51 protein-coding genes and 4 pseudogenes (1 of these 55 cut by a window edge) are annotated in these 57,451 nt (G+C 59.7%); 29 read left to right on the top strand and 26 right to left on the bottom strand.

Going from position 1 to position 57,451, the window contains the following annotated elements; translation table 11 throughout:
* The 8 genes from IC37_RS16440 to IC37_RS16395 all read right to left on the bottom strand — a co-directional run.
* Window positions 1-535, bottom strand: the start of a protein-coding gene (locus tag IC37_RS16440; protein ID WP_030130506.1) for an RND family transporter. Its footprint begins 1,850 nt before the window's first position; only the first 535 of its 2,385 coding nucleotides appear in the window; its start codon is at window positions 533-535; its stop codon lies beyond the left edge, outside the window.
* A 28-nt stretch (window positions 536-563) separates the two neighbouring features.
* Window positions 564-1,631, bottom strand: a complete 1,068-nt coding sequence (locus tag IC37_RS16435; protein WP_030130507.1) for a YCF48-related protein — start codon at window positions 1,629-1,631, stop codon at window positions 564-566.
* Between the two features lie 1,122 nt (window positions 1,632-2,753).
* Window positions 2,754-5,411 carry an aminopeptidase N gene (gene pepN / locus IC37_RS16420; protein WP_030130392.1) on the bottom strand — a complete coding sequence of 886 codons (2,658 nt, stop codon included), beginning with the start codon at window positions 5,409-5,411 and terminating at the stop codon, window positions 2,754-2,756.
* Between the two features lie 10 nt (window positions 5,412-5,421).
* Window positions 5,422-6,252 (bottom strand): DUF2797 domain-containing protein, encoded by an 831-nt coding sequence (locus IC37_RS16415; RefSeq protein WP_030130393.1) that lies wholly within the window; start codon window positions 6,250-6,252, stop codon window positions 5,422-5,424.
* Window positions 6,249-6,509, bottom strand: coding sequence for a YeaC family protein (locus tag IC37_RS16410; RefSeq protein WP_019579318.1), 261 nt, complete (start codon window positions 6,507-6,509; stop codon window positions 6,249-6,251). The genes IC37_RS16415 and IC37_RS16410 overlap by 4 nt, the downstream gene beginning before the upstream one ends.
* Window positions 6,510-6,541: 32 nt before the next feature.
* Window positions 6,542-7,411 carry a rhomboid family intramembrane serine protease gene (locus IC37_RS16405; RefSeq protein ID WP_030130394.1) on the bottom strand — a complete coding sequence of 290 codons (870 nt, stop codon included), beginning with the start codon at window positions 7,409-7,411 and terminating at the stop codon, window positions 6,542-6,544.
* Entirely contained in the window at window positions 7,408-8,382 is a 975-nt protein-coding gene (locus tag IC37_RS16400; protein WP_177409406.1) for a metallophosphoesterase, read from the bottom strand. Before IC37_RS16400 ends, IC37_RS16405 begins: the two co-directional genes overlap by 4 nt.
* The gene (locus IC37_RS16395) at window positions 8,379-9,269 is read right to left on the bottom strand and encodes an NAD(+) kinase (protein WP_030130396.1); all 891 of its coding nucleotides are present in this window, start codon (window positions 9,267-9,269) and stop codon (window positions 8,379-8,381) included. Before IC37_RS16395 ends, IC37_RS16400 begins: the two co-directional genes overlap by 4 nt.
* 124 nt (window positions 9,270-9,393) lie before the next feature.
* On the opposite strand from IC37_RS16395, the gene IC37_RS16390 reads away from it, so the two are divergent.
* On the top strand, window positions 9,394-10,344 hold the full coding sequence (locus IC37_RS16390; protein WP_030130397.1) for a DUF1853 family protein: 951 nt from the start codon (window positions 9,394-9,396) through the stop codon (window positions 10,342-10,344).
* A 213-nt stretch (window positions 10,345-10,557) separates the two neighbouring features.
* Here the strand turns inward: IC37_RS16390 and IC37_RS16385 are convergent, their stop codons facing one another.
* Complete coding sequence (locus IC37_RS16385; RefSeq protein WP_030130398.1) at window positions 10,558-11,118, bottom strand: NADPH-dependent FMN reductase; 561 nt, start codon at window positions 11,116-11,118, stop codon at window positions 10,558-10,560.
* A 184-nt stretch (window positions 11,119-11,302) separates the two neighbouring features.
* Here IC37_RS16385 and IC37_RS16380 point away from each other — a divergent pair, with 184 nt between their 5' ends.
* Together IC37_RS16380 and IC37_RS16375 are read left to right on the top strand one after the other, a co-directional pair.
* Entirely contained in the window at window positions 11,303-11,539 is a 237-nt protein-coding gene (locus IC37_RS16380) for a hypothetical protein (protein WP_030130399.1), read from the top strand.
* Window positions 11,540-11,627: 88 nt separating this feature from the next.
* Window positions 11,628-12,521, top strand: a complete 894-nt coding sequence (locus IC37_RS16375) for a LysR family transcriptional regulator (RefSeq protein WP_030130400.1) — start codon at window positions 11,628-11,630, stop codon at window positions 12,519-12,521.
* Here IC37_RS16375 and IC37_RS16370 read toward each other — a convergent pair.
* From IC37_RS16370 to IC37_RS16350, 5 genes are all read right to left on the bottom strand, one after another.
* On the bottom strand, window positions 12,487-13,101 hold the full coding sequence (locus IC37_RS16370; RefSeq protein WP_030130401.1) for a GNAT family N-acetyltransferase: 615 nt from the start codon (window positions 13,099-13,101) through the stop codon (window positions 12,487-12,489). The genes IC37_RS16375 and IC37_RS16370 overlap by 35 nt on opposite strands.
* 14 nt (window positions 13,102-13,115) lie before the next feature.
* Entirely contained in the window at window positions 13,116-15,371 is a 2,256-nt protein-coding gene (locus IC37_RS16365; protein ID WP_030130402.1) for an Orn/Lys/Arg decarboxylase N-terminal domain-containing protein, read from the bottom strand.
* Between the two features lie 297 nt (window positions 15,372-15,668).
* Window positions 15,669-16,427, bottom strand: a complete 759-nt coding sequence (dnaQ, locus tag IC37_RS16360) for a DNA polymerase III subunit epsilon (protein ID WP_030130403.1) — start codon at window positions 16,425-16,427, stop codon at window positions 15,669-15,671.
* Window positions 16,428-16,580: 153 nt separating this feature from the next.
* Entirely contained in the window at window positions 16,581-17,033 is a 453-nt protein-coding gene (rnhA, locus tag IC37_RS16355) for a ribonuclease HI (protein WP_003180633.1), read from the bottom strand.
* Between the two features lie 93 nt (window positions 17,034-17,126).
* The gene (locus IC37_RS16350; RefSeq protein ID WP_030130404.1) at window positions 17,127-17,885 is read right to left on the bottom strand and encodes a class I SAM-dependent methyltransferase; all 759 of its coding nucleotides are present in this window, start codon (window positions 17,883-17,885) and stop codon (window positions 17,127-17,129) included.
* 65 nt (window positions 17,886-17,950) lie between these two features.
* Between IC37_RS16350 and gloB the strand changes: the two genes are divergently transcribed.
* From gloB to fabI, 8 genes are all read left to right on the top strand, one after another.
* Entirely contained in the window at window positions 17,951-18,718 is a 768-nt protein-coding gene (gene gloB, locus IC37_RS16345; RefSeq protein WP_030130405.1) for a hydroxyacylglutathione hydrolase, read from the top strand.
* Window positions 18,719-18,817: 99 nt separating this feature from the next.
* The gene (locus IC37_RS16340) at window positions 18,818-20,269 is read left to right on the top strand and encodes a transglycosylase SLT domain-containing protein (RefSeq protein WP_030130406.1); all 1,452 of its coding nucleotides are present in this window, start codon (window positions 18,818-18,820) and stop codon (window positions 20,267-20,269) included.
* A 285-nt stretch (window positions 20,270-20,554) separates the two neighbouring features.
* Entirely contained in the window at window positions 20,555-22,387 is a 1,833-nt protein-coding gene (locus tag IC37_RS16335; protein WP_030130407.1) for an extracellular solute-binding protein, read from the top strand.
* The gene (locus tag IC37_RS16330) at window positions 22,384-24,225 is read left to right on the top strand and encodes an extracellular solute-binding protein (protein WP_030130408.1); all 1,842 of its coding nucleotides are present in this window, start codon (window positions 22,384-22,386) and stop codon (window positions 24,223-24,225) included. Before IC37_RS16335 ends, IC37_RS16330 begins: the two co-directional genes overlap by 4 nt.
* 4 nt (window positions 24,226-24,229) lie before the next feature.
* Window positions 24,230-25,303: a microcin C ABC transporter permease YejB gene (locus IC37_RS16325; protein WP_030130409.1), complete on the top strand. Its 1,074-nt coding sequence runs from the start codon at window positions 24,230-24,232 to the stop codon at window positions 25,301-25,303.
* A 1-nt stretch (window position 25,304) separates the two neighbouring features.
* Window positions 25,305-26,324 (top strand): ABC transporter permease, encoded by a 1,020-nt coding sequence (locus IC37_RS16320; protein ID WP_030130410.1) that lies wholly within the window; start codon window positions 25,305-25,307, stop codon window positions 26,322-26,324.
* Window position 26,325: 1 nt separating this feature from the next.
* Window positions 26,326-27,936, top strand: coding sequence for an ABC transporter ATP-binding protein (locus tag IC37_RS16315; RefSeq protein ID WP_030130411.1), 1,611 nt, complete (start codon window positions 26,326-26,328; stop codon window positions 27,934-27,936).
* Between the two features lie 20 nt (window positions 27,937-27,956).
* Complete coding sequence (gene fabI / locus IC37_RS16310; protein ID WP_007906751.1) at window positions 27,957-28,751, top strand: enoyl-ACP reductase FabI; 795 nt, start codon at window positions 27,957-27,959, stop codon at window positions 28,749-28,751.
* Between the two features lie 299 nt (window positions 28,752-29,050).
* On the opposite strand, the gene IC37_RS16305 is transcribed toward fabI, so the two are convergent.
* The 4 genes from IC37_RS16305 to IC37_RS16290 form a co-directional block, all read right to left on the bottom strand.
* Window positions 29,051-29,659: a GGDEF domain-containing protein gene (locus IC37_RS16305; protein ID WP_030130412.1), complete on the bottom strand. Its 609-nt coding sequence runs from the start codon at window positions 29,657-29,659 to the stop codon at window positions 29,051-29,053.
* A 73-nt stretch (window positions 29,660-29,732) separates the two neighbouring features.
* Window positions 29,733-30,311 carry a hypothetical protein gene (locus IC37_RS16300; protein WP_030130413.1) on the bottom strand — a complete coding sequence of 193 codons (579 nt, stop codon included), beginning with the start codon at window positions 30,309-30,311 and terminating at the stop codon, window positions 29,733-29,735.
* Between the two features lies 1 nt (window position 30,312).
* Window positions 30,313-32,481, bottom strand: coding sequence for a xanthine dehydrogenase family protein molybdopterin-binding subunit (locus IC37_RS16295; RefSeq protein ID WP_030130414.1), 2,169 nt, complete (start codon window positions 32,479-32,481; stop codon window positions 30,313-30,315).
* A gap of 24 nt (window positions 32,482-32,505) precedes the next feature.
* The gene (locus IC37_RS16290; RefSeq protein ID WP_007906916.1) at window positions 32,506-32,961 is read right to left on the bottom strand and encodes a (2Fe-2S)-binding protein; all 456 of its coding nucleotides are present in this window, start codon (window positions 32,959-32,961) and stop codon (window positions 32,506-32,508) included.
* Window positions 32,962-33,321: 360 nt separating this feature from the next.
* Here IC37_RS16290 and IC37_RS16280 point away from each other — a divergent pair, with 360 nt between their 5' ends.
* Window positions 33,322-33,825, top strand: a complete 504-nt coding sequence (locus tag IC37_RS16280) for a VOC family protein (RefSeq protein WP_030130415.1) — start codon at window positions 33,322-33,324, stop codon at window positions 33,823-33,825.
* Window positions 33,826-33,859: 34 nt separating this feature from the next.
* The gene (locus IC37_RS16275; RefSeq protein WP_030130416.1) at window positions 33,860-34,693 is read left to right on the top strand and encodes an AraC family transcriptional regulator; all 834 of its coding nucleotides are present in this window, start codon (window positions 33,860-33,862) and stop codon (window positions 34,691-34,693) included.
* 145 nt (window positions 34,694-34,838) lie between these two features.
* Here IC37_RS16275 and IC37_RS16270 read toward each other — a convergent pair whose 3' ends face one another.
* The gene (locus IC37_RS16270; protein ID WP_030130417.1) at window positions 34,839-35,426 is read right to left on the bottom strand and encodes a LysE family translocator; all 588 of its coding nucleotides are present in this window, start codon (window positions 35,424-35,426) and stop codon (window positions 34,839-34,841) included.
* Window positions 35,427-35,668: 242 nt separating this feature from the next.
* Between IC37_RS16270 and IC37_RS16265 the strand changes: the two genes are divergently transcribed.
* The 6 genes and pseudogenes from IC37_RS16265 to IC37_RS16240 form a co-directional block, all read left to right on the top strand.
* Window positions 35,669-35,881, top strand: coding sequence for a DUF1059 domain-containing protein (locus tag IC37_RS16265; protein ID WP_008074349.1), 213 nt, complete (start codon window positions 35,669-35,671; stop codon window positions 35,879-35,881).
* Window positions 35,882-35,974: 93 nt separating this feature from the next.
* Window positions 35,975-36,082: pseudogene (locus tag IC37_RS30985) on the top strand (LysR family transcriptional regulator); the annotation flags it as partial.
* A 209-nt stretch (window positions 36,083-36,291) separates the two neighbouring features.
* Entirely contained in the window at window positions 36,292-36,726 is a 435-nt protein-coding gene (locus tag IC37_RS16255) for a hypothetical protein (protein WP_030130418.1), read from the top strand.
* The gene (locus IC37_RS16250; RefSeq protein WP_030130419.1) at window positions 36,723-38,192 is read left to right on the top strand and encodes an ATPase domain-containing protein; all 1,470 of its coding nucleotides are present in this window, start codon (window positions 36,723-36,725) and stop codon (window positions 38,190-38,192) included. The genes IC37_RS16255 and IC37_RS16250 overlap by 4 nt, the downstream gene beginning before the upstream one ends.
* A complete protein-coding gene (locus tag IC37_RS16245) occupies window positions 38,192-39,217 on the top strand; it encodes a cell wall metabolism sensor histidine kinase WalK (protein ID WP_030130420.1) in 1,026 nt (341 codons plus the stop codon). The genes IC37_RS16250 and IC37_RS16245 overlap by 1 nt, the downstream gene beginning before the upstream one ends.
* A 166-nt stretch (window positions 39,218-39,383) precedes the next feature.
* Window positions 39,384-39,647, top strand: a pseudogene (locus IC37_RS16240) (LysE family translocator); the annotation flags it as partial.
* Window positions 39,648-39,650: 3 nt separating this feature from the next.
* Here IC37_RS16240 and IC37_RS16235 read toward each other — a convergent pair.
* Window positions 39,651-40,064, bottom strand: coding sequence for a VOC family protein (locus IC37_RS16235; RefSeq protein ID WP_030130422.1), 414 nt, complete (start codon window positions 40,062-40,064; stop codon window positions 39,651-39,653).
* A gap of 126 nt (window positions 40,065-40,190) precedes the next feature.
* Here IC37_RS16235 and IC37_RS16230 point away from each other — a divergent pair, with 126 nt between their 5' ends.
* The 4 genes from IC37_RS16230 (at window position 40,191) to IC37_RS16215 (ending at window position 43,506) form a co-directional block, all read left to right on the top strand.
* Window positions 40,191-41,273, top strand: coding sequence for a bifunctional transcriptional activator/DNA repair enzyme AdaA (locus IC37_RS16230; protein ID WP_030130423.1), 1,083 nt, complete (start codon window positions 40,191-40,193; stop codon window positions 41,271-41,273).
* A 45-nt stretch (window positions 41,274-41,318) separates the two neighbouring features.
* Complete coding sequence (locus IC37_RS16225; protein ID WP_030130424.1) at window positions 41,319-42,131, top strand: isocitrate lyase/phosphoenolpyruvate mutase family protein; 813 nt, start codon at window positions 41,319-41,321, stop codon at window positions 42,129-42,131.
* A 74-nt stretch (window positions 42,132-42,205) separates the two neighbouring features.
* Window positions 42,206-42,823, top strand: coding sequence for a DNA-3-methyladenine glycosylase (locus IC37_RS16220; protein ID WP_030130425.1), 618 nt, complete (start codon window positions 42,206-42,208; stop codon window positions 42,821-42,823).
* Between the two features lie 194 nt (window positions 42,824-43,017).
* A complete protein-coding gene (locus tag IC37_RS16215; RefSeq protein WP_030130426.1) occupies window positions 43,018-43,506 on the top strand; it encodes a GFA family protein in 489 nt (162 codons plus the stop codon).
* Window positions 43,507-43,643: 137 nt separating this feature from the next.
* On the opposite strand, the gene IC37_RS16210 is transcribed toward IC37_RS16215, so the two are convergent.
* Window positions 43,644-44,252, bottom strand: coding sequence for a tRNA-(ms[2]io[6]A)-hydroxylase (locus IC37_RS16210; protein WP_030130427.1), 609 nt, complete (start codon window positions 44,250-44,252; stop codon window positions 43,644-43,646).
* A gap of 162 nt (window positions 44,253-44,414) precedes the next feature.
* Between IC37_RS16210 and IC37_RS16205 the strand changes: the two genes are divergently transcribed.
* The gene (locus IC37_RS16205) at window positions 44,415-45,278 is read left to right on the top strand and encodes a universal stress protein (protein WP_030130428.1); all 864 of its coding nucleotides are present in this window, start codon (window positions 44,415-44,417) and stop codon (window positions 45,276-45,278) included.
* A gap of 129 nt (window positions 45,279-45,407) precedes the next feature.
* On the opposite strand, the gene IC37_RS16200 is transcribed toward IC37_RS16205, so the two are convergent.
* The gene (locus tag IC37_RS16200; protein WP_030130429.1) at window positions 45,408-45,878 is read right to left on the bottom strand and encodes a DUF1289 domain-containing protein; all 471 of its coding nucleotides are present in this window, start codon (window positions 45,876-45,878) and stop codon (window positions 45,408-45,410) included.
* Window positions 45,879-46,284: 406 nt separating this feature from the next.
* On the opposite strand from IC37_RS16200, the gene acnB reads away from it, so the two are divergent.
* Window positions 46,285-48,885: a bifunctional aconitate hydratase 2/2-methylisocitrate dehydratase gene (acnB, locus tag IC37_RS16195; protein ID WP_030130430.1), complete on the top strand. Its 2,601-nt coding sequence runs from the start codon at window positions 46,285-46,287 to the stop codon at window positions 48,883-48,885.
* 262 nt (window positions 48,886-49,147) lie between these two features.
* Here acnB and IC37_RS16190 read toward each other — a convergent pair whose 3' ends face one another.
* Complete coding sequence (locus IC37_RS16190) at window positions 49,148-50,428, bottom strand: serine/threonine transporter (RefSeq protein WP_030130431.1); 1,281 nt, start codon at window positions 50,426-50,428, stop codon at window positions 49,148-49,150.
* 359 nt (window positions 50,429-50,787) lie between these two features.
* On the opposite strand from IC37_RS16190, the gene IC37_RS16185 reads away from it, so the two are divergent.
* Complete coding sequence (locus IC37_RS16185) at window positions 50,788-51,759, top strand: 2-hydroxyacid dehydrogenase (protein ID WP_030130432.1); 972 nt, start codon at window positions 50,788-50,790, stop codon at window positions 51,757-51,759.
* A gap of 8 nt (window positions 51,760-51,767) precedes the next feature.
* Here IC37_RS16185 and IC37_RS16180 read toward each other — a convergent pair.
* Window positions 51,768-51,875 (bottom strand): annotated as a pseudogene (locus IC37_RS16180) (hypothetical protein); the annotation flags it as partial.
* Window positions 51,876-52,358: 483 nt separating this feature from the next.
* On the opposite strand from IC37_RS16180, the gene IC37_RS16175 reads away from it, so the two are divergent.
* From IC37_RS16175 to IC37_RS16165, 3 genes and pseudogenes are all read left to right on the top strand, one after another.
* Window positions 52,359-53,426 carry a phosphotransferase family protein gene (locus IC37_RS16175; RefSeq protein WP_030130433.1) on the top strand — a complete coding sequence of 356 codons (1,068 nt, stop codon included), beginning with the start codon at window positions 52,359-52,361 and terminating at the stop codon, window positions 53,424-53,426.
* 38 nt (window positions 53,427-53,464) lie between these two features.
* Window positions 53,465-54,232, top strand: a complete 768-nt coding sequence (locus IC37_RS16170; protein ID WP_030130434.1) for an SDR family oxidoreductase — start codon at window positions 53,465-53,467, stop codon at window positions 54,230-54,232.
* Window positions 54,233-54,481: 249 nt separating this feature from the next.
* Window positions 54,482-54,838, top strand: a pseudogene (locus tag IC37_RS16165) (gfo/Idh/MocA family oxidoreductase); the annotation flags it as partial.
* Window positions 54,839-55,389: 551 nt separating this feature from the next.
* Here IC37_RS16165 and IC37_RS16160 read toward each other — a convergent pair.
* Both IC37_RS16160 and IC37_RS16155 read right to left on the bottom strand, forming a co-directional pair.
* Window positions 55,390-55,644 carry a DUF1652 domain-containing protein gene (locus tag IC37_RS16160; RefSeq protein WP_030130436.1) on the bottom strand — a complete coding sequence of 85 codons (255 nt, stop codon included), beginning with the start codon at window positions 55,642-55,644 and terminating at the stop codon, window positions 55,390-55,392.
* Window positions 55,645-55,778: 134 nt separating this feature from the next.
* Window positions 55,779-57,275 (bottom strand): helix-turn-helix transcriptional regulator, encoded by a 1,497-nt coding sequence (locus IC37_RS16155; protein WP_030130437.1) that lies wholly within the window; start codon window positions 57,273-57,275, stop codon window positions 55,779-55,781.
* Window positions 57,276-57,451 lie beyond the last annotated feature (176 nt).

Raw genomic sequence — 57,451 nt, 5'->3', positions numbered from 1 at the left:
TATCGACGATGCTCGACTTGAAGTCGTTGGCCACCAGGCGCCCGACTTGCCCGGACTTGAGCACGTTGTTGCGCAGCAGGTCGAGGCTTTGCTGGGAACCGTTATAGCTCTGGGGAATCACTTCACCGCCGGCGAAGCCTTCCTCCGTCACCTCGGTCCAGCGCACGCTCGGGCTCCACAGCGACTTGAGGCCGGAACGGTCGACGCCGGAAATGTAGAACACCTCGTCGTTGATTTGACGCAGGGTCTCCATGTACTCCTTGGAGAAGATGTCGCCGTCGGTGGCTTCCACGGAAATCCGCACCGTGTTGCCCAGGTTCGCCAGATCGTTGCGGTGCTCCATCATTTTTTCAATGAATGGATGCTCGAGCGGGATCATTTTTTCGAAACTGGTGGACGGCCGGATCAGCGTTGCCTGCCAGAACAGGAAAACACTGACCAGCAGGCAGATGACGATGACTGCCGGGCGGTTGTTGAAAATCAGGCGCTCAAGAAACGTCGCCTTGTCCTGATGAGGAGTGCTTAAGGATGTCATAGACCCGCCTTCTTATTATTTGCCCGGCTCATTTGGACGACCCGTTTTTTCCATTCTCTGCGCCAGTGAGCGAAGTGACGCGAACGCCACCCTGTCCTGCCAGAATCAGATTGCCGTTGCCTGCCGCAGTCACCGCCGAAACGGAAATGCGATCCGGGCGGTTGAACACGCTGAAGGTTTCGCCGTCGTCGCTACTGCGAATGATGCTGCCGCCGTTGCCGACGATCACGATGGAGCCGTCATCGAGCAATGTCGCGCCGGACAGACCGAACTCCAGTGCGCCGCGTGCTGCCTTGAGTTCGACCTGCTCCCAAGTGCTGCCGAAATCCGTGGAACGGTAGAGATTGCCGCGCAACCCGTAGGCCAACAGCGTCGCCGGTTGAGCAGTGCCAATCACGCCGAACAGCGAGCCTTCATAGGGGCCTTCAAGCCTTTCCCAGGTCTGCCCATCATCGGCGGAGCGGAACATGCTGCCCTGCTCGCCAACGATGAAAATGCCGGATTCCTTGACCGCGGCAATGGCGTTGAGGTGGTACTGGTCTTCGTTGTCGAGGCGATCGCTGACGTTTTCCCAGTTTTTACCGCCATCGGTGGTTTCCAGCAAGGCACCATAAGCGCCCACAGCAAAGCCGCTGTTAACGTCCTTGAACCAGACGTCGAGCAGCGGCGATTCGCGTGTCAGGTCTTCGAATTGTTTGGTCCAAGTGATGCCGCCGTCTTCGCTGGCGAGGATCTGTGCATCATGGCCAACGGCCCAGCCGTGTTTGTCATCGACAAAAAACACCGCCGTCAGCAGTTGCCGGGTCGGCACCTTGGCCTGGGTCCAGGTCGCGCCCTGGTCATCGGAATACAGAATGTGCCCGCGATCGCCGACCGCCACCAGGCGTTTGCCGGCGTGTACGACATCGAGCATCAGGCCTTTGCTGGCCTTGGCGGATTCAACGGAATAAACCACATCGGTGGCCGACGCGGCAGCGGCCAGCGCAGGCGCCGACAGCACGGTACAGCCCAACAGCGAGAGCGCTGTAGCCAGCAACGCGAACCTGCGTAACGCCGGCGGGCGGCCAATACTCACACCCATGACAGGCTCACTCATAGACCTTCCCCCACATTATTATTGTTAGGTCGTTCAACCCTTCAGGGCGCCGTAAGGGGTGCTCATCGGGATTGACCTATTCAGGAGCATAGTCCTGAAACCCGCAATCCAGAGCCCCTTCGGAAGCTGGCTTATCCTATCGGGGTTTGGAAAGGTCTGACAATCGACACCACGTTATGTTTTGTTAACCTGGGGGTATGGGGTGAGGCTGAATGATTGGGTATCAGGTGGGGTGATTGGGCTTTGGGCTTTGGTGTACATATCCGTTTCTGCGGTAACGGCGGCTATTGGTTCCGCTCTTACAGCGGGTCACTTTGGAAAAGCGCCAAAGTAACCAAAACGCTTTNGGCCCGCCGCCATCGGCCATCCATGGCCGGGGGCGGCTAACCCGGCATCCATGCCGGGTTGCCCACTACGCAGAACCTCCTCTCGGCCTCTCGAGGGGGCGGTGCGTCAAGATCAACAACTGCAGGCGAGCTAACGCTCGGCCTGTTGAGTGAAGCAGAGTGGATGTGCTCTGATTTTTTGTGGGAGCTGGCTTGTCGGGTCGCCGCATCGCTGCGATGGCGGCCTGTCAGTCGACCAATCTTCCCCCGGATGTACCCAGTCCAACTGTGGGAGCGGGCTTGCTCGCGAAGCTGTTGATCTTGCCGTTGCTTTGGCTTTTGATCGTGATCTTGATCTGTTGCCCCTTTCCCAGAGGCCGAACGCAGGCGTTGCGTAGGGGGCACCGCGGCAAGGATGCCGCGGTAGCCGCCCCCGGCCATGGATGGCCGATGGCGGCGGGCCCCCGAAGCAATGCCGGAGTGAGGGCATGCCGAGCCTAGGCGAGGCACCGAATGGAGGGGCAAAGCCTTTTGGTTCCTTTTCGGCGTTTGGAAAAGGGACTCGCTGTAAAAGCGAAACCGCCAGCCGCCGTGACCGCAGAAACGGATATGTACACCATCAAAGAGCCCGGTCGGCTATCAGGCCGCCATCGCAGCGATGCGGCGACCCGACAAGCCAGCTCCCACAATTTGATCGGTGTACACCTGCAAGAGACAGGTCGGCTACCAGGCCGCCTTCGCGAGCAAGCCCGCTCCCACAGGGGTCCGTGTGAACCCTGCAGGAACAAGGCCAAACTCAGGCCAGGCTTTTGCTGACCACTTCGAACACGTCGCTGGACAGTTGCCCCGAAGCGCGAATCCGCTCCAGCTCACCTTTCATCAACGCCTGTCGAGCGCTGTCGTATTTACGCCAGCGAGTCAGCGGCGCCAGTTGGCGAGAGGCAATCTGCGGATTGAAGCCGTTGAGTTCAATCACCAGATCCGCCAGGAACCGATACCCGGAACCATCCGCCGCATGGAAGTTGATCAGGTTTTGCCCGGCAAACGCGCCGATCAGTGCCCGTACCTTGTTCGGGTTCTTGATCGTGAACGCCGGGTGTTGCATCAAGGCTTTGACCCGCTCCAGGCCACCCGGCAACGTGCTGCCAGCCTGGACGCTGAACCACTGATCCATGACCAGCGGATTGTCCTTGAAGTGTTCGGCGAAGGTCGCCAACGCCGTGGCTTTCTGCTCTTCGAACGGCGAATTCACCACCACCGCCAACGCCGTCAGACGCTCGGTCATGTTGTCGCTGGTGTCGAACTGTTCAAGGGTTGCCGCCAACACTTCCGGCTTGCCGCTGAGCATCAGGTACGACAGCGCAATGTTTTGCAGCGCGCGGCGGGCGAAATGCTCGGCTTCGGCCACATACGGCGTTTTCTTCGAGAGATCGCGATTGGCCTGATAACGCAGCCACAATGCCTCAAACAAGCCTTCAGCCAATTGCTTTCGGGCAAACTCGCGAGCCGTGTGAATGGCGTCGACGTCAGCCACTTCACTGATCTCGGTCAGATACGCCTCGCCCGGCAGCGAAAGCATTTCGGCGACCATCGCCTGATCCAGCGTCTCGTCGGACAGCACGGTACGCAGCGCTGAAACCAAACGCTGATCCAGCACCAGCGTTTCACCCTTCTGTTGCTGTTCGATCAACTCTTGCAGCACCTGCACCGACAGTTGCTGACCGGCATCCCAGCGGTTGAATCCGTCGCTGTCGTGCTGCATCAGGAACATCAGCTGATCGCGATCGTACGGGAAGCTCAATTTCACCGGCGCCGAGAAGCCGCGCAGCAACGAAGGCAGCGGCTTTTCAGCAATGTCGATGAAGGTGAAGGTCTGCTCGGCTTCAGTCACCGAAATAACCCGCGAGGTGCCTTGAGCACTGGCTTCACCAGCAAGACGCAGGGCAATCTCACCACCCTTGCTGTCCAGCAGGCCCAGTTCCACCGGAATCACGAACGGCAATTTTTCCACCTTGTCCGGGGTTTCCGGGCAGCTCTGGCGGAAGGTCAGGCTGTAGGTTTTCGCTGCGGCATTGTAGGACTCGCTTACCGCCAAACGCGGTGTGCCGGCCTGGCTGTACCAACGTTTGAACTGGGTCAGGTCAACGCCATTGGCGTCTTCCATGGCCTTGATGAAGTCGTCGCAGGTCACGGCCTGGCCGTCATGGCGTTCGAAGTACAGGTCGCTGCCTTTGCGGAAACCGTCAGCGCCAAGCAAGGTGTGGATCATGCCGACCACTTCCGAACCCTTTTCGTACACGGTCAGGGTGTAAAAGTTGGAAATCTCGATGAAGCTGTCCGGGCGCACGGCGTGGGCCATCGGGCCGGCGTCTTCGGCAAACTGATGGGTGCGCAGGTACGCCACGTCCTGGATGCGCTTGACCGTGGCCGAGTTCATGTCGGCGGAGAAGCCGGAATCGCGAAACACGGTGAAGCCTTCCTTCAGCGACAGCTGGAACCAGTCGCGGCAGGTCACGCGGTTACCCGACCAGTTGTGGAAGTATTCGTGGGCAACGATCGCTTCCACCCGTTGGTGCGCGGCGTCGGTAGCCGTTTCGGCGCGGGCCAGCACGGCGCTGGAGTTGAAGATGTTGAGGCCCTTGTTTTCCATGGCGCCCATGTTGAAGTCGTTGACCGCGACGATCATGAAGATGTCCAGGTCGTACTCGCGACCGTAAACCTCTTCGTCCCAACGCATCGACTTCTTCAGGCTGTTCATGGCGTGCTGGCACTTGTCGATGTTTTCCGGCTCGACATAGATGCGCAGCGCCACGGAGCGCTCGGTCATGGTGGTGAAAGTGTCTTCGACGCACCACAGGTCACCGGCCACCAGCGCGAACAGGTAAGCGGGTTTCTTGAACGGGTCTTCCCAGGTCGCCCAGTGCCGGCCTTCTTCGCCGGGACCTGAGGCAATCGGGTTGCCGTTGGACAGCAGCACCGGATAGCTGTGCTGCTCGGCAACCACCGTGGTGGTGAAGGTGCTCATCACGTCCGGACGGTCGAGGTAATAGGTGATCTTGCGGAAACCTTCGGCCTCGCACTGGGTGCAGAACATGGTGCCGGATTTGTACAGGCCTTCCAGGGCGGTGTTGGTTTCCGGGTGGATCCGGACGCTGGTGTCGACCGTGAAGCTTGTGTCGGTCGGTTGCAGGGTCAAGTGGTTCTCGGTGAGTTGGTAGTCGGCGGCGCTCAGTTCGCGATCGGCCAATGTCACCGACAGCAGCTCGAGTTGCTGACCGTCCAGCACCAGCGGCGGCAAGCCCGGGCCACGTTCAGGATTGCGGCGCATCACCAGTTGCGCATGGACCAGGCTGTGGTCCTCGAACAACTCGAAGGTCAGGTGCGTCTCGTCGATCAGGTACTCAGGCGCCTGATAGTCCTTCAGGTAGATCATCTTCGGTTGTTCGGTGCGCATGCTGGAATCCTTACTGATGCACGGCGAGCTGGTAGGCCGTGTATTTACGAATATTGATCACGCCGGTGTCGAAAATCAGGTATTGGCCCTTGATTCCCAGCAGCGTGCCTTCGGCAATCGGGTTCTTGTCCAGGTTGAAGCTGACAATCTTGGCCGGGTATTGCTCGATCGGATAGCGGATCTCGAGCGGTTCGACATCGGTAATGGTCTGGATTGCTTGTAGGCCAAATCGTTCCTGCAATGTTTGCAGGCCTTCGGCGCAGCTGTCGAACAGCTGATCGCGAACCTGCGCCAGGTCCACCGATACGGCATCGCCCTTGAGTAAAGCACGCCAGTTGGTCTTGTCGGCTACCTGGCTGCGGAACAGGTCTTCGACGAAGCCCGACTGCTGGCGGGTCGCAACGCGCATGATCGGCAAGGCCTGGCTGGCGCCCTGATCGAGCCAACGGGTGGGCAGCTGCGTGGCGCGGGTGATGCCGACCTTGATTCCCGACGAATTGGCCAGATACACCACATGATCGGTCATGCAGAATTTTTCGCCCCACTCTGGATCACGGCAGGTGCCGGCGTCGTAGTGGCAACGTTCCGGGCTCATGATGCAGAGGTCGCACTGGGCCAGTTTGGTCATGCACGGGTAGCAGTAACCCTGGCTGAAACTGGTTTTGGTCTTGCGTCCGCAATGGGTGCAGTGGATCGCCCCCAGGTATTCCAGGCGCACCGTGGTGCCGATCAACGGATTGACCGGCACCTCGGCGTCGCCCAGACGAAAAGCGTACTGAACGTTCGGCCCGTCAAGGCGCGCCGACATTTTGCTGATTGCACCGCGGCCAATCTCGATCAATGGATGGCATCCGATTTGAACAGAATGTTTGGCACTTCAATCGACTTCGACGCGCATTCCTGCGGGCCCATGTAGCCGGTGCGTTCTTCCTCGGGCAGGTTCTGGATTTCCCAGGCGATCATCGCTTGCAGGGACAGTTCGCGCTGCTCGGCGGTGAGTTTGCCACCGTCGGACCATTTGCCGATTTCCACCGCCAATTTCAGGCTCTGGTAGATATCCGGGGTGATGTTTTTGATCATTTCGTTAAAAGAGGACATCAAGGGCTCCGCGCTCTTTATTCATAACTGTTTTAGACGGCCAGTTTACGGCGGTTGTACAAACCGCCCAACAAACCGGTGAAGCATCCGATGAGTAACCCGCTGACGTGGGCCGCGTTGGCAATTTCACCGAAGCCGATCATTGAGACAAGCCCCGACAGGCACAGCAGCAACCACACCAGCATCATCACCAACACCCCTCGGGGCAGGCGATAAGCCGGGTTCGGCGACAGGACCTGGAAAATCCAGCAATGCCCGAGCAAGCCGTACAGCACCCCGGACAACCCGCCAAACAGGCTCGGGCCGCCGAAAACGAACTGGGCATAGTTGGACACCAGGCTGAACAGCAGCGTCAGGCCGATCAGGTTGATGCTGCCCTGACGCGACTCGATGCGCCGCCCCAGCTCCCAGTACCACATGCCGTTCATGGCCAGGTGCAGGATGCCGAAGTGGATCAGCATCGGCGTCACCAGACGCCACCACTGCCCCGCCGCCAGGCTGTCGGCCAATGGCGTGAAATGGATGTAGTCGCCGATCACACGAAAATCGAGGAAGGTCAGCCAGCGCATCGTCTCGAGGTTTTCGCCAAGCAGGGTCACCATGGCGACGATCAGGCTCAGCAACAGCACCAACGCCGTAGCCTTGCTGTGACGCAACTGTTCGGCGAAACCCGGACGCTGCCGCGTTTGCTCGATCGGGATATCCAGTTGCTGATCGGGGTCGCCCGCCGGAAAGCGTTCGTACAATGAGCGCACGTCTTCGCTGATGTTGGCCGGCACCCACAGCACTTGCTCGCCCGCTTCTTCGCTGACCCGATGGGGCACTTGCATGCGCTGCAGCAGTTTGACGAACCCGCTCAAATCCACCGCCAGAGGCAGACGCAATACCGCCACCGCCGTCATTGCAGCACCTCCGGCCGCTCGACATCGACCCAGACGAACTTATGCGGGTCGAGACGGGTTTCCTGATCCAGACGATAAGCGACCAGTTTTCCGTAGAGCACCGCGCTGTAATCCAGGCACGCCAGGTTCGGGCGGATCGGCGCCGGTTTGCCGCTGCGCCAGTAGTGGCCGACGAACAACAACGGCTCATCGACGCCGTAGCGCAGCAAGTTGTCTTTTTCGGTGGACGACAGTGGCGTGCGGGCTACCGGCTCAGGCAAGGCGTCGGGCTGGAACACGATATCTCCGTAGGTTTGCGGGTCGTCTTCCCAGAACTTGGTGCGGAAAAACGAGCGCGTCAAGCCGTCGCCGCTGGTCATGGTCAACCCATGGGGCAAACGCATGTCGGTGCCGCGCAACAGGCGATCGAACACGGTGCAGGCAAAACTGCCTGGCACCGCGGAGGCCTGGAGGAAGTGCTCATCGATGCAGCCGTCGGGGAACAACCCGCGCAACGGCTCGATCAGGCCGGCATCCCAGCAGGCATGCACCACCCGGAAACGCCCGGCATCGACGAACAATGGCAGCTTATAGAACCATTGCAGGAAGTCATGCCACTCCGCGGGATGGTCTTCGAACTGGGTCAGGGTTTCCTTGAGCAGGCGCGCGTGGCGTGGCGTATGTTCACGCACGAACTGCTGGCCACTGCCCGGTAACGCCGGCGTGCTCCAGCCGAGGGCGTTGAATTCATGGTTGCCCATGATGCACAGCGCCTGGCCGGCCTCGACCATGTCGTGGACGATGTGCAGCGCCTCGCGAATCCGCGGGCCGCGGTCGATGATGTCGCCGAGGAACACCGCCATGCGCGACGGATGCCGCCAGACACCCGCCTGTTTGTGGTAACCGAGCCGGTCGAGCAAGTGCTCAAGGGTCAGAGCGCAACCGTGCACGTCACCGATCAGGTCGTAGCTACGCGCGGGATCGAGCATCAGTCGCCTCCACCACCCAACTTGCTGCCCCAGCCGAGCTTGGTCCGGCAGACCTCATAGTAGTTGTGGTCCAGCGGATGAATCAGCCGCAGCTTCTGCGCTTTTTTGCTGATGGTGATGGTGTCACCGGGCGCGCAGGTGAAGTGATTCTGCCCGTCACAGGAGACTTGCGGGTAAATCTGCATATCTTTGGACACGACGATTTTCAGCTCACTGTTGCCATCGACCACGATCGGCCTACCTGACAAGGTATGGGGGTACATCGGCACAATCACAATAGCGTCGAGCTTGGGATGCATGATCGGGCCGCCTGCCGACAAGGCGTAGGCGGTCGAACCGGTCGGCGTGGCAACGATCAGGCCGTCGGCCTTCTGGCTGCAGACGAACTGGCCGTCGATGTACAACTCGAACTCGATCATCCGAGTCGATTTACCGGGGTGCAGCACCACATCGTTCAGTGCATCGCCTTGGCCGATGGCTTCGGCGTGACGACGGACTTCGGCTTGCAGGAGGAAGCGGTTTTCCACCAGATAGTGGCCGTCGAGCACTTCGGCGACTTTGACTTCCAGCTCATCGGGACGAATATCGGTCAGGAACCCCAGGCTACCCCGGTTGATGCCGAGCACCGGAATATTGTGCTTGGCCAGCGCCCGGGCGGCGCCCAGCAGGCTGCCATCACCACCGACCACAATCACCATGTCACAGACTTCACCGAGCATCTTGCGCGACGAAGTTTGCAGGCCATGGCCCGGCAGGACTTCGGCGATGGTGTCTTCGAGGATCACATGCAGGTGACGATCGAGCAGAAACCGTTTCAGTCGGCGGACGGTATCCAGCACCTGAGAACTGCCCAGGCGACCGATGATGCCGATATTACGAAATTGCTCCATGGGGCTCCTATTGGGACGCGGAGGGCCTGCGACGGCGAAAAACACGATTATGGGCGAAAGCGCGGCGTAGACAAAACCCTTTCAGCTACGACGGTGCGCTCGCGTTTCGGGCTATGCTCGCAAGATGATCCTATTTCCAGATTTGCTCCAGTTACCCCACCAGTTGCGCCACCCTGAAGTGCGCGACCTGGCTTGGGTCATCCTCGCGCCGCCGATGCTCAGCGTCACCCCGTGGCCGCAGCGTCATCCGCTGGCCGGCAGCGACTGGGTGCAGGCACCGGAGCGCCTGGAACACTGGCTCAGGCAACTGGATCGCGACAGCTACGATTTGCTGCACTGGCTGGCCCAGGCCAGAACCCGGCGGCTGGGTCTGTACTACGAGCGACTGTGGCAATACGCCGTGCGGCACGCGCCCGGCATCGAACTGATTGCCGCCAACATGCCGATCCGCCGTGAAGGCCACACCTTGGGTGAGCTGGACATGCTGCTGCGTGATCGCGATGGCGTGCATCACCTGGAACTGGCGATCAAGCTCTATCTTGGGCCACAGAACGGTGACGGCCATGACTCCGCGCAGTGGCTCGGACCGGGTTGTCATGATCGGCTGGACCGTAAACTGAAGCACCTGAGCCAGCATCAATTACCGATTTCCGCGCGGGCGGAAAGCCGTGCAGTGCTGGCGTCGCTGGATATCCAGCAGTTCAGTGCGCATCTTTGGTTGGGCGGCTATCTGCTCTATCCGTGGCCGGGACAGTCCGAGTCCCCCAGCGGCGCGCACCCTCAGCATCTGCGCGGTAGCTGGCTGCATCAGAAAGACTGGGCGGACTTTGTCGTGCAGCGCCCGTTCGGTCGCTGGCAACCCCTGCCCCGCCATGCCTGGCTGGCGCCGGCGCACTATCCCGAAGAGCAAACCTGGAACGCTGAACGGCTGAATGCGTGGCTGAGCGATCTGGACCCGCTGGCACCGGCGCAATTGATGGTTCGGCTGACAGAGAATGGCGAAGGAGATTGGGAGGAAGCCGAGCGGTTGTTTCTGGTGTCCGATCTTTGGCCGAATGTGCCGGGTAATGGATGAATTTTGTGGTGAATGGACCGGCCCTATCGCGAGCAGGCTCGCACCCACACGAGATCGACTGATTGCACGAAGATCCCTGTGGGAGCGGGCTTGCTCAAGAAGACGGCGGAACAGTCAACATTGATGTTTCCTGATACACCGCTTTCGCGAGCAAGCCCGCTCCCACAGGGATTGTGGCTGACCACAAGAATTAATCAGCGCCACGTAAACGGGTCATAGCTTTTTATGCTGCTCAACCCACAGCGCATACGCATCGATGAATTTCTGCAAGAACGGCCTGACCGACTCTGACAACTTGCCCGCCTCGTCGAACGCTGAACCGGCACCGCCCAGATAGGCTTCCGGCTGCTGCATGCACGGCACATTGAGAAACACCATAGACTGGCGCACGTTATGGTTGGCCCCAAACCCGCCCACGGCGCCCGGTGAAACGCTGATCACCGCACCCGGCTTGCCGTTCCAGGCGCTCTTGCCATAGGGGCGCGAACCCACATCGATCGCATTCTTCAACGGCGCTGGCACCGAACGGTTGTATTCCGGAGTCACGAACAGCACCGCGTCGGATGAGCTCACTTGTTGTCGGAAAGTACTGTAGGCTGCCGGCGGTGAATCGCCATCGATGTCTTCGTTGTAGAGCGGCAAATCACCGATTTCGATGATAGTCAGCTTCAGATTGGCAGGCGCCAGTTCGGCCAGCGCCAGCGCGACCTTGCGGTTGATTGATGCTTTTCTCAGGCTGCCGACCAGAACGGCGATCTCGTAGACGTTGCTCATGGAAGATTCTCGACTGTCCGATGGGAAGAGCTTCTAGTTATAGATGATCAAATGACGATTCAACCAGTGGGCGACGGAAAAACGCCGCCCCTGACTATTTTTTTCCTGTAGGAAAACTTACCTCGCCCAACCACGGTCTACAGAACCGCAAATTGAGTGATTTATCTCCAGAGGTTCTAAGCAGATGGCAGCAGTACTCATCGGTCAGTTCCATGCAAGAGACGCGGAAGGCCGCGTTTATTCCGTGCATGAGTTCCAGGAATCCACCCCGTCGCACGACGGCCTTGCCGGCTCGGTGCCTGTCACCACCTATAAACTGGCCATTGGCGACCGGATCAACAAACTCGACGACAACGAATTTGTGCTGGTGCAATCGGGCGTCACCCTCACTCGCGAACCTGAAACGAACGTGGCCTCATAACCCGCTGTTATGAGCAGAAGTCATATGCGCGCACTTGAGTTAGGATTCAGTGACTGACTCCCTCACCTGCTGAACATGGACTTCACGCATGCGTTTACGTCATATCGAAGTGATCCAGGCGCTCCTGCAGACCGGCCATCTGGGCACCGCCGCCGAATGGCTGCAGCTGCCGGTGGCCGAGGTCGAACGCACACTGCGTGACGCCGAGGATCAGTTGGGTTTCATGCTGTTTGCCAGCGTGCGTGGTCGCCTGCAAGCCACACGCGAGGCGCGGGAGCTGCAGGTCGAGATCGCCCACGTCTACGAAGCCCTTGAGCCGGTCCAGCGACTGGCCAGCAGCCTCAAGCAATACTTGGCCCCGCCCCTGCGAATCATCTGCACCCCGCCTTTGGCACAACACCTGTTGCCACATAGCATTGCGGCCCTGCGCCGACGCCTCCCCGACGCACCTTGCACCCTCCTGAGCCAGCCGACTCGGGAGATTGTCAGAAGCCTGCTGCTGCGTGAAAGCGATCTGGGCCTGAGCCTGCACGACCCGGACCACGCCGATATCCATTGCCAGGTCATCGCTCAAGGCAAGCTCCAGCTACTGGCACCCCATGGCTGGCTACAACCGAAACAGAAGTACATCTCGCTGCAGGACCTGGCCGGTCAGTCGATGGTCGGCCTGGAAGGGCACGATCCGTTAAGCCCGGCGCTGGACAACAAGCTGCATGCGCTGCGCCCAGCTCCCGTCATCCAGACCCGGGTCCAGACTCATCAAATGATGCGCAGCATGGTCGAGGCCGGTGAAGGCCTGGCGATCGTCGACCCGTTTACCGCCCTCGGCGCCAAATCGGCCGGGCTCGATGCCTGCCCACTGGCGCCTGCCGTCCCGATCAGCGTCTATGCCTTGAGCCTCAAGAGCGTCGAGCCCTCTTCGGCGGTTCAGGCGTTGCTGGACATCATCACGGAACAAGCCGTGGCGATGCTGGCGAGCTGAGCGGGTTTTCCAGCGGATTATCGAACAACCGGTACCAGAACAGTGCCACCTCGGCGGTGTTCGGGTCGATCCCGCGATAGCGCAGATGATCGATCCCGCCGACCGTGTAACCGCAACGCTCATAAAGTCGACAGGCGCTCAGGTTGTTGTTCTGGGTTTCCAGCATGATGCCCGGCAGTTTTTTCTTGCGACTCCAGAACTGCGCCACGTCCAGCAACGCCTTGGCCACGCCATGGCGACGCGCCGGAGCATGCACCGCCAACTCATCGATATGGGCGAAGCCGTTCCAGTTGGTGCTGACCACCAAGTGACCCACCGGTTCATCATCCAGATAGGCCATGAAAATCGCGCTGTCAGCGGCATCGCGAAAACTGCTGAATTCCTCGGGATCGATGCCGTAGCACTTGCGATACGGTGTGATCGGCGTCACCGGCCACTGCGCCACCGGCTTACCGATTTGCGCGGCACCATAGGCGGCGACTTCAAAACTGAAATCACTGCCCCAGATATAAGCCGCAAATCCCTCATCGGCGACACGCACCGAGAGGCCCGGGTATTTGGGATTCATGACTGGTTGCATACTCGGAAAGGTCCTCATTCCTTGATGCAATCGACGGTGTAATGCCGTCCATTGCCCTCGTCTTCGTGTTGCAAGCCATGCACATCTACGACAAATCCGGGGAAGCTACTGTCGAACGTACGGGCAAACTTAAGATAATCGATGATCGAACGGGTCGACTCGGTGAAACGCTCGCCGGGCATGATCAATGGAATCCCCGGCGGGTATGGCACCAGCATTACCGCTGCGATCCGCCCGTCCAGAGCATCGATCGAAACAGCTTCAACTTCCCCGCGTACCAATTGATCATAGGCGTCAGCCGGCTTCATGGCGACTTCCGGCAGCACTGTGTACATGCGTTTGAGGTGTTTGGCCGTGGCGTTGCTGCGATAGCAGGTGTGCAATTGATCACACAGATCGCGCAGGCCCATGCCTTGATAACGGGCAATATTGGGTTGCGCCACACACGGCAGGCAGGTGGTCAGGCTGACATTGGCGTCGTAACTGCGCTTGAACTCCAGCAACTCGGTCAGCAGCGTGCTCCATTTGCCCTTGGTGATGCCCATGGAGAACAGCACCAGGAACGAATACAGACCGGTCTTTTCCACGACCAGCCCACGTTCCCAGAGGAATTTGCTGACCACCGCCGCCGGAATCCCCCGCGCGCTCAGGGCACCGCCCGCAGTCAAACCCGGCATCACCAGCGTGACCTTGATCGGATCGAGCAGCACATAGTCGTCGGTCACGCCGCCAAAGCCGTGCCAATCGGCGTCAGGTTGCAGCAGCCAGTCTTCGGTGACCACCTGTTCGATGCGTTCCACCAAGGGTGGCTGCCAGATGGAAAACCACCAGTCATCGGCGGCGATATGCTGGCGCAGATTGGCCAGGGCCCGGCGAAAGCTCAGGGCCTCGTCGAACATTTCCTGCAACAGCGAACGACCTGCCGGCCCTTCCATCATCGCCGACGCCACGTCCAGCGAAGCGATGATGCTGTACTGCGGCGAGGTCGAAATGTGCATCATGAATGCTTCGTTGAACCGGTCGCGATCCAGTTGCCGGGCTCCACCGTCCTGAACGTGAATCATCGACGCCTGACTGAACGCCGCCAGTAATTTGTGCGTGGAGTGCGTAGTGAACACCAACGGGCTGTCTTCGCTGCGGGAAGTGCCCATGCCGTAACGACCGGCGAAAAACTCGTGAAACGCCGCGTAGGCGTACCAGGCCTCATCGAAATGCAGCACCTCGACGCTGTTGCCCAGGCTCTGCTTGATCAGCTCGGCGTTGTAACAGAGACCGTCGTAAGTCGAGTTGGTCACCACCGCCAACTTGACCTTGGGCTCACGGCCCTGGGTCAGCGGACTGGCGTCGATCTTGGCCTGGATCGATTCGCGACTGAATTCGCTCAACGGAATCGGGCCGATGATCCCCAGCTCATTGCGCTCCGGGCACAGGTACAACGGGATCGCGCCGGTCATGATGATCGAGTGCAGCACCGACTTGTGGCAGTTGCGATCCACCAGCACCAGATCATCACGGGCCACCATGGAATGCCAGACGATCTTGTTGGCGGTCGAGGTGCCATTGATCACGAAAAAGGTGTGATCGGCGCCGAAATTGCGCGCGGCTCTCGCTTCCGCCTCGGCCAGCGGGCCGGTGTGATCGAGCAGCGAACCGAGTTCCGGTACCGACACCGACAAATCCGAACGCAGGGTGTTTTCCCCGAAGAACTGGTGAAACGCCTGCCCCACCGGGCTCTTGTGATACGCCACGCCACCACCATGGCCGGGGGTGTGCCAGGAATAATTGGAGTCGGCGGTGTGCTGCACCAGCGCCTTGAAGAACGGTGGCAGCAAACCATCCAGATACTTGCGCGCCGCGCGGGCGACCTGACGCGCGAGGAAGGGCACGGTGTCTTCGAACAAATAGAGAATGCCGCGCAGCTGATTGAGCTCCGCCATGGCATCGGCCGGGGCATTTTCCAGGGTGACCTGCTCGCCCAGGGCAAAGATCGGCAGGTCCGGCGCCCGAACCCGTGCCAGGCGGATCAGCTCGGCCATGTTATGCAGAAGATGAGCATGGGTGCTGGCGTCTTCGGCGGCAATCAACATGCAGGCGAGGCCATGATGGGTCGAGGCGACCAGACGTCCCTCGGTGTAATCCACCGCAGAAACAATGCTGAAACCTTCCTGCTCCAGTTCCCGCGCAATACCACGCACACGATCACCGGCAACGGTGTCGGCCTTGATGTCGCGGTGGACGATCAGGACCGGGAATTTCAAATCTTTATACATGGGGGCTCGGTGTCCTGAGGCGGCAGACCGTGGCCTGCCAATAACCTCAGGGTAGAGGGTTGGAGCGCATGTGGCGAGGGGGATGCCCTGAAGCGGGTCGGCTGATGCACCATGCTGAAGCGAGAGAATGTGAAGTAGAGATGAACTCTTGTGGCGAGGGAGCTCGCTCCCGCTCGGCTGCGTAGCAGTCGCAAACCCTGCAGAGCGGTGTCACTGGAAGACCGCAGGGAGCCGCTTCGCGACTCAGCGGGAGCAAGCTCCCTCGCCACAAAAGCACTTTCGCTTTTTATCTGCGATTTACGCCTGAGCCTTGGCCTCAGCCAATTGCTGCCACAGCGACGGAGCGCCGGCGGATTTGGCAATGGCTTCAAGGCGCGCGATGTGCTGGGCCAGATCTTCTTCACTGGCGCGGATGATCCGGGCCGGCTGACGATCGGCCGGCAGACGACGGATCTCCGTGGCGGAGTTGTCCGCGCCTTCACCTGAACCATTGCCATCGGATGCATTCCCGGCCAGCGACAGGCTGGTCTGCCCACCCGTCATGGTTAAGTAAACGTCGGCGAGAATCTCGGAGTCGAGCAAGGCGCCGTGCAGTTCACGGCCTGAGTTGTCGACGTCATAGCGCTTGCACAAGGCGTCGAGGCTGTTGCGCTGCCCCGGGTGACGCTCCCGAGCCATCATCAGGGTGTCGAGGATCGAGCAATGTTGCGTGATGTCCGCACGATCGTGCCGGCCCATCAGGGCGAATTCGTTGTTGATGAAGCCAACGTCGAATGCCGCGTTATGGATGATCAGCTGCGCGCCCTTGATGAACTCGAAAAACTCATCGGCCACTTCGGTGAAACGCGGCTTGCCCACCAGGAATTCGTTAGTGATGCCGTGGACGCCGATGGCGCCTTCGTCACTCTCGCGATCCGGTTGCAGATAAACGTGGAAATGCCGGCCGGTCAGGCGCCGACCGATCAACTCGACACAACCGATTTCGATAATCCGGTGGCCGTCGGTCACCGGCATGCCGGTGGTTTCGGTATCGAGTACAACGGATCTGGTGGCCATCAGTGCTCAGCTCTCAACGGGTCAATCGTGCAAAAGCGGCGATGTTAACACGCTCGCCGGGGTCTTTCAGATACACCGTGTTGTGCTCATCGCGAGCAGGCTCGCTCCCACTGATCGTTCCCACGCAGAGCATGGGAACGATCAGTGAAGGGTCTAGGCTTGTTTGTACCCGCGCACTTCATCCACGCCACGGTTGGCCAGTTGGTCAGCCCGTTCGTTGCCGTGATGGCCGATGTGCCCGCGCACCCATTTCCAGGTGACGTTATGGCGATTGACCTGCTCGTCGAGCAGTTTCCACAGGTCGGCGTTTTTCACCGGTTCCTTCGCCGCGGTTTTCCAGCCGCGCTTCTTCCAGTTGGCCATCCACTCGTTGATGCCTTTCATCACGTATTGGGAGTCGGTCACCAACAGTACGTCGCAGGAGCGCTTGAGCTCTTCCAGGCCACGGATGGCGCCCATCAATTCCATGCGGTTGTTGGTGGTGTTGGCTTCGCCGCCCCAGAGTTCTTTTTCAACGCCTTTGCACACCAGCAACGCGCCCCAGCCGCCGGGGCCAGGGTTGCCCTTACAGGCGCCATCGGTGAAGAGTTCTACGCTATCGCTCATGCCAATCTATCCAGAAAATGCGGTGGCTCGCCGATCGGTGACCGACGATGCCCGAGGCCGGGGCGAACCCGGCCGGGAGTATAAAAATGTGTATTACGGTTCGAGGTGACGACGATTGACCTTGGCCATCGGCAACGGAATCAGCTTGCCCATCGGTTCGCGCCGCTCCTGACGCACCGGCCGCAGGCCCACCACGATCTTGCGCGCGACCAATAAATAGAAGCCACCACCCGACAATTGCCAGTCACCGGCCTTGCGCTCCCAACCGGCCAGACGGGACTGCCAGGCGGGCGATGCAAGCGGCGGACGATAGCATCCGAAGCGGCGTTTCTCCAGCGCGAAGCCCAGCAGGTTCAGCCAGTCAGCGACTCGCGACGGCGAAATGCAGCGGGCCTTGCGCAGCCCATCGTGAGCGAATACATGACGCAAGCCCCAGCTGCTCCAGGGATTGATCCCGATAATCAGCAGATGCCCGCCAGGCCGCACGCTGCTCGCCGCTTCGCGCAGCAAACCGTGGGGCGACAGGCAGAAATCCAGCCCATGCTGCAACACCACCACATCGGCGGCGTGCTCGCTCAAAGGCCAGGCCTGCTCTTCACAAACGATCTCGACCCCCGGCAACGGCGCACCGAGCCGCACATTGCGCTGAACCTGCGGCGCCGACGGCGGTGTTTGCGCCGAAGGGCCGTAATGCACCAGGTAGCCGCCGAAGAAGCGCCCCAACTCGTCTTCGAGCATGCGGCGTTCTTCGTCCAGCAGAAATTGCCCGATGGGCCCGGACAGCCATTCACGGGCCGCGCTGATCAATGTCAGCCACTCAGGATCGGCCTGAGCGAACGCTTTATCGGTCATTGCATTCTCCAACGCGCCAGGAAGTTCTAAGATGCGCCAATGTTTTCCGCTTGGCGAATCCGACGATGATACAGATCAGTGCCCTGCCTGCCTTCACCGACAACTACATCTGGTTGTTACAAGACCACAGCACCCAGCGCTGCGCCGTGGTCGATCCGGGCGATGCCGCACCAGTACAAGCGTGGCTTGCGGCGCACCCGGGCTGGGTGTTAAGCGATATTCTGATCACTCATCACCATCATGACCATGTCGGCGGCGTCGAGCGGCTGAAAAAAGCGACAGACGCGACAGTCTACGGCCCGGCCAGCGAAAGCATCCCGGCGCGGGACGTGGCACTCAAGGACAATGACCGTATCAGCGTACTGAGCTGGGACTTCGACGTTCTCGCAGTGCCGGGCCATACCCTCGGGCACATCGCCTTTTATCACCAGGGCCATTTGTTTTGCGGCGACACCCTGTTCGCCGCCGGTTGCGGACGGTTATTCGAAGGCACGCCCGAGCAAATGCATCACTCGCTGAGCCGCCTCGCGGCGCTGCCCGAAGACACGCTGGTCTACTGCACCCACGAGTACACCCTGAGCAATCTGAAGTTCGCCGCAGCGGTCGAACCGGGCAACCCCGATACCCTCGAACGACTGGCCAAAGTCACCCGGCAACGCGAAGCCGCAATCATGACGTTGCCTTCGACGCTGGCACTGGAAAAGCTCACCAATCCGTTTTTGCGTACCGGCGAAACATCCGTTAAAGAAAAAGTGGACGAACGGAACGGAACCGATAACCGGGCTCCGAGTGCGGTTTTTGCTGCACTGCGAGCGTGGAAAGATACGTTCTAAGCGGCCTGCCCGATGGTACAAAAATTCCGGATGGTTGACCGCAAGGGGTGCGCTTTCTAGAATCGCCCGACATTTTTGCCCGGAACTTACTTCCAGCCAATGTCGTCACCTATTCGTAAAGCCATCAATTCAGACGCATTGACCCGCTTGGCTCAAGCCATCGCGGTGGCTGTGTCCGCCACTTTGGCGGGCTGTTCCAGCCATGTGCCGCAGACTGAAGCGACACACACTCCGAATATCGCCGCGCGAGCCAAGCAAAAGCCCATCTGGCTCAGCGAAAAACCAACACCGCAAATACCACAGGACGTCTGGGAGCGCATGCGCCAAGGCTTCCAGTTGCAGGACAACCTGGGCGTCAACCCGCGCATCGAGCAACAGCGCCTGTGGTTCGCCAGTAACCCGTCCTTCCTCGAAAACGCCGGAGAACGCGGCAGCCTCTACATTCACTACATCGTCGAACGCCTTGAAGAACGCAACATGCCGCTGGAACTGGCGCTGTTGCCGGTGATTGAAAGCGCCTACAACCCAATGGCCTATTCCCGGGCCAACGCGGTGGGTCTTTGGCAATTCATTCCTTCCACCGGGCGTTACTTCAACCTGCGTCAGACCCGCTTCTACGATGGCCGTCGCGACATCACCGCCTCGACCACTGCGGCCATGGATTACCTGACCCGCCTGCACGACATGTTCAACGGTGACTGGCTGCTGGCCCTGGCGGCCTACAACGCCGGCGAAGGCACGGTCAGCCGGGCCATCGAGCGCAACGAACGACTCGGCCTGCCGACCGACTACTGGAACCTGCCGCTGCCAGCGGAAACCCAGGCCTATGTGCCGAAGTTGCTGGCCCTGTCGCAAGTGGTATTGGCGCCTGAAGCCTATGGCGTGAACCTCAACCCGATCGCCAACGAACCGTACTTCCAGGTTGTCGAAATCAACCAGCGCATGGACCTGTCCAAGGTTGCCGCGGTGGCCAACATCGACGAAGACGAACTGTTCCAGCTCAACCCGGCCTTCAAGCAGCGCACCACCATCGACGGCCCCCAGCATCTGTTGGTGCCAACGTCCAAGGCGCAACTGCTGACCGCCAGCCTGTCGACCATGCGCCCTGACGAGCTGATCAGTCAGCGATCGCTCAAACCAGTATTCGAAGGGGCAGACGACAGCGAAATCGCCAGCCTCAAGCGCGCCTACCGGGTCAAACGCGGTGACAATCTGGGCACTATCGCCAAGGCCAACAAGGTCGACATCAAGGATCTGCAGCGCTGGAACAAGCTGACCGGCAAGGATCTCAAAGTCGGCCAGACCCTGGTGATGCAGGACACCACCAAGCGTAAATCCGGGCGCGTCAACACCGTGGTCGCGGCGAACAGCAAAACGAGCGGCAAGGTAACCAACAAGACGCAGACCCAGTACAAGGTCAAACAAGGCGACTCGCTGTACATGGTCGCCAAACGCTTCAACGTTGAAATGCAGCACCTCAAGCGCTGGAACCCCCGGGTTGGCCAGGCGCTGAAGCCGGGGCAGATGCTGACGGTGGCTTCGCCGAATTAAGCTGGTTCAGGCAATGGGGGCTTTTTGTGGCGAGGGAGCTTGCTCCCGCTGGGTTGCGAAGCAGCCCCAAAACCTGAAACCCGGTTATTTCTGATACACCACGTATTTCGGTTTACAACTGCTTCGCAGCCGAGCGGGAGCAAGCTCCCTCGCCACAGGTTCTGCGATCCGCCGGACCTTCACCTGCACAATTAACCACGCATTACCCCCCCGTCTTTTTCCTGTCGATACAAGCTGTTACTGTACGGCCCACAAAGCCCAAGCCGCCTGGATCGGATCTCTGACTTGAAGCGTCCCCTCCTCCTGCTCCTGATCAGCCTGGCCTTGAGCTCCCCCGCAAGCGCGACGATCAGCGAAAGCCATGGTTATGCGCAGTTCGGCACGCTCAAGTACCCGGCCAGATTTACCCACTTCGACTGGGTCAACCCGCAAGCGCCCAAGGGCGGTACGTTGCGGGTGATGGCGTTTGGCACCTTCGACACGCTCAACCCTTACACATTCAAAGGCTCGAGCCCGGTTTCCACCGGCAACTTTCTGCAATACGGCATTAACGAACTCAATGAACCGCTGATGGTCGGCACCGGCCAATACGCGCCGTCCGGCGATGAGCCGACCTCCAGTTATGGCCTGATCGCCCAATCGGTGGAATACAGCGAAGACCGCAGCTGGGTGGTGTTCAACCTGCGTCCCGAAGCGCGTTTCCACGATGGCACGCCGATCACCGCTTATGACGTGGCATTCTCTTACCGTTTGCTGCTCAAGGAAGGTCACCCGCAATACCGCACCAACCTTCAGGAAGTGTCGCGGGTGGATATCCTCAACCCACGGCGCATCCGTTTCGTCTTCAAACGCGCCGGCAATCCGCTGCTGATCCTGCGCCTGGGCGAGTTGCCGGTGTTGCCCCAACATTACTGGGAAGGTCGCGATTTCAAAGCCACCACCTTCGAGCCGCCATTGGGCAGCGGGCCGTATCGCATCACCTCGGTAACGCCCGGGCGGCAGATCGTCTTCGAACGGGTCAAGGATTACTGGGGCAAGGACCTGCCGGTCAATCGCGGCAAGTACAACTTCGATCGCATGGAAGTCGAGTTCTATCGTGACAGCGACGTGGCCTTCGAAGCGTTCAAGGCCGGTGAGTTCGACATCTACATCGAACACCAGGCGAAGAACTGGGCCAACGGTTACAACTTCCCCGCCGTGCGCCGCGGCGATGTGATCAAGGCGCAAATCGCGCATCAGATCCCGACCCAGAGCCAGGGCCTGTTCATGAATACCCGGCGGCCAGCTTTCGCCGAGGCCAAGGTCCGCGAAGCGCTGGGGCTGATGTTCGACTTCGAGTGGACCAACCGCACGCTGTTCAGCGGCGCCTACAAGCGCGCCATGAGCTATTACCCCAACAGCGAGTTCTCCACCACCGGGCTACCGGTCGGTCATGAATGGCTGCTGCTCAAGCCCTATCGCGATCAGTTGCCCGCCAAGCTGCTCACCGAGCCGTTCAGCCTGCCGCAGACCGAAGGCCGCGGCATTCCGCGGGAAACCATGCGCAAAGCCTTGAACCTGCTCACCGAGGCCGGCTGGAAGCTCAACGGTCAGCGGCTACAAAACAGCATCGGCCAACCGTTGCGCTTCGAGATTCTGCTGGTCAACCCGAACCTGGAACGCATCCTTCAGCCTTACGTCGAGAACCTCGGCAGTATCGGCATCGACGCACGGCTGCGCACGGTCGATCGCGCCCAATACAAACAACGCCTCGATCAGTTCGATTTCGACATGATCCTGATGACCCTCAACCAGACCCTCAGCCCGGGCCTGGAACAATGGCAGTACTTCCATTCCAGCCAGGTCGGGGTCAAGGGCAGCAAAAACTACGCCGGCATCGCCAACCCGGTGGTCGACCATTTACTCGAACGACTGCTCGCCGCCCAGACCCGTGATGCTCAAGTCGCCGCCGGCAAGGCGCTCGACCGGGTGCTGCTGTGGCAGCACTACATCATTCCCAACTGGTACCTCAATTATCACCGTCTGGCCTACCGCAACCGGTTCGCTTTTGTCACTACGCCGCCCTACACCCTGGGCCTGAGCGCGTGGTGGCTGAAATCTTCGGAGAAAGATCGATGAAACCCGTACGTGCCCTGCTCTTGCAGGCCAGCGGTCTGTTGTTCGCTGGGCTGGCCTGCGCCGCCCCGCAACATGCCCTGACCCTGTACAACGAACCGCCGAAATACCCGACCGATTTCAAACATTTCGATTACGTAAACCCCGACGCGCCCAAGGGCGGGATCTTCCGTCAGGCCGGCTTCGGTGGCTTCGACAGCCTCAACCCGTTCATCAACAAAGGCGTGCCGGCCGACGACATCAGCATGATCTACGACACCCTGGCCAAACAGGGTCTGGATGAGCCGTTCACTCAATATGGCCTGATCGCCGGCAAAATCGAAAAAGCCCCGGACAACAGCTGGGTGCGCTTTTACCTGCGTCCCGAAGCACGCTTCCACGATGGTCACCCGGTGCGTGCCGAAGACGTGGTATTCAGCTTCCAGACCCTGATCAAGGACGGCGCCCCGCTCTACCGCGGCTATTACAGCGACGTGGAAGAAGTGGTCGCCGAAGACCCGCTCAAAGTGCTGTTCAAGTTCAAGCACAACAACAATCGCGAACTGCCGCTGATCCTCGGCCAGTTGCCGGTGCTGCCCAAGCATTGGTGGGCTACCCGCGACTTCAACAAGGGCAACCTGGAATTGCCGCTGGGCAATGGCCCGTACAAAGTCAGCGAAGTGAAGGCCGGACGTTCGGTACGCTATGAGCGGGTCAAGGATTACTGGGGCAAGGAGCTGCCGGTCAATCGCGGCTTCTACAACTTCGACGTGCTGACCACCGACTACTACCGCGACAACACCGTCGCGCTGGAAGCGCTCAAGGCCGGTCAGTTCGACTACTGGCTGGAATCGGCCGCGAAAAACTGGGCCAAGGCCTACAACATTCCGGCGGTGACTGAAGGTCGCCTGATCAAGGAAGAAATCCCGAACGGCAACCCCACCGGCATGCAAGGCTTCGTGTTCAACCTGCGCCGCCCGATGTTTCAGGATGTGCGTGTGCGCCAGGCACTAACCCTGTTGCTGGACTTCGAATGGACCAACAAGCAACTGTTCAACGGCGCCTACGCGCGCACCCGCAGTTACTTCGAAAACTCGGAAATGGCCGCCACCGGCCTGCCGGACGCCGATCAACTGGCGATCCTCGACCCGTTCCGCGGCAAGATTCCCGAGCAAGTGTTCAGCGAGGCGTTCCAGAACCCGGTGACCGACGCCAGCGGCATGATCCGCGTCCAGCAGCGCCAGGCCTGGCAATTGCTGCAAGAGGCCGGCTGGCGGATCGTCGACGACAAAATGGTCGACGCCAACGGCAAACCGGTGACCATCGAATTTCTGCTGGCCCAGACCGAGTTCGAGCGGATACTGCTGCCGTTCAAGCGTAACCTCAGTGATTTGGGCATTGATCTGGTGATCCGTCGGGTCGACGTCTCGCAATACATCAACCGCGTGCGCTCCCGGGACTTCGACATGGTCGTCGGCAGCTTCCCGCAGTCGAACTCGCCGGGTAACGAACAGCGCGAGTACTGGATGACCGCCGCCGCCGACAAACCCGGCAGCCGCAACTCCATGGGCTTGAAAGACCCGGTGGTGGACCAACTGGTCGAGCAACTGATCAACGCCGATTCGCGCCAAAGCCTGGTGGCCCATGCCCGGGCGCTGGACCGGGTGCTGCAATGGGGCTATTACGTGATCCCCAATTGGCACATCAAGACCTGGCGCGTGGCGTACTGGAACCACATCGGCCACCCGAAGGTTTCGCCCAAATATGACATCGGCATCAATACCTGGTGGGCCAAGCCCAACGCGGCACTGCCGATAGAAGTCGAAACCAAACTGCAAGCCGACCCTGCGGGCACGGAGTAATCAGATGCTGGCGTATATTTTTCGGCGGCTGCTGCTGATCATCCCGACCCTGTTCGGCATTTTGCTGATCAACTTCGTGATCATCCAGGCCGCCCCCGGTGGGCCGGTGGAACAGATGATCGCCAAGCTCGAAGGCTTCGAAGGCGCCACCAGCCGCATTGCCGGCGGTGGTGCCGAAGTGTCGGTGGCCGGGTCGGCCTATCGCGGCGCCCAGGGCCTGGACCCGGCGCTGGTCAAGGAAATCGAGCACATGTACGGCTTCGACAAATCGGCGCCGGAACGCTTGTGGATCATGATCAAGAACTACGCCACCCTGGATTTCGGCGACAGCTTCTTCCGCGACGCCAAGGTCATCGACCTGATCAAGGAAAAGATGCCGGTGTCGATTTCCCTGGGGCTGTGGAGCACGCTGATCATGTACCTGGTGTCGATCCCGCTGGGGATCGCCAAGGCGACGCGACACGGCAGCCATTTCGACGTCTGGACCAGTTCGGCGATCATCGTCGGTTACGCGATCCCGGCGTTCTTGTTCGCCATCCTGCTGATTGTGGTGTTCGCCGGCGGCAGCTATTTCGATTGGTTCCCGCTACGGGGCCTGACCTCGAACAACTTCGACGAGCTCAGCACCGGCGGCAAGATCCTCGATTATTTCTGGCACCTGGCACTGCCGGTAACCGCATTGGTGATCGGCAACTTCGCGACCATGACGCTGCTGACCAAGAACAGCTTCCTCGACGAAATCAACAAACAGTATGTGGTCACCGCCAAGGCCAAGGGCCTGACTCGCCACCGCGTGCTCTACGGCCATGTGTTTCGCAACGCCATGCTGTTGGTGATCGCCGGTTTCCCATCGGCATTCATCGGGATCTTTTTCACCGGCTCGTTGCTGGTGGAAGTGATTTTCTCCCTCGACGGTCTCGGTCTGATGAGCTTTGAAGCAGCGATCAACCGCGACTACCCGATCGTCTTCGGCACGCTATTCATCTTCACCTTGCTGGGGCTGGTGGTGAAGCTGATCGGCGACCTCACCTACACCTTTGTCGATCCGCGCATCGACTTCGAAAGCCGGGAGCATTGAGATGAACTTATCCCCTCTCAATCGCCGACGTTTCGAACTGTTCAAGGCCAACAAGCGTGGCTGGTGGTCGCTATGGCTGTTTCTGATTCTGTTCGGCGCAAGCCTCGGTGCCGAGCTGATCGCCAACGACAAACCGCTGGTGGTGCACTACGACAACGCCTGGTACTTCCCGGCACTCAAGCGCTACCCGGAAACCGCGTTCGGCGGCGAATTCCCGCTGGAAGCCAACTACAAGAGCCCGTACATCCGCGAACTGCTCAAGGCCAAGGATGCCTGGGTGGTGTGGGCACCGATTCCCTACAGCTACCAGAGCATCAACTACGACCTGAAAGTCCCGGCCCCCGCGCCGCCTTCGGCCGATAACCTGTTGGGCACCGACGATCAGGGCCGCGATGTGCTGGCCCGGGTGATTTATGGCTTCCGGATTTCGGTGCTGTTTGCTTTGACGCTGACCATTCTCAGCTCGATCATCGGCGTGATCGCCGGGGCCTTGCAGGGTTTTTATGGCGGCTGGGTCGATCTGGCCGGGCAGCGTTTTCTGGAGATCTGGTCCGGGCTGCCAGTGCTGTACTTGCTGATCATCCTCGCCAGCTTCGTGCAGCCGAACTTCTGGTGGCTGCTGGGGATCATGCTGCTGTTCTCGTGGATGAGCCTGGTGGATGTGGTGCGCGCCGAGTTCCTGCGCGGTCGGAATCTGGAATACGTGCGCGCGGCGCGGGCGCTGGGCATGCGCAATGGTGCGATCATGTTCCGCCACATTCTGCCCAACGCCATGGTCTCGACCATGACCTTCATGCCGTTCATCCTGACCGGCGCCATCGGCACCCTGACCGCCCTGGATTTCCTCGGCTTCGGCCTGCCGCCGGGCGCGCCGTCCCTGGGTGAGCTGGTGGCTCAGGGTAAATCCAACCTGCAAGCCCCGTGGCTCGGTATGAGCGCATTTGCGGTGCTGGCGCTGATGTTGAGCCTGCTGGTGTTCATCGGCGAGTCCGCTCGCGATGCCTTCGACCCGAGGAAGTGAAATGAATCAGGACAATCTGATCGAAGTGCGCGACCTGGCCGTCGAATTTGTCGTCGGTGAACGCGTTCAGCGGGTGGTCGAGGGCGTCAGCTTCGACATCAAGCGTGGCGAAACCCTGGCGCTGGTGGGCGAAAGCGGCTCCGGCAAATCGGTGACCGCCCACTCGATCCTGCGCCTGCTGCCCTACCCGCTGGCCCGACATCCGTCCGGCACCATCACTTATTCCGACCAGAACCTGCTGGGCCTGAAAGAGAAAACCATCCGCCACATCCGCGGCAACCGGATTGCGATGATCTTTCAAGAACCGATGACCTCGCTCAATCCACTGCATTCGATCGAGAAGCAGATCAACGAGGTGTTGGGCATCCACAAAGGCCTGACCGGCAAAATCGCAACCAAACGCACGCTGGAACTGCTGGAAATGGTCGGCATCCCCGAACCGCAGAAGCGTCTCAAGGCCCTGCCCCACGAGTTGTCCGGTGGCCAGCGCCAGCGGGTAATGATCGCCATGGCCCTGGCCAATGAGCCGGAACTGCTGATCGCCGACGAACCGACCACGGCGCTGGACGTGACCGTTCAACTGAAAATTCTCGAACTGCTCAAGGAATTGCAGGCCCGTCTGGGCATGGCGTTGTTACTGATCAGTCATGACTTGAACCTTGTGCGAAGAATTGCGCATCGCGTATGTGTCATGCAGCGCGGTTGCATCGTCGAACAGGCATCGTGCGAAGAATTGTTCCGCGCGCCGCAGCATCCGTACACGCGGGAACTGCTGGCAGCGGAGCCCAGCGGCAAGCCGGCGACCAATGTGATTGGCCCGCCCTTGCTGCAGGTCGAGGACCTGAAAGTCTGGTTCCCGATCAAGAAAGGCTTTCTGAAAAAGACCGTGGACCATATCAAAGCGGTCGACGGCATCAATTTCAGCCTGCCTCAGGGCCAGACCTTGGGGATTGTGGGAGAAAGCGGTTCCGGCAAGTCGACGCTCGGTCTGGCGATTTTGCGGCTGATCGGTAGCAAAGGCGCCATCCGTTTTGAAGACAAGCAACTAGACTGCCTGACGCAGCAAGAGATTCGACCGCTACGGCGGGAAATGCAGGTGGTGTTCCAGGACCCCTTCGGCAGCCTGAGCCCACGGATGTGCGTGAGCCAGATCGTTGGCGAAGGCCTGCGGATCCACAAGATGGGCACTGAGGCTGAACAGGAACAAGCGATTATTGCGGCACTCAAGGAGGTAGGTCTGGACCCGGAAACCCGGCACCGCTACCCCCACGAATTTTCCGGTGGGCAACGGCAGAGAATCGCCATTGCCCGGGCATTAGTGCTAAAACCGGCGTTGATTCTGCTGGACGAGCCGACTTCGGCCCTCGACCGCACCGTGCAACGCCAAGTGGTGGAGCTGCTACGTTCACTGCAAACCAAGTACAACCTGACGTATTTGTTTATCAGCCATGACCTGGCTGTCGTCAAAGCGCTGAGCCACCAGCTGATGGTGGTCAAGCATGGCCAAGTGGTCGAACAGGGAGACGCGCAAAGTATCTTTGCCGCCCCCAAACATCCGTATACACAGCAGTTGCTGGAAGCCGCTTTTCTGGCACCAGCCACTGCGCAATAACCTGAAAAGAGGAGCAACACATGGGTTTTCTCGCCGGTAAGCGCGTACTGATCGTCGGTGTCGCCAGCAAGCTGTCCATCGCATCCGGCATCGCTGCCGCCATGCATCGCGAGGGCGCTGAACTTGCCTTCACTTATCAGAACGACAAACTCAAGGGCCGTGTCGAAGAATTCGCACAAGGCTGGGGCTCGAGCCCGGAGCTGTGCTTCCCGTGCGACGTGGCCAGCGATGAAGAAATCGCCAAGGTCTTCGAAGCACTGAGCAAGAAGTGGGACGGCCTGGACTGCATCGTGCACTCCGTCGGCTTCGCCCCGGGCGACCAACTGGACGGCGACTTCACCGAAGCCACCACCCGTGAAGGTTTCCGCATCGCTCACGACATCAGCGCCTACAGCTTCGTGGCACTGGCCAAGGCTGGCCGCGAAATGATGAAAGGCCGCAATGGCAGCCTGCTGACCCTGTCGTACCTGGGCGCCGAGCGCACCATGCCGAACTACAACGTAATGGGCATGGCCAAGGCTTCCTTGGAAGCTGGTGTACGTTACCTGGCCGGCTCCCTGGGCCCGGATGGCACCCGCGTGAACTGCGTATCGGCTGGCCCGATCCGCACCCTCGCCGCTTCCGGCATCAAGAACTTCCGCAAGATGCTGGCAGCCAACGAAGCGCAAACCCCGCTGCGTCGTAACGTCACCATCGACGAAGTCGGCAACGCCGGCGCCTTCCTGTGCTCGGACCTGGCGTCCGGTATCAGCGGCGAAATCATGTACGTAGACGGCGGCTTCAACACCACCGCCATGGGCAACATCGAAGAGTGATCTTCGGTTAGCCATGAAAAAACCCGCCTCTTCAGGCGGGTTTTTTTATGCCTTCAATTCCAGGCTTGATGCGGTCAAATGTGGGAGCGGGCTTGCTCGCGAAAGCGGTGTGCCAGTCGACACTTTCTGTAGGCCAAACACCGCCTTCGCGAGCAAGCCCGCTCCCACAGGGGATGGTGTTCAGTCGTCGATTTGTGTCAAACACCGCGCAAACAACTGCTGGATCGGTTGTGCGCGCTGGCTATTCGGTTGTTCGCCAAATGATCCGGGCACGTTGCAGCGGTCTTGCAAGGCGCCATTCAACAATGACCGGCGTCGCGCATCGCCTCATCGACCAAGGCCAACAAGCCTTCCGCTGTCTGGTGTAGCCGAGGATCAAACTCGATCTGCCCGATGCAGAAACGAATGTCATAGCCACGATGCACCGTGGCATTGCGTTCATCGAGTATTTCTTCGAGGCGCGCTCTGATCGCGGCAATTTCCACGGCGTCGGCGCCGGTCAACAAGGCAGCAAACTCATCGCTGCCGAGCCGGCCGATCACATCGCTTTCACGAAAGGCGATGCGTAGCACATCGGCGAAGGTTTTCAGGGCGTTGTCACCCTCCGCGCGGCCGTACAGCTGATTGATGTGCTTAAAGTCATCAAGGTCGAAAAACAGCAGCGTCGCGGGTTTGCCCAACTGTTGACAGGCCTCCAGCCCTAACTGGGCCAAAGCCTCGAAGCCATGACGATTGGGGAGCAGCGTCAGTTCATCCATGCTCGCCATCTGCACACCCATCAGCTCTTGCTCGGCCTTTCGCGCCAAGTCGCGCAGTACATCGCGATCCTGCACTGGGCTGTCGAGGACGTTCGGCGCACGCGTGTCTGCGCCAGCGCCGGGCTTGACCGGTTTGCCTGGGGTTAACATCACTCACTCCTTGATGGATATGAACGTTAGAGTCGCTAATACCCGGTATGACTCCCTATAAACGCGCCGCTGGTCAGCTACCTGCCACCGGACACGGCCCTCCTGCATCGGCCCAGAGTTTGAACTGGGTGACGAAGATATCGTGGGGCACTGGCACCGGCGCCCGCCCCTCACCTGGATTCCAGCCCCAAAGCACCAGCTTATCGTCGCTGACGTGCTTGATCAGCGCCGCAAAATCACGATCGCCATTGCTGGAACGGTCCTTGATCATCGCGCACAACTTATCGGCCGGTAGACCGATCCAGGCCATTTTGTGGGCGGCCGGCGGCAGGCTCCAATGCGGTGCTCCGGGTGGTGAGTTGGGGCCATAACTGGCCGGCGGATTGCGTTCGGCATGACAACTGGCACACGGCAAACCGGCTGCGCCCTTACCGTCCAGGCCGCGAACCACATTCATTGCGTGAGGAATACCGGCGTCGAACTGCAGCGGCGAATCGCCGGGAATATGACAGTTCTGACAACGCGGGCTCTGGAACACTTTCTGCACCGTATCGAACGCCTTCACCGCCTCTTTATCATCAGCGAACAGGTCCGAGGCATAGCCACCCAGGCCGATCAGCATCACCGCACCCCAAAATATATGTCGTCTCATCTCACACCCCCGACAGTTGCAACGGCAGTTCCCGCAGACGCTGCCCGGTCAGGGCAAACACCGCGTTCGCCACTGCCGGCGCCACGGGCGGTACGCCGACCTCGCCGATGCCACCGGGCTTGTCGCTGCTGGGGACGATATGCACCTCGACCACCGGCATCTCGTTCAGGCGCAGGACCTGATAGTCGTGATAATTGGACTGCTCCACCTGACCGTTCTTGAACGTCAGTTTGCTGTGCAAGGTAAATCCGAGACCGAAGGTGATGCCCGATTCCATCTGCGCGGCGATCCCCTGCGGGTTGACCGCAATGCCGCAATCCACGGCGCACACTACCCGGTGCACGCGAATCGCCAGATTGTCCTGCGACACCTCGGCCACCTGGGCAACATAACTGCCGAAAGACTCATGCACCGCCACACCCAATGCGTGGCCGTCCGGCAAGGGTGCTTTCCAGTTGGCTTTCTCCACCGCCAGATTCAGCACGCCCAGATGCCGCGGATGCGCCTTGAGCAAGGCGCGTCGGTATTCCACCGGATCCTTGCCGGCCGCGTCTGCCAGTTCATCGATCAACGACTCCATGACAAATGCCGTGTGGGTGTGCCCCACCGAGCGCAGCCACAGCACGCTGATGCCGGTTTGCGGTGAATGCAGTTCGACCTGGTGGTTGGCCAGCCCCACAAGATAAGGACTGTCGGCCACGCCTTCGACGGAGGTTTTGTCGACGCCATCCTTGACCATGGTCGCCGCAAACGAGGTGCCCGTCAGGATCGACTGCCCGACCAGCACATGCATCCAGGCCATCGGCATACCGTCGGCACCCAGCCCGATGCGCGCCTGATGCAAGAACGCCGAACGGTAATAACCGCCACGAATGTCATCCTCTCGGGCCCAGACGGTTTTCACCGGCCCGCCCGCTGCCTTGGCGACGTACACAGCTTCGCTGACAAAATCCGAGGTCGGATTGGCCCGTCGCCCGAAGCCGCCGCCGAGGAATTGGGTGTGGATCTCGACCTGTTCGGGTTTGAGCCCGGTGATCTTCCCCGCGATCATCTGATCCAGCGTCTGAAACTGCGTACCGGTCCAGATTTCGCATTTATCCTTGGAGATTTTCACCGTGCAGTTGAGCGGTTCCATCGGCGCGTGGGCCAGGTATGGCACGCTGTATTCGGCTTCAATTGTCTTCGCTGCTTTGCCTAGCGTCGCCGTCGCATCCCCGGCCTTACTGGCGGAAGTGCCGGGGGTGGCGGCGAGTTTACGGAAGCTTTCCAGCAGTTGTTGACTGTCGAGCCCGGCGTTCGGCCCCAGGTCCCATTCGACCTTCAGCGCATCGCGCCCCAGCTTCGCCGCCCAATAATGATCGGCAATCACTGCGACACCCGTGGGCACCTGCACCACTTTGTGCACGCCCGGCACCGCCAGTGCCTCGGCGCCTTCGAAGGATTTGACGCTGCCACCGAACACCGGTGGGCGAGCGACCATCGCCGTCATCAGCCCATCGAATTGCACGTCCATGCCGAACTTGGCCTGCCCGGTGATTTTCTCCGGGGTGTCGAGGCGCTTGGTGGGCTTGCCTATAACCTTCCAGTCTTTGGCTTCCTTGAACTTGATCAAGGCCGGATCCGGCACCGGTAACTTGGCGGCGTCATCCGCCAATTCGCCGTAAGTGGCACGTTTGTCGCCGGCGATGACCACGCCCGATTCGGTGCGAATCTGCGAAGGCGCCACGTCGAATCGCTTGGCCGCTGCCTCGATCAGCATCAAGCGCGCCGCCGCTCCGGCTTGGCGATAGCGATCGAACTCCATCCAGGTCGACGTCGAGCCGCCGGTGATCTGCATCCCGCCAAACGCCGGCAGGCCATAATCGGCCGCCGAGGCTGGCGCATGCTCGACGCGGATTTTCGACCAGTCGGCGTCCAGCTCTTCGGCGATCAACATGGTCAGGCCGGTCCAGATGCCCTGGCCCATTTCCGAATGACCGAGCAGCACAGTGATGCTGTTGTCGTTGCCAATGCGTAAAAACGCATTGGGCGCGAAGACGTTTCCTTGATTCTCGGCCCCAACGGCAAAGCGATTGGCACCCGGGATGACAAACGCCACCACCAGACCGCCGCCCAACACCGCACTGCCCTTGAGAAAACCGCGACGCGAGACAGGGTTGATTCTGTTCATGGGTCCGCTCCCTTCGACGTGGTATCAACCGATTTCGGCGGCGCGTTTGACCGCTGCGCGGATTCTTGGGTAGGTGCCGCAGCGGCAAATGTTGCCAGACAGCGCCTGGTCGATGTCACTGTCGGTGGGCTTGGGAATCTTCGCCAGCAAGGCTGCCGCCGACATGATCTGCCCCGACTGGCAATAACCGCACTGGACCACATCGAGTTCGGCCCAGGCTTGCTGGACCGGGTGCGAGCCATCGGCGGACAAGCCCTCGATGGTGAGAATTTTCTGCCCGTGGGCCACCGCCGTGGCGGGTGTGATGCAGGAGCGCAGCGGCGCGCCGTCGACGTGTACGGTGCAAGCGCCACACTGGGCCATGCCGCAACCGAATTTGGTGCCCGTCAGGTGCGCAACATCGCGCAGCACCCAGAGCAACGGCATGTCCGCGGGGACATCCAGTTCCTGGTCCTTGCCATTGATATTAAGGGTCAGCATTGCGGTTTTCCTCAGACTCACGGTGTTCTGAAGGGGCGCCTCGTGGCGAGGGGGCTTGCCCCCGTTCGGCTGCGAAGCAGTCGCAAATCCAGTGCATACGGTGTGCTTGGCAGAAAGAGATTGCAGGTTTCAGGACAGCTTCGCAGTCCAACGGGGGCAAGCCCCCTCGCCACAGGGTTATCCCTACAGCTAAGCGCAATTTGACCCACAAGCCATGTTCATCGACCACCGGTCGCTGCCCATTCGCTCTAAACGGGTTGAGGGGAATTCTCACGATTTGTCGATCTATGGCACAACCGGACCACCACAGGCTGACTACGCTGATAATCCCGAGTGATTAACCCGCAGAGGAGCACCGCCATGCACCGCGTTCAGAAACTCACGCCTTGCCTGTGGTTCGACGATCAGGCCGAGGAAGCCGCGAAGTTTTACTGCGCGATCTTCGATCATTCAAAAATCACCGGCATCACCCATTACGGCAAGGCCGGTCAGGAAATCCATGGCCGGCCGGAAGGCTCGGTGATGACCGTCAGTTTCGAGCTCGATGGGCAGAGCTTCACAGGCCTTAACGGTGGCCCGGTGTTCAAGTTCAATGAGGCGATCTTATTCCAGGTCAATTGCCACACTCAGGAAGAAGTCGACCACTTCTGGGGGCGCCTGTCTGCGGGCGGTCCCGTTGAAGCCCAGCAATGCGGCTGGCTGAAGGATAAATTCGGCGTGTCGTGGCAAATCGTGCCGCTCGCTCTGATGGACATGATGAAAGACCCCGACACAGCCAAATCCCAGCGCGCCATGGCAGCGATGCTACAAATGAAAAAACTCGACATCGCCACGCTGCAACGAGCCTTTGCTGGCGAGAGCTAATACACTCCAAAGCTGAACCGTCGAGGACACCGAGATGAAGCACACCGTCGCCAAAGATACAGACAAAGCCCCGCGATTCTGGCGCGACGATGCCCTGCCCTTCATCGAAGCCCGCTCCATCGCCGACGGTCGCGAGGTCTGCTACAGCCGGCATTCCCACGCGCACTTTTCCATTGGCGCAATCACTGCCGGGCGCAGCACCTACATCCACGAGCAATCGGAATTTCAGGTCAGTGCCGGCACCGTGGTGCTGATGAATCCGGGCGATGTGCATGCCTGCAATCCGATCGACGACCAGCCGTGGTCGTACCTGATGCTGTACGTCGAGACGCCTTGGCTGACCGATTTACAGCATCAGCTCGGCTTCAGCCAGGACTCGGCGTTTCGCCGGTTCTCCATCACCCACAATCGTGACGTCGAGCTGTTTACCGGCCTGAAGATTTTGTACGAGGTATTGGTCGATCAGCAGCAAGACGTGCTGTACAAGCACAGCGCGGCGGTGGAGTTTTTCACCGAGGTGCAACAGCGGCTCAACCCCGTCGATCAACCGCTGCGCGAACCCAATTTCAAGCTGGAACGGGCCGCCGACTATATCCGCGACAACTGCACGCAGATGCTCAAGCTCGAAGACATTTGTGAGGCGGCGCAACTGTCGCCGTCGTACCTGATTCGCGCGTTCAAGCAGCATTACGGCATGACGCCCCATGCGTTTCTGGTTAACCGACGCATCCAGTTCGCCCGAGATCGACTGCGCAGCGGCAAGTTGATCGCCGATGTGGCGCTGGAAGCCGGGTTTGCCGACCAGGCGCATTTTCAGCGTGCGTTCAAACAGCATCTGGCGGCGACCCCGGGGCAGTATCGCGGCTAATACCAGCAACACTACTTCTGTGGCGAGGGAGCTTGCTCCCGCTGGGCTGCGAAGCGGCCCCAGAATCTCAGCGACTGCTGCGCAGCCGAGCGGGAGCAAGCTCCCTCGCCACAAAAAGTACTCTGGCCACGACAGTGGGTTTGGCTCAAGGCAACAGCAAATACCCCGCACTCACTGCCAACAACAACGCCATGACCCGATTGAACAGGCGCATCCCCGCCGGATTGCTCAGATAGCCGCGCAAAAACGTCCCGGCATACACCCAGCAACCCACCGACAGGTAGCAAATCACCAGATACACCGCCGCAAACTGCCAAACCAACCGCGCTTCGCCATCGGCGACAAATGCGCCCATCCCCGCTACACACGCCAGCCAGGCTTTCGGGTTGAGCCATTGCATTACCGCGCCGTAGAGCATCGACGGCGCCCGGCCGGACTCCTTGGCATCGAGCTGACCTTTATCAGTGGCCAATTTGAAAGCCATGAACAACAGAAACGCCACCCCCGCCCATTGCACCACCCGCGTCAGCGCCGGCCAACGCTGCAACACCTCATGCAATCCCAGTCCCATCAACACCAACAACAGCACAAACCCCAGGGTCGCCCCGGCGACATGCCGCTGACTGGCGCGAAAGCCGAACTGCGCTCCGGAGCTCAACGCCACAATATTCACCGGCCCCGGCGTAATCGAAGCCGCCAGCGCAAACGCGGCCATGGAAAGAATCAGACTCATTGCATACCTTCTTCAATTCAGTTGAACCAGGCCTCAAGGTAATGAGCAGCCTGAACATCGTATTGAAGAAAACTCCCCTCTGCGTCATTGCAAGCCTGCCACGATGCGCCCTGAGGCGGGCCTATACTCTAGGAGTCGGCACACTCGAAGCGACATTCAATCGTGTTTGATGTACGGGGTATCGCGTCGAGTGATCGTTCACGCAGGCTACGGCCTGCCTTCGTCGTAGGGAGGAGAAGATCATGGCGCGTAAATACATCGACTGCCGCGAGTTTCCAAGCGATTCCAAATGCTCGGTCGCGCTGTCCGCAGACTCTGAAAACGAACTGCTTGAGGCCGCTGCACAGCATGCGGTCAGTGTTCACAAGCACACCGACTCACCAGAACTGCGTGCTCAACTGAAGACCATGTTTCACGACGGCACCCCGCCTGTTGAAGCACCACGTCCCGCTTGATAAGGAGATCCCTGCAGGAGCTGTCGCAGCAGACCGTGTGAAAACGCAGTAATGGCGGACCAAGCAAACGCCCCGACTTGTTCGGGGCGTTTCGGCCCTCGTTTCCAACGCTACGCAACGGCGGCGTCACCGGCCTACCTGGACGCCAGGGGCCGGCCCGAACACCCCCGCGATCTGCTTGAGCACGCCTGCCTGCGTGGCAATCAAGGGCATCGCTACGTACCCTCTCCACTAAGAGCATTCGTAGACTTCATCAAAGCCCCCTGAACCGCTCATCAGGACAGGCCGCTATCGACCGGTTGAATCCACAGTCGAAAGCGACCGCAGTCGTGGTGCCGCAGCCGATAAAACCTCGATAGGTTCGCTCGAGGGTGTACTATCAAGCCCTGTCCATCAGATATCAGTCAGCCATGTCCACGCTAAGCGAAGAGAGCCGTCAGATCCTAGCTTCTCTGACGCACCGCGTTGGCCCCAACGCTGACATTGCAACAACTGCACAAGCGATCGCTTCAATATTGCAGAATATGGACACAGCCCTCACGCCCATCATTGGCCATCAAGGGGTTGCCGCGCTTTATCGCCGTAGCCTTCATCTGTGCGCCTCCCATCATCCGCGTCTGGTCAGCACCTGCGACAGAGTGCCGGCCGGCATGGATCTGACGGCCCTCGAGTCCGTACTCGTGGAACAAAGCGAAGCCGATGCGTTGTTTTTCGGTGAAGTGTTGCTGACCACCTTCTACGAGTTACTGACCACGCTGATCGGGCCCTCGCTCACCGCACGTTTGCTTCGTGGTGTGTGGGAACCTTCTTTGAGCGACACCCCTTCGCAGGAAAATTCGCCATGAGCACCAAAGTGACTATCAACCGTCTAGCCACCGGTGTGCCAGGACTGGACGAGGTGCTGGGCGGAGGATTGCCGGAGTTTTCGTTCAACCTGATCGCAGGCCCACCAGGTTGCGGCAAAACCACCCTCGCGCACCAGATGATGTTTGCCCTGGCGACGCCCGAGCGTCCGGCGCTGTTCTTCACCGTCCTGGGCGAGCCGCCGCTGAAGATGCTGCGTTATCAGCAGCAATTCGACTTTTTCGACAACGAAGCGATCAACCAGTCGATTCGCTACGTCAACCTGGCCGATGACACCCTGGCCGGTAACCTGGACGAAGTGCTGCGGCGCATCGTCAGCGAGGTCGAGGCGCACTCCCCGGCGCTGGTGTTCGTCGACTCCTTTCGTTCTGTAGTGCTGGCGAGTCAGACCCAGGACAACCCGAACAACAACCTGCCACAGTTCGTTCAGCAACTGGGCATGTTGATGACCACCTGGCAGGCGACGACTTTCCTGATCGGCGAGTATTTCACCGAAAGCGATACCAACCCGATTTTCACCGTGGCCGATGGCCTGATCTGGCTGCGCCAGAGCGTTCAGCGAAATTCCATGGTGCGCAAGATGGAAATCATGAAGATGCGCGGCCAGCCGACACTGCCAGGGCTGCATACTTTCCGCATCGCGACGTCGGGGATCAAGGTCTTTGCGCCGGCGGCATCCAACCCGGTTGAAGCGCCGTTGGAGTTCCCCATCAAGCGCCTGAAAATGGGAGTTGCTCAGCTCGACGAGATGCTCGGCGGCGGCCTGCCTCGGGGTTATTCCTTGCTGGTAGCCGGGCCGTCGGGCTCGGGCAAAAGCATTCTGGCGTCGAGCTTCCTGGCCGAGGGCGCGCGCAATGGCGAAACCGGGGTGATCGCGGTGTTCGAACAACGGCCCAATCACTCTCAAAATGCCACCCTCGCGAATCTGATCCAGAGCGGACAGGTCGGTCTGGTGGACAGCCGAGCCCCGGACCTGTCCATCGACGAGATCGTGCAGTTGCTGTTGAGCGAGATCACCCGGCTGAAAGCCACCCGCGTTGTGATCGATTCACTGTCGGGCTTCGAACTGGCGCTGGCGCCGACCTTCCGCGAGGACTTCCGCGAATCGCTGTCGCGCATGGTCACTGCGCTGACCAGCGCCGGAGTCAGTGTACTCATGACCTCGGAGCTGGAAGACCGCTACACCGACCTGCGTTTCAGCCCTTACGGTACGGCGTTTCTCACCGACGCAATCATCGTTCAGCGCTATATTGAAGTACAGAGTCGCTTGTTGCGCATCATGGCCGTGGTCAAGGTCCGGGCCAGCACTCACTCCGATGAATTGCGCCTGTACCGCATCGACGACAACGGTTTACAGATCGGCGAGATGTTGCCGGAACAGGAAGGTTTACTCGGCGGGCGGCCAACCCGGCATCGTTTCGACAAGACAGCGGATGAGCAAAAATAATGGATAAGGCCGATGGCAAGAACGAGCAAGCGATGGCCACTGCCGCTCGCGAACTGTTCCTGCTCGGCCAAAAAACCGTCGAGGCGCGCGCGGTGTTGTCGGCACTGCAAAAGGAGCTGAGTGATGCCAACACCCAGCTCGCCGATAACCAGCAGATCGAGCAACTGATCGAGGCCAATCAGCAATTAGTCTTGGCGATCCTCCTGGCGCAGTCCGATGCTGAAAAGCCAAAACGCACGCAGGAAGAACAACGCCTGTTTCTAGAGATGCGAGAGGCCAACGAGCAATTGGTGATCGCCGCCCTTAGCGCACAAGATTTGCAAGCCTCGGCCGAACAAACGTTGGCGCAACAACGCAATGCCCTCGCCCAGGTAGCCCACGAACTGCGCAACCCGCTGACGCCCATCAGCATGATCGCCGGGCGCCTGGTGCGAGTGCCCAGTGAAGAACTGCCGCGTATGCAGAGGTTAATCGAAGGTCAGGTACAGCACATGTCTCGATTGGTGGAAGACTTGCTCGATGTGTCCAGGGCCAGCACCGGCAAGTTTCACCTCGATTGCCGCATCGTGGACATGGCGCAAATCATCCAGGAGGCCATCGATGTGTGCAGCCCGGTAATGGCGGCTCACCATTTGCATTTCACGGCCAAGTTGCCCGAAGGTGCGTTGGTGGTGAACGGTGACCCAGTGCGGCTCACCCAGATCCTCGGCAACCTGCTGGGCAATGCGGCCAAATATACGCCGGTAGATGGCACGGTCACGCTTTCGGTGACCGCTGAAGCCGATGTGCTGCGGATGAGCATTTGCGATAACGGCATCGGTATTTCGGCCACGGCGCTGCCGTTCATCTTCGAGTCCTTTGTCCAGGATGCTCACGCGGTCGGCTTCAACGGCGCAGGCATGGGCATAGGTCTGACGGTAGTACGTGAGTTGGTCCAAGCCCACGGTGGCAGCGTAACCGGCAAAAGCGAGGGTAATGGTAAGGGAAGCGAGTTCGTGGTGACGTTACCGTTGGCGGGCCATTGACGCCTCTTTGATGTTAGTTGGTCGAAAACGGCCATTCGTATTCAAAAACGGCCTTAACCAAGGCCGTTTTTTTAGGGGACACCCATTAGCCAACGCAAGTGTACGGCGATTCGCATCCACCGCTGTAGGGCCGAGCCACTCGTCACTCATGATAAAAACACGGTTCTCGGGCAATCCCAAGGCTATTTGGCTGTTCACAGCCTTCCTGCCGCAGTTCGTCGACCCGAGTCGGCCGATTGCCGCGCAATTCGTCGTGCTCGGCGCGTTATTCCTGATGCTGGAATGGATCGCCATCAGCGCCTACGCCTACATGGGCCTGCACATGCGCCGCTGGTTCGCCGAACCACGGGGCAAGCGGATTTTCAACCGTTGCTGCGCGGGCTTGTTGTCGGCGGCAGCTTCGGTGTTGTTGATGGCGAAACGGGCGTGATCTTTACCCTTGGGACGGTCCTTTCAGTTCGACCTGATTGCCGTCCGGATCGAAGCAATAAATCGACAGCCCGTGACCTTCGGCGCCGAAACGCATGGCGGCTTTCTCGGGTGTCAGGCCGAAGGACTGCAAGTACCTGACCAGCGCTTCCTCGTCGAACGGTTCGATGCGCAAGCAGAAGTGATCGACGTTGCGCCGTTCGTTGCCGGCGGCAGCACCGCCCTTGCGGCCGAGTTCGCCGTGGATGTCGACGAGGTCAATCATCGAGGTGCCCGCACGTAAATGCACCATGCCCAGATCGTCACGGCGCTTGACCACTTCGGCGCCGAATACCTCGCCGTAAAAAGTGATGCTTCGTTCGAGATCCTTGACGCGCAGGACGATGTGATCGATGTGTTTGATCGTGAACGGTTGCATTAGGATGATTCCTGAAAATATCGTTTACAGGATTATCGGTGACCCGATGACTGTAGCTCAGGGCCACAAAAATTCACTGTCGATTTTCCGGTGGAGGCGCCGGGCGACGCGCCCTATGCTCAGCCCATGAACCTACAAAACGCTGTGCTTCCGCCCCATGCCGAGATGGTTCGCGCCATGCTCGAACGCGACACCGCCTACGAGGGGGTGTTTTTTACCGCGGTCAAAACCACTGGCATTTTCTGCCGCCCCGGCTGTACGGCGCGCAAACCGAAGCCGGAAAACGTCGAGTTCTTCGCCCATGCCGATGAGGCGATGTCGGCAGGCTATCGGGCCTGCCTGCGTTGCAAGCCACTGGACGCCGCGGCCATCGCGCCGGACTGGGTGCAGCGGCTGCTCAAATCCGTCGACGCGGATCCCGACCTGCGCTGGACCGACGCCCAGTTGCTTGCCGAGGGCATCGAGCCGCTGAAACTGCGCCGCTGGTTCAAGCAGCATTTCGGCATGACCTTTCACGCCTGGCTGCGCAGCCGGCGCCTGGGCATTGCCCTCGGTGGCATCAAACAGGGCGAATCCATCGACAACGCCGCGTTCGACTCCGGCTACGAATCCCTGAGTGGCTTTCGCGATGCGTTTCAAAAGTCGTTCCATATCACGCCCGGCCGCGCCGCCCACAGTGAGCCGCTGCTGTTCACTCGGCTGACCACACCGCTGGGGCCGATGATCGCCATGGCCGAACAGCGTGGGCTGGTGCTGCTGGAGTTTCTCGATCGACCGGCACTGACCAAGGAAATCGAAGAACTGCAACACCGTTATGGCTACGCCGTGGCCCCCGGTCACAACGGGCATTTGCAGCAGATTGAACAAGAACTGGCGCAATACTTCGCAGGTAAACGAACCGAATTCAACGTGCCACTGCACCTGCCCGGCAGCGCTTTCGCCCGGCAGGTGTGGGCTGAACTGATGAAAATCCTCTACGGCCACACCACTACTTATGGCGCCATCGCCGCGCAACTGGGCAAGCCCGGCGCCAGTCGCGCCGTGGGTCTGGCCAACGGACAAAACCGCCTGGCGATTGTGCTGCCCTGTCATCGGGTGATCGGCGCAGACGGCTCATTGACCGGCTATGGTGGAGGACAACCGCGCAAGGCGTTTCTGCTCAGGCTGGAAAGCGCCGCGGTGCAAATCACCCAACAACTCGCATTCTGATCAATCCGCCGTTTATTCAAAAAAAGTCATAAGGAAGGACATTCGATGGACACACTCGACAACCAATTCCACCAGCTGCACCAGAGTGGCTTGCTGATTCTGACCAACGTTGCCGATGCCACCGGAGCGCGACTGGTCGAACAACTGGGCAGCAAGGCCGTCGCCACCAGTAGCGCGGCGGTGGCTTGGGCTCACGGTTACCCGGATGGCAATACCTTGCCGCTTGAACGGCTCGTTTCCACCGTCGAGTCCATTGCCCGGGTCATCAGCGTGCCGTTGACCGTGGACATTGAGGCCGGCTATTCCGATGTCCTGGGGCGGGTTGCGCAAGTGATCGACGCAGTGATCGCCGCCGGTGCCGTGGGGATTAATATCGAGGACGGCGCTTCGTCGCCCGAGCTGCTGGCCCGCAAGATCGAAATCGCTCGCCAGGTTGCCAACCGCCGTGATGTGAATTTGTTCATCAACGCTCGTACCGACGTGTACCTCAGAGGCCTGGTGCCAGCCGAAGATCGCGTAGCAGAGACACTTAAACGGGCCGCGTTGTATCAGGCAGCCGGGGCCGACGGGCTGTTCGCGGCGGGCGTCACGGCGGCGTATGAGATCGAAGCGCTGTGCCGTGGCACGACGCTGCCGGTGAACGTACTCGGTTTCTCGGGCCTGCCTTCACCTGAGGAACTGAAAACCCTCGGCGTGCGCCGTTTGAGTGCCGGCTCGAGCATCGCCGAATTCCTCTACGGCGCTATGGCGTCGGTAGCCAAAAGCTTTCTGGAAACCGGAAAACTCGATAGCAGCGACCTCAAGGCCTTCACTTATGGCCAAGTGAACGCCCTGCTGGCCCCCACCGGTAAAATTTGACCGCAAGCAATGGAGTGCGGCGCTGCGGGGTGAGGGCTAATCTTCCCGCAGTCACCCGCGCTTCAGGATGCTCCATGCCCGACACCTATCAACTGGCCAGTGAATTTCTCTCGGCCCTCGATGCCGACTGGCAACGCCACATCGACGCCATCGGCCCCTGCCTGCATCAGCCCCATGCGGCTCGCGATCCTTATGAGTCACTGGTGCGGGCGATTGCCTATCAGCAACTGCATGCAAAGGCCGGCGATGCGATTGTCGGCCGGCTGCTGGCGTTATTTCCTTCGAACACCTTCCCCAGACCCGAGCAGATTCTGGCGACAGACTTCGATCAAATGCGCAGTTGCGGGTTTTCCGCCAGCAAGATCGCGACCATTCAGGGCATCGCTCAGGCGGCTCTGGAGGGTATGGTGCCGGATTACGCCACGGCCCTGGCCATGGATGACGAAGCATTGATCGAGCGCCTGATTACCTTGCGCGGGGTGGGTCGCTGGACGGTGGAAATGCTGCTGATCTACAGCCTGGAGCGGCCAGACATTTTGCCGGCCGATGACTTTGGGGTGCGTGAGGGTTATCGGCGGCTGAAGAGGTTGGAGGTACAGCCGACTCGCAAGCAGATGATTGAAATCGGGTTGGCTTGGAGTCCTTATCGGACGGTGGCGGCGTGGTATTTGTGGCGGGTGCCCAGCCGGTAGACCGCGTTATCGTTCTTCGCGAGCAAGCCCGCTCCCACATTAGATCTTCAGTGAACACAGATTTTGTGTACGAAAACGATCAAGTGTGGGAGCGGGCTTACTCGCGAAGAGGCCCGCCAGCACAAATTCAACTGCCCGGGAACACTGACAGTCTAGGCTGTCTTGAGCCATCCCAAGATCTGTCGGAGTTTCCCATGCAGCTCGAAGGCTCCTGCCATTGCGGCGCGGTGTCGTTCAGCCTGACCAGCGCCCACCCCTACCCTTATCAACTTTGCTATTGCTCGATCTGTCGCAAGACCCAGGGCGGTGGCGGTTATGCGATCAACATCGCTGGCGATGCCGCCAGCCTCAAGGTGCGCGGTCGCAAGCACATCTCGATTTACCATGCGCGGCTCAAGGAAGAAGGTGACAAACGCGCCCACCGCAGCACCGCCGAGCGGCATTTCTGTTCCGTTTGCGGCTCGGGATTATGGGTGTTCAGTCCTGAATGGCCAGACCTTGTTCACCCATTCGCCTCGGTCATCGACACGGCGCTGCCGGTACCACCCGAGTACACGCACGTGATGCTCGGTTCGAAAGCATCATGGGTGGAAGTCCAGACGCAGCCCGCTGACCGACAGTGTGATGTCTGGCCCGAAGAGTCGATCGCCCAATGGCATGAGCGTCTGGGTTTGAGCCGCTAAGCCGCTTCACAGTCTTTGACCGTTTCCCGCCTGGCCAATGATGCGGCGGACAGCCCGATAGGATCGTTCCCCCGCTCTGCGTGGGAACGATCAATAGGGTGGCCCGAAGGCTGCGATCTTTTGATCTTCTGTCTTTATCACGCCGCTACCGGCACACCACTGTGAAAGCGAAACTCCACATCCGGCGACTCGATCAACGCCTGCTCGGCGTCACGAACCTTGTCGATCACCTGGGCGATGTCCTTGGCGTCTCCATACTGATAAGCCAGTTTCAGGTAACCCTGGAAATGCCGCGCCTCGCTTTTCAGCAGACCGAAGTAGAACTTGCCCAGCTCTTCATCCAGATGCGGCACCAATGCCTCGAAACGCTCGCAGCTGCGGGCTTCGATGAAGGCGCCGACCACCAAGGTATCCACCAGTTTCACCGGTTCGTGGCTGCGCACTACTTTGCGCAGCCCCGAGGCGTAACGCCCGGCGGACAGCTGACGCAGCTCGATCTTGCGCTTTTTCATCAGGCGCATGACCTGTTCGTGGTGCACCAGTTCTTCCCGGGCCAGACGCGACATCAGGTTGATCAGATCGACGTGGGAGTGGTATTTGGCAATCAGGCTCAACGCCGTGCTGGCCGCCTTGAATTCGCAATTTTTGTGGTCGATCAGCAAGGTTTCCTGATCGGCCAACGCGGCCTGGACCCAGCCAGCGGGCGTGCGGCAGCCAAGGAATTCGTGAATTTCGGGAAGGATCATGGGGCTCACGGATAAAAGGTACAGAACGAAGGGCGCCGATTATACCGGCCTGCCGACAGACCACCAGCCGCCAACCGTTGATATGCATCAAGTCGCCGAATGCCGACCAGCAACTATAGTTGTCCAACGCAGTGTTTTTTACCTTCCAGGGAGATTCCGATCATGCAAGCCATTCGCAGCATTCTGGTGGTCATCGAACCCGAGCACTCGGAGAGCCTGGCGCTCAAACGGGCCAAACTGATCGCTGGCGTGACCCAGGCCCATTTGCACCTGCTGGTCTGCGATAAAAAGCATGACCACGCTGGCGTGCTGGGTGTGCTCAAGGCAGCGCTGTTGGAGGACGGTTATAGCGTCACCACCGAACAAGCCTGGAACGACAGCCTGCACGAAACCATCGTCGATGTGCAGCAAGCTGAAGGCTGCGGGTTGGTGGTCAAGCAGCATTTCCCTGACAGCCCGCTGAAAAAAGCCCTGCTGACCCCGGCGGACTGGAAACTGCTGCGCTACTGCCCGACTCCGGTGCTGCTGGTAAAAACCGCCAAACCCTGGACCGGCGGCGTGATCCTGGCGGCCATCGATGTCGGTAACATCGACGGCGAACACCGCACCTTGCACGCCAGCATCATCGATCATGGCTACGACATTTCCAGCCTGGCCAAAGCTCATTTACACGTGATCAGCGCCCATCCGTCGCCGATGCTCTCGGCCGCCGACCCGACGTTTCAGCTCAGCGAAACCATTGAGGCCCGCTATCGCGAGCAATGCAAAGCCTTTCAGGCCGAGTTCGACATTGACGACGACCACCTGCATATCGCGGAAGGTCCGGCGGATGTGTTGATTCCGTACATGGCCCATAAGCTGGGGGCCTCCGTGACGGTGATTGGCACGGTGGCGCGGACCGGGTTGTCGGGGGCGTTGATCGGTAATACGGCGGAGGTGGTGCTGGATTCGCTGGAGAGCGATGTGCTGGTGCTCAAGCCGGATACGATCATGGATCATCTGGAAGAGATCGTGACCCAGCATTGAGATTTTCGGCGTCAGATAAATAGCCTTCGCGAGCAAGCCCGCTCCCACATGGGATCTCCATTGGTCATGAAATTTGTGAACGACACAGATCCAATGTGGGAGCGGGCTTGCTCGCGAAGCTTTTAAGATTTAACCGCCAAACGCATCCTTGAGAAACCCCGGCGCAATGTAGCGCTGGTAATGCGCCTCAGACAGCAGAAAAAATTCCCGATCAATGGCATCGCGCAATTCCGGTAGGTTCCAGTCGCGAAACTCCGGCAGCAACACCATCCCGTAGGCTTCCAGATTATTGATGACCCGCGCCCCCCGGGCGATCAATTGGTATGCCCAGCAATATTCCGACTGATGCGGCACAAAACGAATCTTGCGCTGCTCCAGCTGCAGACGCAGCAACGCGGGGTCGAAAATCTCTATTTTACTGGCCATCACCTGCGACAGCAGTTGCTCAAGACGCAGCCACACCGCGCGTTTTTCTTCCTCGTTGTAACCGTTCCAGTGAATCACTTCATGGTGGAAACGCTTGCAGCCACGGCACACCAGGTCACCGTAAACAGTGGAGCAGAGGCCGACGCAGGGGGTTTTGATGGTCTGATTGGGCATAGTAGGCAAAACACGGGAAAGCAGAACAGGTCGGCATGTTAGCCCTTTGTCTAACATTCATCACCCTTCAAAATTCTGAGGCTAACTTACCTTTAAATTTTTTTTGCCGTAGAATCAGCCAGCCTTTTAAGGCGCCAATGTCCGTTAGAAGCTGTTTTCAAAGCGTCACGAGCACAGTCGTTCCTTCAGAGCGGTGTTGGCGAAGGGTTTTTCAGCGGTGAAAAACCTGACGCCAACCCTCATCAGCTCCCCGTTCTGCAGGCGTAAAACTTTGAAAGCAGCTTCTGTAAGGAATTGCCGGTAATTCTGGCTAAGCGGCCCACAACGCCACGCAGCGCATGAGTACGGCAATTTCGGGATGAGCGTCCCGGACACCCATTTGGGACCACTGATGAGGGTAATAACTGTGCTTGAAGCCTACCGCAAACATATCGAAGAGCGCGCAGCACTGGGTATCGTTCCCCAGCCGCTTAACGCCGAACAAACTGCAGGCCTGGTCGAGCTGCTGAAGAATCCCCCGGCTGGCGAAGAAGCCTTCCTCGTTGACCTGATCACCAATCGCGTTCCGCCAGGCGTGGACGAAGCTGCCTATGTAAAGGCCGGTTTCCTCTCTGCCCTCGCCAAAGGCGAAGCCAAATCCCCTCTGATCGACAAGAAACGCGCTGTTGAACTGCTCGGCACCATGCAGGGCGGCTACAACATCGTGACGCTGGTCAATCTGCTGGACGACGCCGAACTGGCACCAGTGGCCGCCGAAGAACTCAAGCACACCCTGCTGATGTTCGATGCCTTCCACGACGTGGCTGAAAGAGCCAAGAACGGCAACGTTCACGCCAAAGGCGTTCTGCAATCCTGGGCCGACGGCGAGTGGTTCAAGAACCGCCCGGTGCTGGCCGACAAGATCAGCCTGCGCGTGTTCAAGGTGACTGGCGAAACCAACACCGACGACCTGTCCCCTGCTCCTGACGCCTGGTCCCGTCCGGACATCCCGCTGCACGCCCTGGCGATGCTGAAAATGGCCCGTGAAGGCATCGTTCCGGATCAGCAAGGCGCCATCGGTCCGATGAAGCAGATCGAAGAAATGCGCGGTCAAGGCTTCCCGATCGCCTACGTCGGCGACGTGGTCGGTACCGGTTCGTCGCGTAAATCGGCCACCAACTCGGTGCTGTGGTTCTTCGGCGACGACGTTCCTTTCGTGCCGAACAAGCGTGCTGGCGGCTTCTGCTTCGGCAGCAAGATCGCTCCGATCTTCTACAACACCATGGAAGATGCCGGCGCACTGCCAATCGAATTTGATGTGACCAACATCAATATGGGCGACGTGATCGACCTGTACCCGCACGCTGGCAAAGTCTGCAAGCACGGTACCGACGAAGTCATCACCACCTTCGAAATGAAGACCCCGGTTCTGTTGGACGAAGTCCGTGCCGGCGGTCGTATTCCGCTGATCATCGGCCGTGGCCTGACCGATAAGGCTCGCGCCGAACTGGGTCTGCCAGCGTTCGACCTGTTCAAGAAACCGGATGCCCCGATCGAAAGCACCAAGGGTTTCACCCTGGCGCAGAAAATGGTCGGCAAGGCGTGCGGCGTAGCCGGTGTGCGTCCTGGCACCTACTGCGAACCGAAGATGACCACCGTGGGTTCCCAGGACACCACCGGTCCAATGACCCGTGACGAACTGAAAGACCTGGCGTGCCTGGGCTTCTCGGCCGATCTGGTGATGCAGTCGTTCTGCCACACCGCGGCTTATCCAAAGCCGATCGACGTGACCACCCACCACACCCTGCCTGACTTCATCATGACCCGCGGCGGCGTTTCCCTGCGTCCGGGCGACGGCATCATCCACAGCTGGCTGAACCGCATGCTGCTGCCGGACACTGTCGGCACCGGTGGTGACTCCCACACCCGTTTCCCGATGGGCATTTCGTTCCCGGCCGGTTCCGGTCTGGTCGCATTCGCCGCTGCCACTGGCGTGATGCCACTGGACATGCCGGAATCGATCCTGGTGCGCTTCAAAGGCAAGATGCAACCGGGCGTCACCCTGCGTGACCTGGTTCACGCCATTCCTTACTTCGCGATTCAGGCTGGCTTGCTGACCGTCGAGAAGAAAGGCAAGAAGAACGCCTTCTCCGGCCGCATTCTGGAAATCGAAGGCCTGGACAACCTGAGCATCGAACAGGCTTTCGAGCTGTCCGACGCCTCGGCCGAACGTTCGGCTGCCGGTTGCACCATCAAGCTGTCGAAAGAGTCGATCACCGAGTACCTGAGCTCCAACATCACCCTGCTGCGCTGGATGATCGGTGAAGGCTACGGTGATGTGCGTACCCTGGAACGTCGTGCTCAAGCGATGGAAGCCTGGATCGCCAACCCTGAGTTGATGGTTGCCGATGCTGACGCCGAATACGCTGAAGTCATCGAAATCGACCTGGCCGACATCAAAGAGCCTGTGCTCTGCGCGCCAAACGATCCGGACGATGCCCGTCTGCTGTCCAGCGTTGCTGGCGAGAAGATCGACGAAGTGTTCATCGGTTCGTGCATGACCAACATCGGTCACTTCCGCGCTGCCGGTAAACTGCTGGATCAGGTCAAAGGTCAGCTGCCAACCCGCCTGTGGCTGTCGCCGCCGACCAAAATGGACGCTCACCAGCTGACCGAAGAAGGCTACTACGGTATCTACGGCAAGGCCGGCGCACGCATGGAAATGCCAGGCTGCTCGCTGTGCATGGGTAACCAGGCACGTGTAGAGCCGAACTCCACCGTGGTGTCGACGTCGACCCGTAACTTCCCGAACCGTCTGGGTGACGGCGCGAACGTCTACCTGGCTTCGGCCGAGCTGGCGTCCGTTGCATCGATCCTGGGTCGCCTGCCGACCGTCGAGGAGTACATGGAATACGCTGGCAAGATCGACAGCATGGCGGCCGATGTTTACCGCTACCTGTCCTTCGACCAGATCGCCGAGTTCCGTGAAGCTGCTGCGAACGCCAACATCCCGGTCGTTCAAGCCTAACGTTACAACGCCATAAAAAACGCCGCCCATCGTGAGATGAGCGGCGTTTTTTTATGCCTTCAGGAAGACCGCGTTATCGTTCTTCGCGGGCAAGCCATGCTCCCACAGAGATTTGCGCGAGCCATGCATCACACAAAACAAATGTGGGAGCGGGCTTGCTCGCGAAGAGGCCATCCCATTCAACATCTTCGTTGACTGTAAGACCGCATTCGCGAGCAAGCCCGCTCCCACAGGGTATTCAGCGTGTCTGGAAGCTATATCCTCAGGCGGTCAGGGAGTAGATCAACGCCGAAATCGCCACCAGGCCCACCGCCGTCACGAAGACGTTAGAGGCTTGACCACGAAAGCGCGCCATCGCCGGAACCTTGCGGATCGCGTACATCGGCATCAGGAACAGGATCGCCGCGATGATCGGGCCACCAAGGGTTTCGATCATGCCGAGAATGCTCGGGTTCAGCGTGGCAACGATCCAGCAGACCACCAGCATGAACGCCGCGGTCATGCGGTCCAGCGTCTTCGGTGCCGGGCGTTTGCCGCTCTTGACGATCAGGCCCTTCAAGCCTTCACTGGCGCCGATGTAGTGGCCCAGGAACGACTTGGAAATGGCCACGAAGGCAATCAACGGCGCCGCAAAGGCGATGGTCGGGTTGCTGAAGTGGTTGGCCAGGTACGACAGGATCGACAGGTTCTGTGCCTTGGCTTGCGCCAGTTGTGCCGGCGACAGGGTCAGCACGCAGCTGAAGACGAAGAACAGCACCATCACCACCATCAAGATGTGGGCACGGGACAGGATCTGCGAGCTGCGCTCTTCGGCATGCGCACCGTAGCGGCGCTTCTGGTCCACTGCGAACGCCGAGATGATCGGCGAATGGTTGAACGAGAACACCATCACCGGAATCGCCAGCCACAAGGTATGCAGCAGCGCCGACGACTCGGGCAGCGTGGTCGCGGTGCTGAGGATGCCGCCATTCCAGTGCGGAATCAGAAACACCGCCAGGAACAGCAGCGCGACGATGAACGGATACACCATCAGGCTCATGGCCTTGACGATCACCTGCTCACCGCAACGCACCACTGCCAGCAGGCCGAGAATCAATACGAACGACAGCACGGCGCGCGGTGGAGGCATGATGTGCAGTTGATGCTCGAGGAAACTGCCCACGGTGTTGGTCAGGGCCACGCTGTAAATCAGCAGGATCGGGAAGATCGCAAAGAAATACAGCAACGTGATGAATGCACCGGCCTTGATGCCGAAGTGTTCTTCCACCACTTCGGTGATGTCGGCGCCTTCGCGGCCGGACAACACAAAGCGAGTCAGGCCACGGTGTGCGTAAAACGTCATGGGGAATGCCAGCAATGCCAGGATCAGCAGCGGCCAGAAGCCGCCCAGCCCCGCGTTGATCGGCAAAAACAGGGTACCGGCCCCGATTGCCGTGCCAAACAGGCCCAGCATCCAGGTGGTGTCATGGCGATTCCAGCTTTCGAGGCTCGCTGGTGTCGCCGCTACATAGCGTTCGTCGACGCTATTGGCCTGATCATTCATCCGGTCGGATCTCCGCTTTCCGGTCATTTGCACCCGGTCAGGACGAGTCGGAAAAATCCGACAGGCAGCGCCCTGGCCGAAACAGGGGCGCGATTGTCCGGGATTAATCAACAGAAGCAAAGACCTAGCTGAGCAATGGTTATGCGGATCAGATGCAGGCGCCTGCGTTCTCCTGTAGGAGCGGACAATTCCTCTCCATCTGCCTCGCACTGATCTAGTGTTGTCATTAGAAGGATCGCAGGCTTCGCCAGCTCCGACACGGGGGAGCCAAAAACCCTGGCCATTGCCAAACCGCTCTGGTGTCAGCAATCTGATGCGACGTTCGAGCCCCGATATTCCGCTGCCCACAGGAGCCCAGCATGCCTGTCACCGTTCTGGTACTGGTTGAAACCATCAATGAATACCTGCCGATTCTCGAACATCAGGGGTTTCATCTGATCCTGGCCCCGACTCCGGCCGAGCGCGCCGCCGCCATTGCCCGACAGGGCGATCATATCGATGCTGTGCTGACGCGCGGTCCATTGGGCCTGTACGCCAATGAAATTGCCGCCCTGCCCAACCTCAAGATCATCTGCGTGATTGGCGCTGGCTATGAGCATGTCGACCTGCAAGCCGCCGCCGACCGCGGCATCACCGTCACCAATGGGGCCGGCGTCAATGCCTCTTCCGTCGCCGACCATGCCATGGCGTTGCTGCTGGCACTGGTGCGCGATATCCCTCGGGCCGATGCTGCCGTGCGTCGGGGCGAGTGGCCGAAAATCATGCGCCCTTCCCTGGCCGGCAAACGCCTGGGCATCCTCGGCCTTGGGGCCGTCGGCATCGCTATCGCCAAACGTGCGGCCAACGGCTTCGACATGAGCGTGAGCTACCACAACCGCCAGCATCGCAGCGATGTGCCCTATAGCTTCTGCTCGACGCCGACCGAACTGGCACGCCACTCGGATTTTCTGATCATTGCCGCACCCGGCGGGCTCGGTACCCAGCACTTGATCAATAAGCAGGTACTCGACGCTTTAGGGCCCAACGGATTTATAGTCAACATCGCGCGGGCCAGCGTGATCGTCACGGCAGACTTGATCAGCGCGCTGGAACAGCGACGGATTGCCGGTGCCGCGCTGGATGTCTTCGATAACGAACCCCAGGTGCCGGACGCGCTGAAGGGGTTGGCCAACGTGATTCTGACCCCGCATGTCGCCGGGTTGTCCCCTGAGGCCACTCAAGGCACAGTGGAACTGGTCGGCAAAAACCTGACGGCGTTTTTTTCCGGTCAACCGGTACTGACCCCCATTGCTTTACCATTGCCGTCGGCAGCCGCCCGGAACGCTCATTAAAGGACGCACTAAAGGACGCCCAACAGCGTCCAGAGTCGCCGGGATTCGGCATCGGCGCTGATCAGTTCTCCAAGCAGCTCGCTCAAGGGTTTGTTCCCCCACTCCACGCCCCGTTTGAATACTGCATTCACAGACGATCCCCTGTGGAAGCGGGCTTGCCCGCGATGAGCATGGGTATCTACACATCTCTTGAGCTACAGAGATTCACTGCCGGGGCTTGGGGCTTGGGGCTTGGTGTTGGGAGTACATATCCATTTCTGCGGTAACGGCCGCCAGCCGCCGTTACCGCAGAAACGGATATGTACACCATCAAACTCGGGAAGATGTGTAGACACCCATGCCCCGATGAGGCCCTCACATTCAACATCGATATCGCCTGAGACCCCGCGAAACTGCATTGCAGGGTCGCGGTGGCGCACACTTGCGGATAAGCCCACGTCGAATCTCCTTCCTCCGCCAAGCCTGTTCGCGCACATCAGGAACGCTGATTATCCGGCAACACGCTAACCTATAAGACCGTGCCGCGCTTGTGGCCACCCCGGCGCACCATTAGATTAGCCAATGATGTCTGGCCTCCAAAATAAGCAGAAGGGATAAGCATGGCGCTTACTGACCAGTCCACCCGTATCCGCTCCGGCGAAGAACTCGATGCCAGCCTGATCGATCCGTACCTCAAGGCACACATTCCGGGCCTGAGTGGCTTGCCTGTGATCAGCCAGTTTCCGGGCGGTGCATCGAACCTGACTTACCTGCTGGAATACCCCGAACAGGAATTCGTCCTGCGTCGGCCACCGTTCGGCCACAAGGCCAAGTCCGCCCACGACATGGGCCGCGAATTCCGCATCCTCAATCAGCTGCGGGACGGTTTCCCCTATTGCCCCAAAGCCTATGTGCACTGCACCGACGAATCGGTGATCGGCGCCGAGTTCTATGTGATGGAACGGGTCAAGGGCATCATCCTGCGCGCCGAACTGCCGCCGGAACTGGGCCTTGATTCAGCCAAGACCGAAGCCCTGTGCAAAAGCTTCATCGATAAGTTCGTGGAACTGCACCAAGTCGACTACAAGGCCTATGGTCTGGGCGACCTTGGCAAACCCGAAGGTTATGTCGCGCGGCAAATCAAAGGCTGGAGCGAACGCTACGAAAAAGCCCTGACCCCGGACGCGCCAAAGTGGGAAGCGGTGAAGGCCTGGCTCAACGACAAGATGCCGGCCGATCACCCGACGTCGAGCATCGTCCATAACGATTACCGCTTCGACAACGTGATCCTCGACCCCGAGAACCCGATGCAGATCATCGGCGTGCTGGACTGGGAGTTGACTACCCTCGGCGACCCGCTGATGGACCTGGGCAACACCCTCGCCTACTGGATCGAGGCCGACGATCCGGCGCCGGTGCAACTGATGCGCCGCCAGCCAAGCCACGCCCCCGGCATGCTGACCCGTCGTGAATTCGTCGATTATTACGCCGAGCGCGCAGGCATCCAGATCGACAATTTCGACTTCTATTACACCTACGGCCTGTTCCGTCTAGCCGGCATCGTGCAGCAGATCTACTACCGCTTCTTCCATGGTCAGACCCAGGACAAACGCTTCGCGCAGTTCATTCACATGAACAAACTGCTGGAGCAGATGAGCCTGCAAGTCATCTCGAAATCCAGCCTCTGATCACGGCCGCTGATCGGGCCCAAAAACAAGGAAAAATCATGTCCAAGACTCAGTTGTTCGACCTCGACGGCAAGATCGCTTTCGTCTCCGGCGCCAGCCGCGGCATCGGTGAAGCCATCGCCAAACTGCTGGCGCAGCAAGGTGCCCACGTCATTGTTTCAAGCCGCAAACTCGACGGCTGCCAGCACGTCGCCGACGCAATCATCGCCGCTGGCGGCAAGGCCACCGCCATTGCCTGCCACATCGGCGAAATGGAGCAGATCACCCAAGTCTTCGCCGGCATCCGCGAACAATTCGGGCGCCTGGATATTCTGGTCAACAACGCGGCGACCAACCCGCAGTTCTGCAACGTACTGGACACCGACCTCAGCGCCTTCCAGAAAACCGTCGACGTGAACATTCGCGGTTATTTCTTCATGTCGGTGGAAGCCGGCAAGCTGATGCGCGAACACGGTGGCGGCAGCATCATCAACGTTGCCTCGATCAACGGCATCTCGCCGGGGATCTTCCAGGGCATCTACTCGGTGACCAAGGCAGCGGTGATCAACATGACCAAAGTCTTCGCCAAGGAATGTGCGCAGTTTGGCATCCGTTGCAACGCCCTGCTGCCGGGTCTGACCGACACCAAATTCGCTTCGGCGCTGGTGAAGAACGACGCCATCCTGAAAACCGCGCTGCAGCAGATTCCGCTCAAGCGTGTAGCGGATCCGAGTGAAATGGCCGGTGCGGTGTTGTACCTGGCGAGTGATGCGTCGAGCTACACGACTGGGGTTTCGTTGAATGTGGATGGTGGGTTTCTGTCCTGATTTGGTTCTGCGAATAAACCGAAGGCAGCCAAAAGGCTTAATGCCAGTTAAGCGCAATCCATGTGGGAGCGGGCTTGCTCGCGAAGACGGCGACACAGTCAACATTGATGTTGCCTGACACACTGCTTTCGCGAGCAAGCCCGCTCCCACAGGTTCCGCGGCTTAACTGACTGGCATTAGTCAAAAGGCTGCCTTTTTTGTTTCCCACGTATTTACACCATTCCTGTGTGTAGGTGGGATCCGGTTAGGCTCAAACACGGTTACAAGAATCACCTGAGTTTTGAAATCAGCGGCACCCGGGGCACCCTGGCATTCGATCAGGAACGCTTGAATGAACTGCGGATGTATCGCGCCGGGCAAGGCGGTTTCCAATGGCTGCTGGCGGGGCCCGACTTGCCGGGTTATGCCGCCTTCAGCCCGGCGCCGGCGCACCAGTTGGGTTACAACGAACTCAAGACCCTCGAAGTGCATGAGTTGGTGATGGCGCTGGCCGGCCTCGGCCAGGACGGGACAGATTTCGAACAGGCGTGGGAAGTCGAACGCCTGGCGACAGCGATTCGTTTGGCGGCACAAGCGTTGCGGTGGCTCAGGATCGAGGAAGTCTGAACCGCCACTCGGACCGCACCCGCCAGTCGCACAGGGCGCCACTGGCGGTACACCAGCCCAGGCTTACTGAGTGACGCAACGGGTCTGGGTCGTGGTCCGGGTCACCTGCCCTTCAGCCCTCATGTCACCCTGCACATCGGTGTTTTCGGAGGTCTGACAGGTACGAACCGGTGGCGGTGGCGGCGCTGCGGGTGGCGGAGGCGGCGGACTGGCACAACCGCCCAGAATCGCCACGCAGAGTGCGAGCGACAGTGGCGAAAAAACATGTTTGCGAAGACTGTTCATAGACTGACCCGCGGTAAGTAGTCGACATTTTCCGCGACTCGACAATCACACCGCGAACCTGCGGCCCCGTCACAGAAAAGAAATACCTCGCATTCCTTATAGCCCAGCCATCAGCCAATGCCAGAAAAACCCCGGATAGTCTGGCTTTGGCGGCGTAACCGCAAAAATGGATAGGTACACCGTCAAGAACTTTGCCGCTGATGCATAGCCATCGCGAGCAAGCCCGCTCCCACAGTTGTTCGGGGTACATCTGCAGGAAACGGCACCTACATAGCACTGGACCGATGCAGGCCACTGCTCTCAAGCTCATACCGCAACTCTTCAATCAACGCCGCCACCGCCTCTGGCGTCCTGAGTTTCGCTACGCTCAACCCACTGACCACCAGATCCACCTGCCCTGTTGCCGGGTGATAAAGCTTCACCGTCAACGAATTCTCCCCCGTGAGCGCACAATCACAGGCCAACGGCGAAAAACTCAGCTCCAGTTGCATACGCAGTTGCGCCAGATAAATCGCACCCATGTGACAGTTCCTTTAAGCTGCATCGAGAGGACGCGATACCGGCCCGAAACCACGTATCGCACCCTGACAGCCTAGAAAAAGCCCCACCAGACCAAAACATGAAATTGCACCAGCCCCCCTAGTGCATTTGCACCTTAACGTTGCCCCTTGGCCCGCCTCTCCCCGGAGAACAGCCCCCGCTCACGAGCCCAGACAATCGCCTCGCTACGGCTGTGCACGTCGAGTTTGGAATACACCGTCGAAACATGATTGCGCACCGTATTGGGCGCCAGTTTCAGGCGCGCAGCGATCTCCTTGTCGGCCAGGCCTTCACAGATCAGGCCGAGCACATCGCGCTCCCGGGCGGTCAGGTCGGTAAATGACACATTGGACAACTGCGGCTGATTGACGTTTTTGGCGTTGGCGAGTTTCTCGATCAGCGTACGGCTGAACCAGGAGGCATCTTTCATCACCTCCTCAATCGCCGACACCAATTCCAGCTCGGTGCGTTTACGCTCAGTGATGTCCATCAACACCAGCAGGTAGCACGTGCCGTCCTGTATGTTCACGGTGTCCGCCGAGACTGCGCAATCGAGCAGCCCGCCCTCTTTCCTGCGCACCCTGACATCGATGCGATCCACGCTCCCGGTTTTCTCCAGGGCCGCAAACAGTCGCGTGCGTGTGCCCGCGTCATCGATGAAACCGAGTTGTGCCACGGTCTTGCCGAGCACCTCTTCACTGGGGTACGCCAGGATGTCGAGGAAGGCTTCGTTGACGTCCATCACCACTTGATCGTCGGCGCTGCACACCAGGATCGGCACCGGGGTGAGGCGAAAGGCTTTGGCAAACCGCTCCTCGCTTTGGCGCAGGGCAATTTCGGCCTTGTGCCGAAGCTCCATGTTGACGAATGAAAACAACATGCAGTCTTCGTCGTTGAGTTCAAGCGGTTGCCCGGCGACGATCACCTGTTTGCTGCCTCCGTCGGGCAATTGCAGCTCGGCCTGCATCTGGGGAATGGTTGTCCCGTCACGTAAACGTTGCTTCGCCAGGTCTTTATTTTCGGCGCCCTCCAGCACGTCCAGTTCATAGGTCGAAGCGCCGATCACCTGATCACGGGCATAACCGGTCATTTCCAGGAAGCCCTGGTTGACTTTAATGTAGCGCAAATCGCTGAGGCGACAGATCACCGCCGGGGCCGGGTTGGCATTGAAGGTCTTTTCGAAACGCTGCTCGGCACTGGCCCATTCGGTGACGTCGTTCATGATCAGCACCAACGACTCCGGCTCGCCGGCGCGGTCGGCCAGCACCATGCTGCGCACGCTGTGAACCCAGGTGCGCTCGTTGTTTTCGACTGACGTCAATTCGACCAGAACATCACTGAACATCTCGCCGCGGGCAACGCGGCTGATTGGATAATTCTCCGTCGCTACCGGGTGATTGTTGCGATAGCGCAAGGCAAATCGCTTCGCGTACTCCTTGGCATTGGCGCCCAGCTCACCGATCCGACTGACCCCGTGCATGGTCAGCGCGGCATCATTGGCCCAGAGAATGGTCTGGTCGAGCTCCAGCAAAATCACCCCATCGGACAGGCCGGCGATGATCTGCTGCAACTGGCGGCGATTGGTTTCGGTGGTCAGGACGTCCTGGCTCATTGGATCTCCACGATTGCGACGGCGCCGTTACGCGCGGCCCTGTGAAGATTACGACCGCCGGCGTTTGCGATAGTGCAGATAGCCTGCCACCTCCTCCAATTGCCAACACAACCTTTGTGGCGAGGGAGGCCCCGCACCGTCTTCGACGCCGCGCTGTCGCGCAGCAAACTGGTTCA

The sequence above is a fragment of the Pseudomonas sp. QTF5 genome (assembly GCF_000512695.2).
Taxonomy (GTDB): Bacteria; Pseudomonadota; Gammaproteobacteria; order Pseudomonadales; family Pseudomonadaceae; genus Aquipseudomonas.
Note: the sequence above shows the minus strand (reverse complement) of the source record. Positions and strands in the feature narration are given on the sequence as shown.

Excerpts from the sequence above, each read along its gene's own strand:
- IC37_RS16435 (WP_030130507.1), bottom strand. The coding sequence starts at position 1,631 with ATGAGTGAGCCTGTCATGGGTGTGAGTATTGGCCGCCCGCCGGCGTTA.
- pepN (WP_030130392.1), bottom strand. The coding sequence starts at position 5,411 with ATGCGCACCGAACAACCGAAGATGATCTACCTGAAGGACTATCAGGCG.
- IC37_RS16410 (WP_019579318.1), bottom strand. The coding sequence starts at position 6,509 with ATGTCCTCTTTTAACGAAATGATCAAAAACATCACCCCGGATATCTAC.
- IC37_RS16405 (WP_030130394.1), bottom strand. The coding sequence starts at position 7,411 with ATGACGGCGGTGGCGGTATTGCGTCTGCCTCTGGCGGTGGATTTGAGC.
- IC37_RS16395 (WP_030130396.1), bottom strand. The coding sequence starts at position 9,269 with ATGGAGCAATTTCGTAATATCGGCATCATCGGTCGCCTGGGCAGTTCT.
- IC37_RS16390 (WP_030130397.1), top strand. The coding sequence starts at position 9,394 with ATGATCCTATTTCCAGATTTGCTCCAGTTACCCCACCAGTTGCGCCAC.
- IC37_RS16385 (WP_030130398.1), bottom strand. The coding sequence starts at position 11,118 with ATGAGCAACGTCTACGAGATCGCCGTTCTGGTCGGCAGCCTGAGAAAA.
- IC37_RS16380 (WP_030130399.1), top strand. The coding sequence starts at position 11,303 with ATGGCAGCAGTACTCATCGGTCAGTTCCATGCAAGAGACGCGGAAGGC.
- IC37_RS16375 (WP_030130400.1), top strand. The coding sequence starts at position 11,628 with ATGCGTTTACGTCATATCGAAGTGATCCAGGCGCTCCTGCAGACCGGC.
- IC37_RS16370 (WP_030130401.1), bottom strand. The coding sequence starts at position 13,101 with ATGCAACCAGTCATGAATCCCAAATACCCGGGCCTCTCGGTGCGTGTC.
- IC37_RS16365 (WP_030130402.1), bottom strand. The coding sequence starts at position 15,371 with ATGTATAAAGATTTGAAATTCCCGGTCCTGATCGTCCACCGCGACATC.
- dnaQ (WP_030130403.1), bottom strand. The coding sequence starts at position 16,427 with ATGGCCACCAGATCCGTTGTACTCGATACCGAAACCACCGGCATGCCG.
- rnhA (WP_003180633.1), bottom strand. The coding sequence starts at position 17,033 with ATGAGCGATAGCGTAGAACTCTTCACCGATGGCGCCTGTAAGGGCAAC.
- IC37_RS16350 (WP_030130404.1), bottom strand. The coding sequence starts at position 17,885 with ATGACCGATAAAGCGTTCGCTCAGGCCGATCCTGAGTGGCTGACATTG.
- gloB (WP_030130405.1), top strand. The coding sequence starts at position 17,951 with ATGATACAGATCAGTGCCCTGCCTGCCTTCACCGACAACTACATCTGG.
- IC37_RS16340 (WP_030130406.1), top strand. The coding sequence starts at position 18,818 with ATGTCGTCACCTATTCGTAAAGCCATCAATTCAGACGCATTGACCCGC.
- IC37_RS16330 (WP_030130408.1), top strand. The coding sequence starts at position 22,384 with ATGAAACCCGTACGTGCCCTGCTCTTGCAGGCCAGCGGTCTGTTGTTC.
- IC37_RS16325 (WP_030130409.1), top strand. The coding sequence starts at position 24,230 with ATGCTGGCGTATATTTTTCGGCGGCTGCTGCTGATCATCCCGACCCTG.
- IC37_RS16320 (WP_030130410.1), top strand. The coding sequence starts at position 25,305 with ATGAACTTATCCCCTCTCAATCGCCGACGTTTCGAACTGTTCAAGGCC.
- IC37_RS16315 (WP_030130411.1), top strand. The coding sequence starts at position 26,326 with ATGAATCAGGACAATCTGATCGAAGTGCGCGACCTGGCCGTCGAATTT.
- fabI (WP_007906751.1), top strand. The coding sequence starts at position 27,957 with ATGGGTTTTCTCGCCGGTAAGCGCGTACTGATCGTCGGTGTCGCCAGC.
- IC37_RS16305 (WP_030130412.1), bottom strand. The coding sequence starts at position 29,659 with ATGTTAACCCCAGGCAAACCGGTCAAGCCCGGCGCTGGCGCAGACACG.
- IC37_RS16300 (WP_030130413.1), bottom strand. The coding sequence starts at position 30,311 with ATGAGACGACATATATTTTGGGGTGCGGTGATGCTGATCGGCCTGGGT.
- IC37_RS16295 (WP_030130414.1), bottom strand. The coding sequence starts at position 32,481 with ATGAACAGAATCAACCCTGTCTCGCGTCGCGGTTTTCTCAAGGGCAGT.
- IC37_RS16290 (WP_007906916.1), bottom strand. The coding sequence starts at position 32,961 with ATGCTGACCCTTAATATCAATGGCAAGGACCAGGAACTGGATGTCCCC.
- IC37_RS16280 (WP_030130415.1), top strand. The coding sequence starts at position 33,322 with ATGCACCGCGTTCAGAAACTCACGCCTTGCCTGTGGTTCGACGATCAG.
- IC37_RS16275 (WP_030130416.1), top strand. The coding sequence starts at position 33,860 with ATGAAGCACACCGTCGCCAAAGATACAGACAAAGCCCCGCGATTCTGG.
- IC37_RS16270 (WP_030130417.1), bottom strand. The coding sequence starts at position 35,426 with ATGAGTCTGATTCTTTCCATGGCCGCGTTTGCGCTGGCGGCTTCGATT.
- IC37_RS16265 (WP_008074349.1), top strand. The coding sequence starts at position 35,669 with ATGGCGCGTAAATACATCGACTGCCGCGAGTTTCCAAGCGATTCCAAA.
- IC37_RS16255 (WP_030130418.1), top strand. The coding sequence starts at position 36,292 with ATGTCCACGCTAAGCGAAGAGAGCCGTCAGATCCTAGCTTCTCTGACG.
- IC37_RS16250 (WP_030130419.1), top strand. The coding sequence starts at position 36,723 with ATGAGCACCAAAGTGACTATCAACCGTCTAGCCACCGGTGTGCCAGGA.
- IC37_RS16245 (WP_030130420.1), top strand. The coding sequence starts at position 38,192 with ATGGATAAGGCCGATGGCAAGAACGAGCAAGCGATGGCCACTGCCGCT.
- IC37_RS16235 (WP_030130422.1), bottom strand. The coding sequence starts at position 40,064 with ATGCAACCGTTCACGATCAAACACATCGATCACATCGTCCTGCGCGTC.
- IC37_RS16230 (WP_030130423.1), top strand. The coding sequence starts at position 40,191 with ATGAACCTACAAAACGCTGTGCTTCCGCCCCATGCCGAGATGGTTCGC.
- IC37_RS16225 (WP_030130424.1), top strand. The coding sequence starts at position 41,319 with ATGGACACACTCGACAACCAATTCCACCAGCTGCACCAGAGTGGCTTG.
- IC37_RS16220 (WP_030130425.1), top strand. The coding sequence starts at position 42,206 with ATGCCCGACACCTATCAACTGGCCAGTGAATTTCTCTCGGCCCTCGAT.
- IC37_RS16215 (WP_030130426.1), top strand. The coding sequence starts at position 43,018 with ATGCAGCTCGAAGGCTCCTGCCATTGCGGCGCGGTGTCGTTCAGCCTG.
- IC37_RS16210 (WP_030130427.1), bottom strand. The coding sequence starts at position 44,252 with ATGATCCTTCCCGAAATTCACGAATTCCTTGGCTGCCGCACGCCCGCT.
- IC37_RS16205 (WP_030130428.1), top strand. The coding sequence starts at position 44,415 with ATGCAAGCCATTCGCAGCATTCTGGTGGTCATCGAACCCGAGCACTCG.
- IC37_RS16200 (WP_030130429.1), bottom strand. The coding sequence starts at position 45,878 with ATGCCCAATCAGACCATCAAAACCCCCTGCGTCGGCCTCTGCTCCACT.
- IC37_RS16190 (WP_030130431.1), bottom strand. The coding sequence starts at position 50,428 with ATGAATGATCAGGCCAATAGCGTCGACGAACGCTATGTAGCGGCGACA.
- IC37_RS16185 (WP_030130432.1), top strand. The coding sequence starts at position 50,788 with ATGCCTGTCACCGTTCTGGTACTGGTTGAAACCATCAATGAATACCTG.
- IC37_RS16175 (WP_030130433.1), top strand. The coding sequence starts at position 52,359 with ATGGCGCTTACTGACCAGTCCACCCGTATCCGCTCCGGCGAAGAACTC.
- IC37_RS16170 (WP_030130434.1), top strand. The coding sequence starts at position 53,465 with ATGTCCAAGACTCAGTTGTTCGACCTCGACGGCAAGATCGCTTTCGTC.
- IC37_RS16160 (WP_030130436.1), bottom strand. The coding sequence starts at position 55,644 with ATGGGTGCGATTTATCTGGCGCAACTGCGTATGCAACTGGAGCTGAGT.
- IC37_RS16155 (WP_030130437.1), bottom strand. The coding sequence starts at position 57,275 with ATGAGCCAGGACGTCCTGACCACCGAAACCAATCGCCGCCAGTTGCAG.